This window comes from Nostoc sp. NMS4, from assembly GCF_017115095.1.
GTDB lineage: Bacteria > Cyanobacteriota > Cyanobacteriia > Cyanobacteriales > Nostocaceae > Nostoc.
In genome coordinates, this window is sequence record NZ_JABXKI010000126.1 from 1 (window position 1) to 51,819 (window position 51,819).

Below are 51,819 nucleotides of genomic sequence, written 5' to 3' on the forward strand. Positions count from 1 at the left end.
CTGCGATCGCAGCTCCTGGTTGGGCTGCCTTTATAAATCGACAACGGATAAATAAAGTTAACGATGCCGTTTTCGCCGCACTGCAACAAGCACAGCGCGAAGCTAAAATCAAAAAACTTAGCTACAGTGTCAGTTTTCAGAGAAATAGTACAACCCAAAATGTAGAGGTTGCTATTTATCGTACCGATGCTGCAATCGGCACATGGATATGGAAACCTTTAGCAGCCGATGTGGGAACCAATTCTGATAAATTTTTGCTGGGCGGAAATCTTAGTGGGGAAAACATTGCGAATACTACTACTAATTCTCCTGTATCCTATCCTTTAAGTACATCAGCAAAAATTACCTTTGACTATATGGGAGTTCTAACTCTACCAAATAACTTTGGAACAGTGGCAGCAGGTACAGAACCACCTGGGTTAAAAATAGTGGTAGCTGTACCAAGCTCTACAAATCCTGCATTGGCTAGTAGTGTAAAGCGATGTGTCATTGTGAAAACTCTCTTAGGCTCAATGGTGACAGCAAAAGATAATAATTGCAGTTAAGTAATTTAAATACCAATATTTATTTAAAAATAGGTAATATTGCTGAACATAAAACTGCACGTTGATAGCAAAATTGAAACATCATGTGCAGTTTTAATGTTTGATAGATTTATTTAACAGCCATTGATAAATTAGCCATTGGCTGAACATAATAAAAAGCATCATCATCAAAATATACTTTTCTGGAAAATGACTGAGAACCTTGACTTTACTGTAGCTATCCCAACTTATAACGGTGAAAGTCGTTTGCCTGAACTACTAGAACGACTAAAAAATCAACTTCACACCGAAAATTTATCTTGGGAAATTATAGTTGTAGACAATAACAGCACTGATAACACAGCTATAGTTGTTCAAACCTATCAAAAAGATTGGCGATGTCCTTACCCTTTAAAGTATTGCTTTGAAGCAAAACAAGGCGCAGCTTATGCTCGAAAAAAGGCAGTTTTAGAAGCTAAAGGTAGATTCATAGGTTTTCTAGATGATGACAACTACCCAGTATCAAATTGGGTAATCGCAGCTTACACTTTTGGTGAAAAATACCCCAAAGCGGGAGCTTATGGCAGCCAAATTCACCCAGACTGGGAAGTAGAACCACCGGAAAACTTTCAGCGAATTGCTCCATTCTTGGCAATTACAGAGCGGGGTAATCTACCGCTATTATATGAAGTATCTAAAAAATTACTACCCCCATCGGCTGGACTTGTTGTTCGTAAACAAGCATGGTTAGAAAGTGTACCAGATAAGTCTATTCTAACTGGTAGAGTTAAAGGCAATATGCTTACCAGCGAAGATTTAGAAATGTTGTCTTATATCCAAAAATCAGGATGGGAAATCTGGTATAACCCAGAAATGGAAATATCACACAAAATCCCAAAATTGCGTTTACAAAAAGATTATTTAATTCCATTTTTTCGAGGTATTGGACTTAGCCGATATGTAACTAGAATGGTCAATATCAAACAGATATATAGACCACTTGCTCTTTTATCTTATATGATAAATGACTTGCGTAAAATCACATTACACTTACTCAAATATCGAACTAATCTAAAAGACGATTTAGTAGCGGCTTGCGAAATGGAACTTTTTTTAAGTAGTTTCATTAGTCCTTTTTATCTTTGGAAAAATGGATACTTTAAAAAATAGATTATTAAAAAATTAGGTATTATGACAGAACTAACAGTTGAAAATTTAGATATTAGCGTCGCCATCCCTGCATATAATGGAGCAACCCGTTTACCTAAAATTTTGGATAAGCTATTAACCCAGACAGGAGTAGAACAACTAAACTGGGAAATTATTATTGTAGATAATAATAGTTCTGATAACACACTTGAAATAATCCAGAATTACCAAAAAATATATGATGGAAAGTGTCATTTAAGATATTTTTTAGAACCCGAACAGGGAGCAGCTTTCGCCAGATTGCGAGCAGTACGTGAAGCCAAAGGGCAGCTAATCGCATTTTTAGATGATGATAACTTACCTGCTGCTGATTGGTTGTCAGAAGCATATACCTTTGGATTAGAGCATCCTCAAGCAGGTGCTTGGAGTGGACAGATTCATGGTGATTTTGAAGTAAACCCACCAGAAAATTTTGAAAGAATTCAAGCTTTTTTAGCTATCAGAGAACATGGTTCAAATCCATATTTATTTGATGCAGATAATTTAAGACTTCCTCCTGGTGCGGCGCTTGTTGTTCGGAAACAGGTATGGCGTGAAAATGTACCAGATCGACCTAACTTAAGTGGTAAGCTACCTGGTATTATGGTGCAGGGTGATGACTATGAACCATTACTTTACATACATTATGCCGGCTGGCAAATTTGGTATAACCCTACCATGCATACTTATCATCAAATACCACATTGGCGACTAGAAAAAGATTACCTCCTAACTCTGGCGCGCGGCTGTGGCTTGTGTATTTTCCAGTTAAGTTTGATAAATACTAAAAATTGGCAAAAACCAATAGTGTTTATGAAAACTATTTTAGGAAATTTACGCCGAGCATTAAAGCACCAAATTCACTATAGAGGGCAATTTAAAAGTAATCTAATTGCTCTTTTTGAGATGGAGTTTTACTTGGCTAGTATGATGAGTCCTCTCTACTACTTAAAATGTCGTTTAGGTAGAGTGTTAAATAATTCGTAATTCGTAATTACATTTTGTTACGGGGATTTAGATTTAGGCTTCAATTCGTTTTACCTGCGTTAGCCAAGGGACTTAAACCTCCAAACTTAGTTAAAAATAAGTTAGCCCCATAAAATCATGAAAAGCAGTAACCCAATACCAAAAATTTCTGTAATCATCCCTGCTTATAATAGTGAAAAAACTATTAAGCATACAATTCAATCTGTTTTAAATCAAACTTTTTCTGACTTAGAATTAATTGTAATTAATGATGGCTCAAAAGACTCAACTTTAGAAGTTGTGACAAAAATCCATGACTCCCGAATAAAAGTATTTTCCTATTCTAATGCTGGCGGAAACGTCAGCCGTAACCGAGGGCTACACCATGCAGTTGGAGAATTTGTTAGTTTCTTAGATGCGGACGATCTTTGGACACCTGATAAACTGCAATCTCAGTTAAAAGCTCTGCAAGAAAATGTTGCTGCAAAAGTTGCTTATAGCTGGACTGATTATATTGACGAAAATGGTCAATTTCTACTTTCAGGTAAGCGCATAAATGTAAATGGAAATGGCTATGAAAAACTGTTATTAAATAACTTTCTAGAAAATGGTTCCAATCCCTTAATTTCTAGAAAAGCTTTAATTTCATTAGGTGGCTTTGACGAATCTCTAAGTGCGGCTCAAGATTGGGATATGTGGCTGCGATTAGCCTCTAACTTTGATTTTATATGTGTGCCATCTGTACAAATCTTATATCGCATAAGCACTAATTCAGTTTCTTGCAATCTTGTCAGACAAGAAAAAACCTGCTTGCAAGTGCTTGAGAAAGCGTATAAGCAAAAACCTTCGACACTTAAGCACAGTTGGAATATAAGTTTAGCAAATTTATATAAATATCTGACCTGCAAAGCTCTACAAAAGCCATTTAATCGGCAAAAATGTTTAGCGGCTGCTAGATTTTTGTGGAAGTATTTTATTAACGATCCTTCAAGAATTCAAAATATAAGTTTCACCTTAAAATTGTTCTTGAAAATTATCATAATTTTTACTTCGCCAACCTTTCTCTACAGTATTATTAATCGGCGCGAAGTCAAAAGCCAAGAAGCTGAAACATTGCTCAACATCTGGGTAGCTGAAAATCGACCAGAAAGCAAAAATGGATACCCAGGTGCAGTTACGATCTCTAGTTAATGCAAAAAATCTCTTGAATAATCACTCTAACAGTGGTTTCAATACGGTTCGTTAAAGGGTAAGGGGGAAAGGAAAAAGGTTTTGAATACATCCTTTCCCCTTTAACCCTTATCCTTTCCCCAGACCATAAAGAAAGTGAAAAATGCTTATCCAAACCGTATTGACAGTGGTTTTACCTTACCAGAGATGTTAGTAGTTGTTGTATTAATTGGTATATTAGCTAGCGTCGGAATATCCAGTTGGCTGGCTTTTGTGGAGACTCGTCGTCTCAACACTTCCCAAAATGAGATTTATTATGCTATGCGGCAAGCACAAAGCCAAGCCACCAAAGATAAATTGACTAAGCAAGCCAGTTTTCGCATCCAAAATGGTGTTGTGCAGTGGGCAGTTCATCAAGCAGAAGCAGGACAATTCATTCCTGATACTGTTAAAAACAATAGCAACCTATGGCACAACCTTGAGCCAAACATTCGCATTTATGAAGAGGAAAACGATAAAGGAAAAAAGGAGACAACTTTACAAAAACATACTTCACAGCAAATGTGGCGAGTTTTATTTAACTATCACGGTTGTCCGATTTCTGAAATTGGAAATCAGTGTACAGTCGGCGGATTAGGACAGATAACCTTGTACAGCTTGAATAGTGGTAAAGCTAGACGTTGTGTCTATGTTTCTACAATTTTGGGGGCTATGCGAACGGGAAAAGATCATCCTAGAGCCAACGAAAACGACAAGTATTGCTATTAAGATATTTTTAGTTGTTAAACAAGGTATTGTGTGCTGAACTTACCAGCAAACCCGAAACAGCACCTGATTATTTTCACTCGCTATCCAGAACCAGGTAAGACAAAAACCCGATTGATACCTGTTTTAGGAACTGTTGGGGCTGCCAATCTTCAACGTGAAATGACTGAACATACAATATTTCAGGTTCAAGAATTGCAAAAAGTCATTGACATATCTGTGGAAGTGCGGTTTGCAGGTGGCGATTTGCAACTTATGCAAGATTGGCTGGGGTTGGATTTGGTTTACCAGTGTCAAGGTGAAGGGGATTTAGGTTTGCGGATGGCGCGATCGCTTTTTGATGCGTTTCAATCTGGTGCAGAAAAAGTAGTTATCATTGGTACAGATTGCCCTGGAGTGAATGCCCAGATTTTAGCAACGGCTTTTGAGAAGTTACACGCCTTTGACCTCGTACTTGGCCCTGCGATCGATGGTGGATATTACTTAATTGGTTTGTGCCAACCGATCCCGGAGTTATTCGTTAACATCGAGTGGGGAACTGCTCAAGTATTCCAAAAAACCGTGGATATTGCCGAGAAACTTAGTTTATCATACGCGAACTTGTTGCCTTTAGCTGATGTTGATCGACCGGAGGATCTGCCAATTTGGGAACAAGCCCTTGGGGGGAGATAGAGCGATCGCTTTAGTGAGTAGAATCAAGAAGCGAATTGCAAAAGTTCGTAGGCAAGCCGTAGGTATGATTTTTCCATAAAAGGTAGAAGCAATAGAATCCTGTGGAATTTTAGCACTGTTGAAATAGCTGCTTAAAGCTTTTTGAGGCTGCTTCTGGTTTGGCAACAATTTCGACAATTTTATTGCGTGCATCTGCTTCAAACAGCGCCTCAACTGCAACTTGGGCAACTTTCTGCCTGGGGATGCTACCGTCAAACAGTGTATCTGCACTTTGCATCACGATCGCGTCGGAGTTATCTTCATTCTTCAACCCACCAGGCCGCACAATCGTATAAGTAAGACCACTTTTCTGGATATACTCTTCAGCTTGTTTTTTCCACAGCAAAATCAGCCAAAACAAGTTCAGTGGATGGAATAACTGCGAAGTACATAAAGAAGAAATTAAGATAAAATGCTCAATTCCCTTTGCCTTAGCAGCATCTACTAAATTTTTAGTCCCTTCAAAATCCACTTTATAGGGGCCTGTAGGGTCAAAGCTAGGTTTTGCCCCAGTCGCAACAAACAGAACTGTGCTATCTCCCAACGCAGCAGTTAAGCCTTCTGGTTGTAAGACATCGCCTACCACTAATTCGGCTTCAGGAGACAGAATACCCCTAGCTTTCTCTATATCGCGCACCAGAGCTATGACAGGAATATTCCGCGCAATCAATTCTTGCACAATCCTACGACCTGTTTCACCGGTTGCCCCTGCTACAAATGCTTTCATGATAAATGTTATCCTGGGAAACTATTGTGTGCTTGTTTAGTTCTTTATTGTAGTAATTCTATGGACTTGCTCACAGATTAATGAGGTTTCGGTCAAAATGGGATCTGAATGCGAAATGACCCAGGTGTATGGGGAATCATTAATATAGACCAACGCCAAAATATACATTAATGCATTTATGCTTTCAAGAAAAGGCGAATATAAATCCTGGGAAATAACAGAAGCAGTTTTACCTGTAGCGTCCAGCCAAGAAGCCGAGGATACATTAACAGAAACAAATGTAGCGACGCTCACAAAATTTTACGGTCGTTATCAAGATTGTATGGAAATGGCTGCCCCAGTCGAGAAGGTTGCTGAGTATCTCAATGCTCACGCCTCATGGTTTTCGCGCTGCGCTGACCCCATGAAGGTACAATCACTTGGGGAAAATGGCTATGCTTTAACAATCGGTCGTTTTGGTTCTTTCGGTTATGAAGTAGAACCGAAAATTGGTTTGGAATTATTGCCCCCAGAGGAGGGTATTTACCGCATCCGTACAATCCCCATTCCTGACTACCAGCCGCCTGGTTATGACGTAGATTATCGGGCATCTCTACAGTTAATCGGAAACGATGCTTGCAGTAGTATTGGCGAAGTTACAAGAGTTGAATGGGAATTGGATTTGATCGTTTATCTTCACTTTCCCCGATTTATTCAGCGATTACCTAAGTCTATAATTCAATCTACAGGCGATCGCTTACTTAACCAAATTGTCCGCCAAGTCTCCCGCCGCTTAACTCGCAAAGTTCAGGAAGATTTTCATAAATCTTTCGGAATTCCTTTTCCTGCGAATTCCAAACAAAAGCGCTGAGTCAACAATCCTTTGTCATTTCTCATTAGTGGATGAGAAATGACAAAGAACAAATGACAAAGGACTATGCTTTAGTGAGAATTCTTTGGACAATTTGTACCCCAGTCACAGCTTGCCAAGCAAAAAGTCCCAAAAGGGTGAAATTGATCAAAATGTGAGTTGCACGCGCCCAATTTGCCCCTTTCTGCATATAAGGGGACAAAGCCGCAGAAAATGCTATTAGACTTGTCATACCTAGTCCTGCTAATAGGTGAGGCTGCACAAATAATTTACCATTATTGATGTAAGTGACAGCCATCCCACCGATCGCACCTGCCACCATCAAAGCTAGGAGTATAGACCCGATTTGGTAGTGTCTGACGTTATATCTACCTTTAATCAGTTCTTTCTTTTCTTCTCCCTGAGCATTTCTGGTACTCTGTACTTTTAGCCCTAAATAGGCAGCATAAATTGAGAGTACTAATAGCGCCCACATAAGCACCGGATGGAAGAAGCTTAACCAATATTTTACCGACGTAGAAAGTTCTGGACTCATGGTGTTCTCGCCTAATTATTAAATCTTCATAAAAATTAGCATAACTCTGTTTTCTGTGCTTAAAGTTGCACAAATTAAAAGAGACTTCCCCATCTTCCCAGACTATTTTCCTTTGCCCTCTTGCAAAAGTGGATAAACAATCTCAGACTGAGTTTTAAGGGTAGACGAACAAAACCCCCTGTGTGGGATCTCATCCATGACTGAAAACAAAGATACTTTGCTGCTTCAAGCTGCTAAAAGTGGTGATATTAAGGGGCTGTGTGCGCTACTAGCTGCTGGTGCGAGGGTGGACGCATGCGATCGCCTTGGCACGACAGCGTTAATGTTTGCTGCTAATTTAGGCTACACCGAAATTGTGCGATCGCTGCTAGATGCTGGGGCAAATATCAACTTGCCCAGAAAACTCTATGGTTTGACGGCTTTGATGTTGGCTGTTAGTGCCAAACAGCTTGACATTGTGCAACTTTTACTATCTAAAGGTGCAGATGTCAATGCCACTAATGAAGATGGCAGTACAGCTTTAATGGCAGCAGTACTCAAAGGTCATATTGATATAGTGCGAGTTTTATTGGCTGCTGGTGCCGAAGTTAATATCGCAGATAAAGATGGTGATGCGGCGTTGAAACTCGCCCTTAAGCAGGGAAAAATAGAAGTTTTACAAGCAATTCTCCAAACTGGTATTGATGTCAATATCCACGATGAGGAGGGTGAGACACTCTTAATGCTAGCGGCAGATTTGGGACATCTGGAGATTGTGCAAGCACTGCTAGCAGCAGGGGTTGATGTGAATTTGCAAAACGCTGATGGTGGAACTGCCCTATCAGCATCTGCTGCTGCTGGACACAGTGCGATCGCAGCAGCTTTACTAGATCGAGGAGCCGAGATTAATCTTCAAGATCGAGATGGTGAAACTGCCTTACACCTTGCCGTTGTGGAAGGCTACATTGATGTCGTGCAAATATTACTTAACAGAGGTGCTGATGTCCAAATTAGGAACCACCTGGGTGATACACCACTGCTTGTAGCAGCATTGCAGGGACATAGCCAAATTGTCGAGGCACTGTTACGTTCTGGGGGAGATATTAATGGGAAAAATCTTGGTGAAGTAGCTTTGACGTTGGCTGCATCACAAGGACACACCCAAACGGTGCAAGTGTTGTTAGACTATGGTGCTGATGCCAACATTCCGGGGGATGATGGTAAAACTGCTTTGATTAAGGCAACCGAACGCAAACACAAAGAGATCGTACATTTGCTGCTGGCAAAGGGGGCAGATGCGAATTTTCAAGACTCAGCCAGGGCTACATCATTGATGTGGGCTGCTTCAGCAGGTTATGGCGAAATTGTGCAGTTATTACTCCAAGCTGGGGCAGATGTGAATTTGAAAAACCGGGGCGGTTATACTGCTTTGATGATTGCAGAATTTAATGGTTATAAGAATGTGGTGCGGAGTCTGCAAAACGCTGGGGCGCAAGAATAGCCATCTAAATTCTTCATCTAAAATATTTTCCGAAATATCTTGACAAATGATTAAATGAAGGTTATAAGCTTAAATACCAAGGAAGTTTAAAAAACTAAATCTAGACCGAAGAAACAAAGAAAGCAAAACTCCGTCGTAGCTGTTGTGAACTTGCTACGGCGGAGAAAGAAAAAATTAAAACGCCAAAAGGAAGCAGACTAAATGCTTGCGTCACAAGGATAGAAAGAAAGCAAAAATGAAGAAGTAAATTTACCTTTTACTTTTTACCTTGTACATTTTACCTTTTACCTGCTCTCCCCTTGGCGTTTCCTACTGTGCTAGATGTGCAAAATATATAGTTTTTAATTAAACAGAAAAGTATTCTAACGATCATTTTTTATGTATTTTCCTAAAGGCTAAATACAAACAAGTTACCAAAAAAGGTTAATGTGCCACCATTTGGGCGATCGCTGGGGAAATTTAAAGAAAAATAAATAAAAAATTAAATTTAGTAGAATCACTATGGTGAATACTCTGTCACCATAAATTTAAGCATTCATACCATTTCACTAAAATTCTGATACAGATCCAAGCCCAGAAACCTTTGCAAAATCTAGATTTCTTAATTTTGAATTTTGAATTGGTATCATTCATGACTCGATCGAGTATAAATGCCCAATCACTATAAGATTTGCAGAACAACTAGTGTCATATCATCAGTGTTTTGTTTATCAGCACCGATGAATTGCTGAACTTGGTCAAATAGGTAATCCACAATCTCCTCTGGGCCATTGCAGTATTTACAAGCAGTATTGAAGCCAGCAACAAAATTGTCTTCATCGAAGCGATCGCCACCAGCCGCAGCCGCATCAGTCAAGCCATCTGTATAATAAATAATTGTATCTCCAGGCTCTAGCTGTGCCTGGGCATCTTCATATTGGCTGTTAGCATCCAAACCGATTAACATTCCCAAAGTATCTAAACGGCTGACAGTTTTTGTCGCTGCGTGCCACCACAAAGGAGGATTGTGTGCCGCATTGCTATAAGAGAGAATTCGGCTGTGAGGATTATATTCTGAGTAAAATAGCGTTACAAAGCGGTGGGAATTTTCCAAATCCGCATACATAACTCTATTTAAGTTTTGGAGAATTTTGGCTGGGGAATTACCATGTAGTACTTCTCCCCGTAGCATTCCCCGCATCATGGTCATAATCAGCCCTGCGGGGACACCTTTGCCCATAACATCGCCAATAACCAAACCCCAGCGACTATTTTCGGTGTCACCTTTGATCTTGGGCTGAATCTTATTGTGATTAGTAGCAATAAAGTCGTAGTAGTCTCCGCCGACGCGATTGGCAGGTTTACAGCGTGCCGCCAGGACTGCACCAGGAACTGTAGGGCATTGACGTGGTAGAAGTCGCCGTTGAATTTCTGCGCCAATTTCTAGTTCTTGGTCTAGGCGTTCTTTTTTTCTTAGTTCTACAGCTAGTTCATCGTTTTCGATCGCTACTGCTGTTTGATCTGCCACTAACCTAACTAACTTTTGCCTGGTTTCTGTCCAACTATATTCTGGATCGCGGCTCAAGACATAGAGCCATCCCCGTTCTGTATGCTTGACTAGAATCGCCGTGCCAAAGATTTGCACATCTGGTCCTAAATAGCGATGCATCTGGTCATCTAAAATCCCCGTAGCATTGGCTAGAGGGGCAGTACTAGGCACAAGCGTGATTTGACTGCTGGCTATTTCTAGCGCTTTGCGGATATTTTTTCGCTGGCGACTATCTTGCCAATGTAACTGTTCTAATCTGACTTGACCATTAGGTTTGTAGAGAAACAGGGCGCTACCGTCTGCATCTGTCACTCTTGTTGCCATTAGGGGAATCAGTTCCAAAAACTGATTCAAATTATTGAAACTTCTCAGGGCAAATCCTAAAGAACTTAGCAAATCTTGAATTTTGTTCTGTTCCCGGTGCAACCTTGCCACGAGTTCTTTGAGTGCCACGACTGGTGTGACATCCGTCGCGGCACTACTATTATTATCGGTGGGTTGAGAGGGCAGTTGAGACACAGGCACAGGTATTATTGCACTTTATATTGGCAGATTTTAGATTATTTATAAATCTTTTGGCTTTGGCATTGCTAAACCATATTTAGGCAAGACTTGTCATTTTAGCAAGAGTATAAAGACGTAACAGGCAAATTTTATAAGTATTTTATTTGCTTATTGTATTTTTGATGGAATATTTAGTAATTTCAAATCATGTATTTTTCATCCAAACTCAACCCGTAAGAATTACTAGTTTTGCTGATAATTTCCGAAATCCTTTCATTTTTGGATAACTTAATTCCCAAAGCATATCTCTAAAGTAATAAAAATACTTTATTCAAAGAATAATTTATAACGCTTTCAGAAGGACTGTTTGGGCTGAGGAAACTAGAAGACTAGAAGTCTTTTGAGTGAAAACCTCTATAAGCGCTCAAATCGAGCTTGGTTTGGTTAAAAACAGACTTACATTCATTCTCAAACCTGAGAATATGTAAATAAGTTTTCAAATACTTAAATCGAATCTTCTTCTCTGTGAGCGGCTTACGTCAACGCACAGGGTCTCCCAGAGAAGAATCATACAGTATTGCGTAAAGTATTGCGTAAGTCCTAAGTTTATTCAGAAAAATTTTAACTCGAAATTTTTAAACTAACTACTCAAGAGAGCTTCGACAAACTCATAGCTCGAAAAGGGGCGTAGGTCTTCAATTCCTTCGCCAGCACCAATAAAGCGAATGGGTAAACCTAGCTGCTGCACAACGGCAAGGGCAACGCCGCCTTTGGCAGTACCATCCAGCTTGGTTAAGACAACACCACTGAGTTGGGCAGCTTGAGAAAAAACTTCGGCTTGCCGCAGTCCATTTTGACCTAAAGTTGCATCTAGAACCAATAGTGATTCTACTTTGGCATTTGGGGCTTTTTTGTCGATAATTCGCCGGATTTTACCGAGTTCGTCCATTAAATTTTTCTTGTTTTGCAGTCGTCCAGCTGTATCTACTAGAAGTAATTCGGTTTGACGCGCTTGGGCGGCTGCGATCGCATCAAATACAACTGCTGCTGGATCTGTATTTTTTCCCGGATTGGCAATTACATCCACACCACTTCTACTACCCCAAACCTTCACCTGTTCCACGGCGGCGGCGCGGAAGGTGTCTGCTGCCCCAATCAAGCATTTATAGCCAGATTTTTGTCCCAGATGGGCAATTTTGCCAATAGTGGTGGTTTTACCGGCACCATTCACCCCAGTGATTAACCAAATATTTAAGGTTTCTTTTTCTGGGGTAAAGGTAGTTTTGTGGGATGTTTTGCCAGGTGCATCCAGCATATCTCGGAGGATTTTTTTCAGGAAAGCGATCGCTTCTTCTGGTGCAGTAACTTCTTCTCGAAGTTTTGTCTGTAAGGCATTGATAATAAAATCTGTCGCCTCTACACCCACATCAGCTTGCAAAAGCAATGCCTCAATTTCCGTTACAGCAGCTTGGTTTAACGGACCTTGACCAACGATCGCCTTCAGTTGGTTGAGAATACTACGGCGAGTTTTGTCTAACCCTTGCCGGAGCTTTTTCAGCCAAGTAATTTCTTCAATAGAAACGTCTTCTGCACTTCTACCTTGAGCCGCTAGAACTTTTGCTGACCAGACAAACCCATCATCAAATAGCAGTCCGGGAATTTCCTCTTCTGTTTCTGAGGTTGTAACTACTGGCTGTACTACCTCCGGTTCTGGAACTTCAATGGCAGTAGCTATTAGTTGTTCTAACTTCGCTTGCCGTTCTGCCGCCGCTCGTTCTAAAAAAGATAAGTTAGCTGGTGCTGTTGGTTGTATTACCTCTGGCGTAGCTAGTGGTTCGGTGGGCGTTGGTTCAACTTCTAGGCTGGAAACATCTGGCTGTTGGGCAATTGCGGCCACTGAGGAATCTTCTGTAATTTCTGCCTCAGTAGCAGCCGGGATAACTTCTGTAAGTTCCTCAGTTGCTTCTGGTTCAGTGATTTCCGCAATTCTCGTTTCTGCGGTTTCAGGTTCTATTGATGATAAAGTATCTACTGAATCAGGTGGGGTTTCTACTACCTCAACTTGCTGTTTTTGCTGAATATTTTTATAGGCAGCTTTAGCAAATGCCAATAAGTCTGCCGTTGTGTCTGGTGCATTTTCAGCAGTTGGTGTTGGGGTTTCGGCTGGCTCTGGTTGGGGTTCTTTTGCAGGAGGAGTTTCTTCCTGTTTCTGATCGGAGGGAGTGCTAGAGGAATCGTTATGTTGACGACGGAACCAGTTAAAAACCATTGCAGCAGTATTGTTTATATGAGTTATGAATTATGAGTTTAATTTAACTTGGGGCATTGGCCATTGGGAAAGAGAAGGCAGGATAGCGCCGGCGGCAAGCGAGTCCGCGTTCGCTTTTAGCGTCTCGTAGAGAGCGTCGGCAGGAGGCAGGAGGCAGAAGTTCTAAAATGTTTGAATTTTGAATTGATTGCTCCCTCATCCCCCTCACTTTGGCAAGTAAAAAAGGCTATGCTGTCTTTTTCTGCTCAGTGACTCGGCGCAAAACACCGTTAATAAACCGATGGCCATCGTCTCCACTGTAGCGTTTGGCTAGCTCCACGGCTTCGTTGATGGCGATACTATCTGGAACTCCTAAGAACTTCATTTCTGCCACGGCGATTTGCAAGATATCGCGGTCAATTTGGGCGAGGCGACTTACTTGCCAATCTACTAAGGCCGCAGAAATGAGTTCATCTATAATATGTCGATTTTCGTTGACGGTAATCACAAGCTCTTTAGCATAATTCCGAACTCCCTTGTCCTGATTAGCTAACTGAATTAATACTGGGAAATCAACTGCTGTACCCAACTGATTAATTGCTGTCTGGGTGCAAGCGATCGCTTCTTGAAGCATTGTTCTGGCAGTATTCAGGTCGGCGGCCCGAGTTTGGCTACTTAAGAGGCGATCGTTACTGCGTTGCAGTTCACCTGCGGCATTGTCGAGGGTATCTTGTACTTCTGAGGTCAGAGTCCGTACAGCACCTAGTACCAACTTGGATACTAGTTGATCGTCTTCCAATTTATCTAATTTCTTGGGGTTGACTGGCAATTGGCTAAGGCTTAAAAGCGCCAATTCACGAGCAATTTGCTGGGGTTTACGAGGTTGCATAAAATTGAGGGGTGATTGTGCGAGAACTGATTAACTAGGCAAGACAAACTTATAAGTCTATCAATTTTGGCACAGTTAAACAACAACATTACGCATTTGCTTGTAACTATGCCAGATTGATTTTAACGGGTCGGCTTAGAGTATGAGTCCCCAGTCCCCAATTCAAGTTTCTTCAACGGGAATAACCTGCTGCTTGATTTCGTCATGTTTCACTTCCAATGTAGACTCTTTGGAAAAAACCAAAGGCGTATTGGGAGAGACAATGCCACCTGATACAACTATTTTAAAAGCGTCTTCAATCGACAGGGAGAGGTTCACCACCTCGTCTTCAGGAACGACGGCGTACCATCCGGTAGTCGGGTTTGGGGTGGTGGGGATAAAAACACTTAGCACGGGGCGAGATATCTGGGCTTGGATATCGCTGCTGATTGCACCAGTAACAAAAGCGATCGCCCAAATTCCTCGGCGGGGATACTCTACCAAAATTACCCGACGAAACTTGCCATTAGAGTCTTTTAGGATTGTTTCTAAAAGCTGTTTGAGAGTTTTATATACCTGTCCGGCTAAAGGAATTGCTTGTAATAATCGCTCACCAAAATCTAACAACCACCGCCCAGCAATATTCCGAGCCATCAAACCCATCAGTAATATACTTAGTAATGGTACGGCTAATCCTACTAACAAATTAAGTATATTTACTAAAATTGGGTTTAACCCATCAAAGGGATTCAGTTGTTTAGGAATTTGGGTGAGGAAGTTGATTACCCAAGTCGCAATGGTAATTGTCAGCCAGATAGTGGTTGCTAGGGGAATTATTACCAACAAACCAGCAATCAGGTCGTTTTTTAAGTCCTGTTTTAGGCGATCGATTACCAAGCCCCGATTCTCCTGTTTTAAGCTAGAGGAACTTTTGTTATTCGTATCCATACCAGCAGAGTTGTCAAATTGCGAAGGCTTTAACTTTGGCAGTTTCTGCCGCAAGTAACTGTCTAAAACGCTAGCAAGTCACCTGCTGCGAGAAATCAGCTATTTTCCTATAAGCATACACATAGACATTAACCAATCCGATGGCGACTGGTTATTCTTAGAGGATGTTACTTTTCTTTATAAGACTTGTAAATTATTGTTGCAAGTTCTTAGGTATTATTAATCTACCGCGCTTAATCAAAAGCTGCTCGTGATTGTGAAAGTAGCACTGGTAAACTAATAAATTATTTTATCTGGTCAGTCACTCACTTTTGAACAGGAGCGGCTTTTATGAAAATATTCTGTTAAAAATATTAACTAGTGGTCTGTCAAACCCATTTTGACGGTTGGAGAGACGCGATAAATCGCCGTCTCTACAGAAAATTTATTTGTCAATTATTTCTTGACAGACTACTAGTCTTGAATTATGAAAAACAAGATCCCCGGCAACTTTTACGAAGTCAGGGATCTGTGTAACATATTTGTGCGCCCTATGATTTTGCGATCGCTAATTTTATTGCAATACGCTTGGGTTAAGCATTTTTTCTCTTATCTCTGTTTCCTCTGCGCCACCCTGCGGGTTCGCTCTTAGCGTTCTCGTAGAGTAGCCGCAAAGCGTCTACTGTGGTTCGTTAAAAAATTTGACTTTGACAAAGAGTTTTAGCCTTAACTGAACCGGACTGAATTTTATTGGGAACCCTTCTAATCTCCAGCCCTCTTCACACCGCATCAACCTGTGTAGTTTCAGAATCCGCGCATTGTAACTGTTGTGCACTCTCTTGTACCAAAACTGCTGTTGTATCTAAATTAGGTTTTGGTAAATACTTCATTTCCCAGACTTTCAGCAAAATCAGGTATTCGTAGAATGCCTGTAATGTACACCAAGCGACTCCGGCGCGTCCATCTAAACATCCGCCTAAGATAAAATACATATATATAAACCGTAGCAACGGTCTGGCGGGCAAACGTAAAGACAAATCTTTCAAGGCACGCCGTCTTTCGACTTCCGATTTACCAAAGAATAAATCTTGCCAATTCACCTTTCCCTGTTCTAGCTGATACAAAGTTTCTTGAGCTTCATCCGTAGAATAACGGTTGTGTTTGTCAATCCAGCGACTCAAACCTTTGCTACAAGTGTAGTGTGGGTATGTTTCTTTTAAAAAGCTAGTTGCACCTTCACAAACTTCTCGCTCAGTATGACCGTAGTCTGTAAACCACACTTTCCCGTGGCGAAAGAGTCGCATTTGGTAACGGGGATACTGTGTGCTGTAACGAATCCAGCGATTCATGAACATGACACGTTCAGCCACGTAGTAACCGATGTAGTCTGGATTCTGACTTGCCTTTTCGCATTCTGCAAACAGTTCTGGTGTCATACGCTCGTCAGCTTCGAGAATGTAAACCCATTGATGCTTTGGGGGTATAGACTCTAACATCCAGGTACGTTGCCGTCCGTGGCTTTCAAAAGCGTGTTGGACAACGCGGATGGGATAGCGACTGGCGATTTCCACGGTGCGATCGCTACTGCATGAATCCACAACAATGATGTCATCTGATAACATCGCTGATTCGATACAAGCAGCAATATCTAGTTCTTCGTTATATGTCAGTATGTAAATTGAGAACATTACTCAAGTTTTATAGCGATTTTACTCAGTGATAATTGCTTTTTATTGTTATTACCTGTTAGGTGCATGGCAGTATAATCCGTAAATAATTTTTGGATACGTCCTACTGCCATACCAATATTGAATTAGCGTGCGGCAGCTCTAGGTTTACCACCTTGTACAGCACCCCTACCTCTTAAGCCTGTCCAGCCGATGATAATGTAACCAATAGACAATAGTAAACTGCTAATACCAATCCGCAGTCCAGACTTCCAAGCAGTATCTTTAGCCTGTTGCAATGCTTCGTCTCGGCGCTGGCGAAGTTGGCTCAGTTGTTGAGTTTGCAACGTCTGAATATCTGTTTGTTGTTCGATAGCTTTATCAAGTAATTGGGGATTTGCTTTAGCCTTCTTCAGTAAATCTTTTATATTTGCGGGAATTTGAGGGCTTTCAAGTGCTTGCTTATATTTTTGGTCATCTTTGAGGATTTCACTAAACTGAGCTTTGGTTTGGTTTCGCAGCTGGTCTAGTTGCGCTTTTCCTTGATCGGTATTAAGTTGTGCTTGCAATTGCGATAATCGAGTGTTTAGTTGAGTTTCTGCCTGATCTGCTTCTTGGGTGATTCGGTTGAGTGTTTGAGTCTTGGCTTGATTGACATTATTTAGGTGCAGGGGAAAAATCAGCAAGAACATCAACCCTAAAATACTTGAGATGATCGCGGCGGGAAATCTTAAATCGATACCTTGGGGGCGATCGCTTGCTGGATCGGCATTCTCAATCCAATAGGCAGCAAACAGAAGCCCCAAACCGACTAGAGGAACAATTCCGCGATCGACTAGCGCTGTTCCCAAATTGATTTGCCATACCCGATCGGTGGGTTGAAAGGGTAACAACAGAATCAAAAAGTCAACAAAAAAGGACAAAATGCAGATTATTCCAACTACCTTAAGTGTGAGAGCAGTAGTCACGGAAGTAAAACGGTTAACCATATTTTTTCAAACTGGTGGTGAATACAAGTGATTTTCATATTTCAAGCTACTTGAATATTGTCCTCGTGACTATGACTATTGTGTAAAAACACAAAGCAGATTCAATATTGGTAAAGGCTATCTGTCTCTTGGTTTTCAACTAGGCCAGAGTAACATTTGTTATCTCCAGTGTCTTCAGGAAATTCCTGGTACTTTAAGATACGAAGCTAATGCAGTGTTAGAGGAAAAGACTCATTAATTACCCGATTTACCTGATTGCAGTTCTCAATCAGTCGTAATATCTCGCTTGCTATACTTAATTTAGACTCTTTTTTGCCGATTCCGAAAAAAAATGAGCAAATCGGGAATAATCACTAACAATCAGGTGTGAACTTTACTGAAATAAGTCCGTCGATGATTTTTGTTAGCAAAAAGAGTGAATTTGAAGGAGTCAGACTCTGAAAGGCTTTGAATTCAAAGGTGTTGAAAAACTTATTGGCCCAATAGCCGCGCTTCTGGGCTTTGTGTATTTGTTGCAATGGTATATTGGAGACTTGCGATCGCCTTCCGATCCCATCTTTGAAAATAAACAGCCGCCTTTGGTGATGAAACAGGGCGACCCATATATCCGCGCTTTAATGCGAACCATCTCGGCGAGTGAAGCTAGTGGGAACCGTCCCTATTCGCTGTTATACGGTGGACAGCAAGTGAACGATATTAGCCGACATCCTGAGATATGCGTCACAATTGTTACAGGCCCCAACACAGGTAATTGTTCTACTGCTGCTGGCAGATATCAAATTATCAATATTACTTGGTATCGTTTAGCTCCTCGTTATCACCCAAAGCCGATGCAGATGATGTTTTGGACTACTTATAGTTTTGAAGCAGAATATCAAGATGTAGTAGTTTACCGTTGGTTAAATGATTCTAAAGTTTGGGGAGTTGATATTTCTCAATTGTTGCGTCAGGGAAAGTTAAATGATGTTTTGCGGCGACTTTCTCCCACCTGGACAAGTCTGGGATATGGTATAGAAAATAATTCTGTTAGTAGCTCTTTGCCTAAAGTTTATCAGAAAATGTTGCAAGAAGAATTAAGCGCAGCTAAACAACCAACAGCCCCGAATTTGACACCATCCCCAACTCCTTCTACCAAGGCAGTAAAGAAGCAGTGAGATTATCTTAATTTTTAATTTGCTGCGGACAAAAAATCTTTGATATTTTCCACAAATGCCAAGGTATTTTCAAAGTGAATATTATGCCCAGCATTGCTAATTATTTTTATCTGAGCAAATTCACATATTCTAGCCATTTCTATATTAATAGATATAAATTTTTTATCAAATTCACCCACTAGTAAAAGCATGGGAATTGTATTATATTGTAGTTTTTCCCATAAAGAAGGTTGACATCCAGTACCCATAAAGCGCAGTGATTTATCTAATTCCTGTGGATTGTTCTGCAACCGACTTTCAACCATGCGATCGTATTCTGGATGATTTTTTATATCACCAAAAATTGGTTGATTATACCAATTCGATAAAAAAGTAGCAAAATCAGTTTGAATAATACTTCTGCTTAATTTTCTAGCTATTTGAGCATCACGCCTAACTCGTTCTAATCGTTCTGCTTCTGTTGCTAAACCTGGTGAGGCTGACTCTAATACGACTTTAATAAAACGTTCTGGGAAATTTAGAGTTAGGTATAAACCTAATCTTGCACCCATCGAATAACCCATTAAGTGGCATTTATCTATTTTTAATTCATCTAATAAATTTATTATTGCTTGAGCAGTGGGTTCCATTCCATAGTATTCATCATCTCCTACAACTTTGGTTTTCCCATGTCCTGGTAAGTCAAGGATAAGATAAGAAAAATCTTCTGCTAAAAATTTTATAGCTTCATCAAATTCATTAATGTTTCCCATGAAGCCATGTAAAAAAACAATTACAAATTTATTAATATTTACATTTAAATAATAGTTAAATTTATATTTTTCTAAAGTCATTTTAGAAGATATGTGTAAATTATAAGCTGGTCTAACTTTTCATTAAAAGTGGAGCCAAGCAGAAAATTTGTTGATTTTATAAGAGAAAATAAAGTTAATTAGTTTCATGCGTTTTAGAGCTGATTCGTAAAGAAAATCTAAAGAGAACTAAATCTGCCTTGACTAAGGTTATAGGCTAAATCGAGTGTAGTTATGTTGTTGTAGATGAGCTGTCTACCTACGATTGAAAAACCGCATCGCAACCTCGAAATTTTGCGTTCGCTCGCAATTTTACACTCAATTTATACCGCGATCAGATGTTTAAAAATATGGCACAAGCCCAACGACTCTGCTCTTTTGGTTTAGATACACTCAAACAACTTTTTAGAATGAAATAGCCCTGCTATGGCAATTATTATTTTAAGGCTCTACATGGGTAAAATTTGGAATTCTTTTTGAAACTTCTTCTATTGATATATCAAAAGAATTAGCTTCAAGTACAGCAGGAATACGCACTCTTGAAAGATGTATTCCATGTAAACAAAATGGACACCATATTGCCATGTAGCCTATTGTAGTTTGCAAATCTCCTACAAATTGAAAATTTATTTCTTGTTGATGACAGTTTGGGCAGTTTAATACAGGCACATTTGGTAAAGAGTGATTAATTTCAGTAGCAATAGAAAGCCATTGAGAGAAAAATTTATTTTTTATCTTACTCATAACATTTACCTGACAGGATTTTTACTCTGATAGTAATCCCACCATAAATTCTCAGAGGATGTTTGGAAAGTCAAAAAAAGCTCAAGTAACGATATTCTTGTCAGTAGATAAAAATGCGACAGTGTTACTTGAGGCATGTCTAAATCATATCCAACAGACTTAACCGATGAACAATGGGAATTGCTATCGGTGCTGCTACCTCCAGCAAATCTAGGGTGTCGTCCCCGTTGCGTTTACCGCAGACCCATGAAACTTTTGTGCAGATCGCAATGATTCGGTTAATGCTGAGAAGACTCGCTTAATTGAGTTGTTTAATACTTTCTAAACATCCTCTGAGACATTTGTATTAATTTTGGCATGAAGAAGACTTTGCCTCGTTCAGTATACTAAATCTTGCATCTCTACAAAATGTCTTGTAATCCGAGTGAATTTTTTATTTTTAAGGTAAAAATCGATCTAAAGCGGCTTTTAACTGTTTAATTTCAACGTCAATATTACCCTCTTGTGCGGCTCGACCAATACATTCAGTTAAATGTTCATCTAAAACAATTCGCGCTACCTTGTCTAATGCGCCCCGCACTGCGGCAATTTGCAGTAGAACATCAGGACAAGGGGTACTTTGCTGCACCATTGCCTTAATACCACGAACATGTCCTTCTATACGCGATAATCGATTGACAATTCGCCGTAAAGACTCTTCGCTATGGATATGAGGATGAGTCAACTCTCCAGTTCCATGAGTACGATCTGTATGCTCGTGGTCTGTATCGTGATGGTGGGAATGTTCTGTTTGCTGCGATGTTGGCAAGGATTCTTTACCTAATCGGTTTGATCCATTCATGGGCTATCAAAAGGCTTGTATTACTAAAATCCTAGTCTAGTACTTGACCAACCCAAAATTTATGAGTGGGGAGTGGGGAATAGAGGGATGAGGGGGACAAGGGAGACAAGGGAGACAAGGGAGACAAGGAGATTAACTCCTAACTCTTAACTCCTAACTCCTAACTTTACTACTAACGATTGGCTTTTTCTTGAGGAATAATCTCCGTTACTACCCTACCGCTAGAACTGCCACCTTTGACAACAATATTTTCTGTTTGCAGATTACCAACTGCTGTTTCACCAACAAAATTTAATGGTGGGTCAACTTGTCGATAAACAACATTTCCCTGAGCTTCAACTAACTTATTGTCTAAATACCAAGTTAGTGTATTGGATCTTAGAGACTGGCGACGCTGACCGACGGCATTGACATTACCTGTTAAGTAAACAGTTTTTTGTGGTATTTTCATTTCACCTTGATTAGCTGTCACTGTGACTTTTTCGACACGCTGAAACATTCGCGTTGGTGAGTTTGTGGTGACAGTTTCTGCGTTCATGTTCCAGGTCATAGAGTTACTAGCTATTTGCAGTGGTGGGTCTAGTAATTCTAGTTGAGCATTCTTTTGGACAGTGGCAATTTTTGTTTTTAAGTTGACTTCGGCAGAATCTCCCTTGCCGCGATCGCTAATTTTATTATCTTTATAGCGGTCAATTTGGATGGGGCGATCGCCAATCAATTTTTCTTCTTTAATATTCCAGATCAAATGTTCAGTTCTCACTTGCATCTGAGGATCGGTGGAATTTGCTATTACCCCTCCAGAAAATTCCATGCGCTGTTCGCGGGTTTTAACTCGCGCTTCTTGCGCCACTGCTTGTAGTTGTTTATGACTACCATTGATCTTGTTACGAACAATCAACAAATCTTCTTTGGGTCGCCATTCTAATTCATTACCTTGCAACACAATTCCATTACTAGGGTCTGTGGCAAATATCTTACCTTTCAAAAACAACTGCTTTCCATCTTGTTCAATGTCTGCTACATCTGCCTTGATTTGATAAACAATTTTGCCATCTTGGTATAGTTCACCATAAGGACTTTCAGCCTGACCAATTTGTTTTTCTTTGGTGTATTTTGCCCGTTTAGCCCTAACTTTCCAAATTGGTCTTCCCACTTCATCTGCTTGTTCTAGGGTGACATCAAAGAAAGTCAAATTGCTATCTCGATCGGATGAAGCCGCAGTATTTTGTTGGGAAGCTGGGGGGGATTTGCCCCCACAGGCGACTAAAGCAAATATTAATAAAAAGGTCAAAGGTAAAACAAGAAAGGAGGGAGTGGAGGAGAAATTTTGAATTTTTCTCTTTCCCCATCTCCCTCTTTTATGAAATTGATACGCCATTATTCTTGGATTTCTAGGTGTCCATCACTAGTTCTTGGGTCTTCCAAAAAACCGATACCAGATAATGGCCGGTATGGATAGCTTTGGCGAGGGGTTTTTTGAATATCTTCTTTGATGGCTTCTAAATCAATGTAGCGATCGCTTACATTAATTAAGCTGTCGCTGGTCATGGAACGCAAGCTCACTACTTCTACCCGCACGCCACGATAGCTGACTGAATTTACCGCATAAGCCAAATCCCCATCACCGCTAACTAAAACTGCGGTATCATAAGAATCTACTAGTGCCATCATGTCTACTGCTATTTCTACATCCAGGTTAGCTTTTTTAGAGCCATCTGGTAGCTGCACTAAATCCTTAGCAATGACTCGATAGCCATTGCGACGCATCCACAACAGAAACCCCTGTTGCTTCTCGTTTGTCCGGTCTACACCAGTGTAGAAAAATGAACGCAGTAATCTAGAACCTCCTGTTAACCGACATAATAGCTTCGTGTAATCAATTTCAATCCCTAGTTGCAGTGCAGCATAAAATAAATTTGAGCCATCAATAAATATGGCGACCCTACCCCGATTCTCCAAAACCTGTTCTGGCGTAAAGATTGAATCATTTTCCAAATTATTCAACATCGTTGTGATACCTCAATTTTTATCCCTGTTATTTTTGATACAAATTACCAACTTTTAGATGCTAGTCACAGCGGCTTATGATAATGTTCCGAGGCTAATTTAAATTGAGCCACGATAAATTTTGTGAAAAAATAAAAAATTGAACAAAATCAGAGTTTGATAAGGACTAATCGTTTTTCGGGGGTTCTATTCGCTGAAAAACAGGTTGGGGTGTACCCAACTGTTGTTTGCTCGATAGTAGTCCCCATGTAGCATGGGTGGCAAAAGGAGCATTAACTGAACTTTGTATGCGATCGTTAAAGTTTATTCCAAAGCCCAGCTGCTGATAAATATCGCTGCTGATGTTCGGAATAATTGGGGATAGCAGATAAGCTGCTAGTCTAACTGATTCTAGAACTGCGTAGAGAACCTTTTCCACCGACTCCTGCTGTCCCTGTTTATATAATGACCAAGGAGCTTGTTCATCAATAAACTTATTACTGGCTTGTGCCAGCGAAAGTATGGCAACACAGGCTTGACTGAAGGCTAGCTCCTGGTATGCTTGTTTTACCTGTTCCCCTAGACATAAACCAATTGTTTTCAAAGGATTTTCGTCAGGAATCCCTTCATTGCCGATTGATGGGACTTTATTCTCAGCACAGTACTTCTTCACCATGCTCAAGGTGCGATTGAGCAAATTACCTAAATCATTTGCCAAATCTGCATTCAGAACATTAATGAACCTAACTTCATTAAAATCTCCATCCTTGCCAAATTCGATTTCCTTAAGGAAGTAATAACGAACGGCATCACTACCATAGCGCTGAACTAAGGCCACAGGATCGAGGGTGTTACCCAGACTTTTGCCCATCTTCTGCCCGTCTTTAGTCAAAAAGCCATGGCCAAATACTCTCTCTGGTAAGGGTAAGCCAGCCGACAACAGCATTGCTGGCCAGTAAACTGCATGGAAGCGTAGAATATCTTTACCAATTAGGTGCAGGTTTATCGGCCACCATGTTTCTAAAGCATTTGCTAAAGTCGGTTCTGCATCTGGTTCAAGTAATGCTGTCACATAGCCTAGCAGCGCATCAAACCAGACATAGAGAGTGTGCTTGGGATCAGTTGGTACGGGAAAACCCCAATCTAGATTCACTCGTGAAATGGAAAAGTCTTGTAGTCCTTGATTGACAAAGCTGAGGACTTCATTCCGCCGACTTTCTGGTTGAATAAAATCCGGTTTAGATTGATAAAATTCTGTCAGCTTAGTTTGATATTTCGATAAGCGGAAAAAATAGTTTTGTTCGTCTCGCCACTCCACTTCTTTGTTAGTATGAATTGGGCAACGGTGTCCTTCTAGCAGATCCCGTTCTTCTTTGAATTCTTCGCAGGATACGCAATACCAGCCTTTTTGTTGTCCTTGGTAGATATCACCAGATTCCCAAACTCGCTCAAAGAATTCTTTAACGATCGCTTGATGACGAGGTGCAGTAGTCCGACTAAAGCGATCGTATTGAATGTCTAATAATTGCCATAAACTGACGAAACTAGGGACAATTTCATCACAAAATTCTTGTGGTGCTTTGCCTAAACTTTCTGCCGAGCGCTGAATTTTTTGCCCATGTTCATCTGTACCTGTAATTAGTAATACCCGATGCCCTAGTAACCTCTGAAATCGCGCCACTACATCGGCGGCGATCGTCGTGTAAGCACTGCCTATATGAGGGACATCATTTACATAATAGAGAGGTGTGGTCAGTGCAAATGTCAATTCTTTTTTATTCACTAGATTCATGCAAAATAAAAATAACTTATTAAAACGTTTTACATCTTAGCTTTTGTCGGCAAAACCAGGTAATTATACAACATTATTAGCATTTTTTCCAATAACATCTTCATACTAGCAAATTTATCAGGTCAAGAATTGTTTTTTAATATGCATCAATTCAACTCATTTTTACCTATCAACTCATTTTTACCTATAAAGATGGAAATTAACTAATCATAATTTTTTTGAATAGTTTCTATTAGATATTCTTGTGATGGAGAATACATAATCGAGCATAGATAAAATTTAGTTGCTTTTGTAGCAGATCGGATATTTCTATCTTAAGACGGTCATGGCGCTAGTAAAGAAATGTAAAAATTAAATTTAAGATAAACTGCCATATTTACCGGAAACTATATTGATTAGGTATGAGTGGAAATAGCGCCCTAGAGATTTCTCGCGCTTTGGTGGCGGCATTCTCAACGCAAATGTTCCGCTATTACCAAGATCGCATTCCCCAGGATGCTAGCGTGTTGGTAGTCAGCAATCACCGCAGCTTTATGGATGCACTGATTTTAATGGCGGCGTTATCGAGTCCGATTCGTTTTGCTTGTCATCACTACATGGGACAAGTGCCAGTCATGCGGGAGATTGTCACCGGACAATTAGGGTGTTTTCCCCTGGAGGAACATCAAAACCGCCTGCAAAGCTTTTTTTCGCAATCGCAGGTGCTATTGCAGTCTAAGCAGATGGTAGGAGTCTTTCCAGAAGGGACTGAACCAATGGTGAAATTTACTCAGCCAAATCATCTGGGTGAGTTTCATCGGGGATTTGCTCATTTGGCATTGCGAGCCGATGTGCAGGATTTAGCTATTTTACCCATAGCGATCGCCTCCTTAGAAGAGGTAAACACCAATGGCTTACCCTTAAGGCTTTTGAGTCTATTTGACCCATCAGAACCTTTATTTAACCAAGGTGGTTGGCATCCTGTGGTAATTTATCGTCGGGTTGCGGTGTTAATCGGTCGCCCTTATTGGATTACGCCCCAACATCATCAAAAATATCATGGCAAACAGGCTAGAACTGTTGTGGCTGAACTGACGGAACACTGTCAGGGCGAAATTAGCAATTTACTGCGTCAAGGTTGCTATTAGAATCAAAAGCACGGAAGCTTTAGATTAGCAACAATCAGCAGTTCAAAAGTTTTATATCAATGACCAATGACTACCACAGAAGTTGAGCTAAACCCTTGTTTCCTGACTCCTAAACGAGTCCAGCCAGAGTATCCGCTATTGGTATATTTGCCAGGAATGGATGGAACTGGTCAATTATTGCGATCGCAAACCGCAGGATTAGAAACTGGCTTTGATGTCCGTTCTTTGGCGCTACCCCGGAAAGACCTTAACACTTGGGATGTCCTAACTAAGAGTGTATTGGACTTGATCGACGCTGAATTAGAAAAAAGTTCTCAGAGGCCAGTTTACTTGTGTGGCGAGTCCTTTGGTGGTTGCTTGGCCATGAAAGTGGCAATCCAAGCACCCCATTTATTTAAGCGAATTATCCTAATTAATCCAGCTTCGTCCTTTCATCTTCGCCCTTGGTTGAGTTGGGCATCCCAGTTAACTTACTTAGTGCCATCAGGATTGTATGATGTTGGCGCACTAGGCTTGTTACCATTTTTAGCATCTTTGTCACGCATTTCTCCGAGCGATCGCCACGATTTGCTAAAAACTATGCGTTCTGTCCCAGTAGAAACCGTTCTTTGGCGGTTGTCTTTACTGCGAGAGTTTCATATTGATGAGGAACAGTTAAGTCGCTTAACTCAACCAGTTTTGTTGATTGCCGGTGCTAGCGATCGGCTTTTGCCTTCTGTAACTGAAGTCAACCGGATAGCAAATATCATACCAAATAACAAGGTTGTAGTGTTGCCCCATTGCGGACACGCTTGCTTGCTAGAGCAAGATACTAATCTCTATGAAATTCTTAAGGATAACGACTTTTTAGAAAGTCAAGCTGACAAAGATAGAGTTAAAAAGTAAAAAGTGTGCTACATATAAATTCAGAGAGTTCACAACCTTGATTTTACATTCTTTGGTAAGAAAGGAAAGTAAAGTACATCTAATATCTCGTCACATTCAAATAATATTTGCATTCTTAAAAAGCTTAACCACATATTTTTGGAGACTCTCAAATGCTTGCTCTCAAAGAATTTCTCAGCTTAGAATTAGACAAATTGAATGAAGAACAACTCAAACAAGTTAGTGATTTTATTGCCTTCCTCAAATTCCGCAGCAGAAATATTAGCTGGCAAATAGATAAAAATCAAATGGCTGCTCTTTACAGTGAATTTGCCCAAGAAGATCGTCAACTAGCGGAGGCAGGATTAGATGAATATGCAGAACTACTTATACAAGAAGATTTGAAATGACGGTTCAACGAGGTGAAGTATGGCTAGCCAATTTAGACCCTACCAAGGGTTCTGAACAAGGAGGCACAAGACCAGTTATTCTTTTTCAAGATAATATTGTTGCCGAATTCTCCACCACCATCATCACCATTCCTCTAACAACAAATTTGCGTCGTGCATCTTTGCCAACCTGTTTATTAATTCAAAGTGGTGAAGGTGGATTAGAACGGGATTCAGTTGCTCTTTGCCACCAATTGCGGGTAATTGATAAAACAAGATTGCAAATAAAACTGGGCATTCTGACTCCAGAAATCCTGACTATTTTAGAAGGTAAAGTGTTGTTGACATTAGGTTATCAGTTGTAAAATTAGAACCTCTGTCATCCATCTTATGTCTATAGTTCAAGCTCAGAATAATTCCTATTTGTTCTGACGAATTGTACTTATCGAGAGATGTCAAAGCCCCTCAAAATTCGCTACAACCAAAAGAGAGAGGCTTTACAAGATGGTGTCAAGCAATGGCAGACAAACCCCAAAAAACAGAGGTGAATAAATTAGTTAATTCACCCAGAGAAACTTCAGAAGTAGGAATTCCGGGTCAATCATCAATAGAAAATGAACCGTCTATAGTAGAGTCTTTAATTAAAACTGTTGCTGAGACTGGCCAAACAATTTTAGATACAGCGATAGTGGTGGGAGAAGCGATCGCAAAACAAACACACAAGTTAATTGAGCAAACAACTCAAACTAGTGGTCAGGCTGTGAATCACCTTAGCGAAAATTGGCTAATTAGAAAACTATCTGGAGTATTAAATCTCAATTGGCTGATTAATGATACTAACCTTGTTGATTTAGAACAAGCAGAAGCGGCGGTAAACAAGCTCAAAAAACAATATCCAAATGAATCACCCAGCCAGCTTGCCCACCGAATCATGGTGGAAAAAGCAACTAAAGCAGCCACGGTTGGATTAGCTACTAGTTTTTTGCCAGGAATAGCAGTGGCATTGTTGGCAATTGATTTAACAGCCACAACAAAATTGCAGTCAGAAATGCTTTATCAAATTGCATCTGTCTACGGTCTAGATTTAAAAGATCCTGCCCGTAAAGGTGAAATTTTGGCAATTTTTGGTTTGGCTTTGGGTGGAGGACGTTTGTTGAAAGCTGCGGGGTTAGGCTTGCTGCGAAATGTGCCTTTAGCGGGTGCTGTTATTGGAGCTAGTTCAAATGCGACGATGATCTATTCATTGGGGTATGCTGCTTGTCGATTTTACGAAACCAAGCTAGATGAATCTACTTCCTTGGCATCGCCGCAGACATTGGCAACATTAAAAGCCGAAAGTGAAGAGTATCTAGAAAGTGCGATCGCTCAACAAGCTCTCATGGATCAAATTTTAGTTCATACGATCCTAGCTAGTCATCCCGAAAAGACTTGGCAAGAAATTCTACCAGAATTAAAAGCTCTAAACCTCAGTCCTACTTCGTTGGATGCCATTGCCGAAAATATCAAATCGCCTAAGCCTTTAGATGTATTGCTCAATCAATTGAATCGGGATTTTGCCATACCCTTATTGGCTCAATGTTACAAAATTGCCCAGCTTGATAATCAGATTACAGCACCTGAGCAAAAAATCATAGCAGCGATCGCCAGCAAATTTGATATTGATACAAATAGAATTGGGGCATAGGGCAGCATAGGTAAAAAAGTGGAGTTCATGCTTTATTAACGAGTCTTTGATACTCGTTAATAGAGTTCTTAAAGACTCATTAATAATGAGTGCTATTTATACTAATTAGCTAAATATCTGCTTAATTCCGCAGAACAATTTTTACATTACTCAAGTTTGTGAGATAGTGAGGCGCGGGTAATCGAGGTTTCGATTGAGGAAATGCATTCTACATGTTATGCCTTCTTACCTGCTACTGGTTCAGCTATATTTTCCATATCGACCAGATTCCACTTTAAGCCTTTGCTCCTATATATACGCTTTTGCAAATTTGGATAGTCACCGATATCATGGTCTAGCCTTTGACCAACTACTATACATTTGAATATAGAATTGCCCGTGTTTTTCAGCTGGTGCGGCTTACCACCAGCGCGATATCCAATAAAATCTCCTGCTTTAACTGGATAAACGCTTTCTCCAATTGTTGCCTCAGCTTCTCCCTCAAGAACGTATACGCACTCTTCTTCGTGATAGTGCATATGAAGCTCCGTTGATTCACGTCCAGGCTCTACTTCAATGATGTGAAAACCGATATTTTTTAAACCTGTCAAATCTCCTAAAGACTTATTCAGTCTGCGAGCATTGGAGTTGAGAAAATGTGTTTTTTCTAGTCCTTCATAAGACTCAATCTCTTCTTTGGTGACTAAATACTTTTCCATTTCTTGATACCAAGGTGCTAAGAAAATTTGATGGTGAACAAGCGAGGGGCTTAAAGATGAATTAAGGCGGCAGTTAAAACAGGTTCAAGGGTTCCATGTCAGCAGAAGCGATGCCTACGGCGGTAAACTACGCTTCTATTTGTGGATGGAATTATATCATCACCTCGTTATTAAGTGCAACTTCATAGAGAATTGGTATAACCCCTGCTCCCCCAATGCCAATGCCCCATCCCCACTCCCCTCAGCCTGAAACCAGAATTTTGAGCAATACTGGTACAGGAAGGAATATTTACACAAAATCCCAAAATGAAAATTCAACCTAGTGATAAGCCTTTGCTAGAGTGGGCAGGAGATAGTTTAGCAATTGGATTATTTGAAGATGCAGTGGAGTTAACCGGAGAACTAGCTACTTTAGATCAAAAGTTTTCTGGGGTCTTAAAAGAACTGATTGCTGAAGAAGAATTTAAAGGTAAAGCCAATAGCACTATTTTTACCCGTGTGAATGCTGGTAGCCCAGTGCGGAAATTGATTTTGGTAGGTTTAGGCAAACCAGATGCACTAAAACAAGATAATCTGCGTCGTGCGGCTGCGGCTGTAGCTAGGGTAGGAAAAAAGCAAAAAAGCAAAATTCTGGGTTTTAGTTTTCCATTATGGAACAACGATCCAGCAGCAAGCGCCCAAGCGATCGCAGAAGGTGTGGAATTAGCACTTTATCAAGATATTCGCTTTAAATCCGAACCCGAAGAGAAAGGTTCACAAATAGAAAGTGTAGATTTACTGGGTTTTGGTGGACAAGAAGCCGCCATCACCCGCGCAAATCAAATTGTTTCTGGGGTAAATTTGGCACGGCAGCTAGTAGCAGCACCAGCCAACGCAGTCACACCAATCACTTTAGCGGAAACTGCTCAAGCGATCGCTAAAGAACACGGTTTACAACTGGAAATTCTGGAACGAGAAGACTGTGAAAAATTGGGCATGGGTGCATTTTTGGGAGTAGCCCAAGCTTCCGATTTGCCACCGAAATTCATTCACCTAACTTACAAGCCAGAAGGTACACCCAAAAAGAAACTAGCAATTATTGGCAAAGGTGTAACCTTCGATTCCGGCGGACTCAACATTAAAGGTGCTGGTAGCGGCATCGAAACCATGAAGATGGATATGGGCGGTGCAGCTGCCACTTTAGGCGCAGCAAAAGCAATTGCTCAACTCAAGCCAGATGTTGAAGTTCACTTTATTTCGGCAGCGACTGAAAACATGATTAGCGGTCACGCTATGCACCCTGGAGACATTCTCACAGCATCAAACGGCAAAACAATCGAAGTAAACAACACTGACGCTGAAGGACGTTTGACCCTAGCAGATGCCTTAGTGTATGCCGACAAATTGGGATTAGATGCGATCGTTGATTTAGCTACCCTGACTGGTGCTAACGTCATTGCATTAGGCGATGATATTGCTGGTTTGTACACTCCTGATGATGCTGTAGCCTCTCAAATAGAGAAAGCTGCCCAAACTTCAGGAGAGAAGATTTGGCGGATGCCAATGGAAGAAAAATATTTTGAAGGCTTAAAATCTGGTATTGCGGACATGAAAAATACAGGGCCGCGTCCAGGTGGTGCAATTACCGCCGCTCTTTTCCTGAAGCAATTCGTTAAACAAACCCCTTGGGCGCACATAGATATTGCTGGCCCAGTCTGGACAGATAAAGAAAATGGTTACAACGGCGCAGGGGCAACTGGCTACGGCGTTCGGACGCTAGTTGATTGGGTGCTGGGTGCTGGTGAGTAAGAATTTTAGATTTTAGATTTTGGATTTTAGATTGAAATTTAATCCAAAATCTAAAATTCAAAATCCAAAATTGAATTGCCCCATGCCCAATGCCCCATGCCCAGTACCCAAATTCGTGCTATCTTGAGCTTGCCAGCAAAAATTGTTGCAATCGTAACAGAATTAATTTGGCGGTCAGAAAGTTAAGCTTTTTCGGCAAAGCCATCTGGTAAAATTTGTAAGGTTTCTAGAAGCTGTGAGCAATGGGATCGACTCGTGTACGGATCGCAATTGACGCAATGGGAGGGGATCACGCACCCGGCGAAATCGTTGCTGGCGCATTGCGGGCAAGAGAGGAATTGGGTGTAGATGTATTGTTGGTTGGTGATCCCCAACAAATAGAAGCTGCCTTGCCATCAAAAACAAGTTTAGGGCAGGTAGAGATCGTGACTGCTGAGGAAGCGATCGCTATGGATGAGGAGCCTTTAAATGCAGTTAGACGCAAACGCAAGGCTTCTGTGAATGTGGCGATGGATTTAGTCAAGCAGCAAAAAGCCGATGCCGTATTTTCTGCTGGCCACTCTGGGGCGGCTATGGCATCAGCTTTGCTCCGCTTAGGACGATTGCCAGGAATCGATCGCCCAGCGATCGGGACAGTTTTTCCGACGATTATTGCTGGTAAGCCAGTGCTAGTACTTGATGTGGGCGCAAATGTAGATTGCCGTCCCAAGTTTTTAGAGCAGTTTGGCGTTATGGGATCGGCTTACAGTCAGTATGTCTTGGGTACAACTGAACCCAAGGTGGGTTTGCTGAATATCGGCGAAGAAGACTCTAAAGGCAATGATGCAGCCGTCCGCGCTCATCAACTACTACGCGAAAATTCCCAAATTAATTTTATTGGCAATGCTGAAGGGCGTGATGTGCTTTCCGGTCGCTTTGATGTAATTGTCTGCGATGGCTTTGTGGGCAATGTATTATTAAAATTTGCCGAAGCCGTCGGAGAAGTGATTCTGCAAATCCTACGGGAAGAATTACCCCAAGGATTGCACGGTCAAATCGGTTCAGCACTCTTAAAACCCAACCTGAAGCGGGTTAAGCAGCGAATGGATCACGCCGAACACGGCGGCGCTTTGCTGTTAGGCGTGGCCGGAGTCTGTTTAATTGGTCACGGTAGTTCACAAGCACCTTCAATTTTTAATGCAATTCGCATGGCAAAAGAAGCTGTTGACAATCAGGTGATACAACGAATTCAGTCCCAATATATCTTAGAGCGCGAGAGCGGTTAGTCATTGGTCATTGGTCATTGGTCATTGGTCATTAGTCATTGGTCATTGGTCATTGGTTATTTGCAAAGGACAACTGACAAAGGACAAATGACAACTGACAAAAGACAAAAAGCTGATAGTTTGGGGGATTAGGAGTGCAAAACTTAGGCGTAGCAATTATCGGAAGCGGCTCGGCAGTACCAGCAACTTCCCTACACAACCAGACATTGAGTGAACTAGTTGAAACATCGGATGAGTGGATAACCACAAGAACGGGAATTCGTCAACGTCGATTAGCTCTGCCCTCTGAGTCCTTAAGTATACTCGCTACTGCCGCCAGCAGTCAGGCGATCGCAGCTTCAGGAATTAAACCAGAAGACCTAGACCTGATTCTACTAGCGACTTCCACCCCTGATGATTTGTTTGGTACTGCTTGTCAAGTACAGGCTCAATTGGGAGCCACCAACGCAGTCGCCTTTGACTTGACCGCAGCCTGTTCCGGCTTTGTGTTTGGTTTGGTGACAGCAGCCCAATACATTAGAACCGGTGTCTATAGAAATGTACTGTTGATCGGGGCAGATATCCTCTCTCGCTGGGTAGATTGGGAAGATCGGCGGACTTGTGTATTGTTTGGTGATGGTGCTGGGGCAGTTGTCTTACAGGCTGCCAAAAGCGATCGCTTATTAGGATTTGCACTTAAAAGCGATGGTACTCAAAACCATTACCTCAACCTTGCTTATGCAGGTGCTTCCCAAGAACTGCTGACTGATGTAAATATCACCAAAGGCACTTACCAACCGATTACGATGAACGGCAAAGAAGTCTACCGCTTTGCTATCCAAAAAGTGCCAGAAATAATTGATAAAGCCTTGTTTCAAGCTAACATCAGCGTCGATCAAATAGATTGGCTGATATTGCATCAAGCCAATCAGCGAATTATCGATGCCGTTGCCCAACGCCTGAATATCCCAGAACATAAAGTTATTAGTAATCTCGCCCAGTACGGCAATACCTCAGCTGCTTCCATCCCCTTAGCTTTAGATGAAGCAGTACGACAAGGTAAAATTAAACCCAATGACATCGTTGCTGCATCGGGCTTTGGTGCCGGTCTCACCTGGGGCGCGGCAATCTTTCAATGGGGAAGATAATCTATTGTCCTTTGTCATTAGTCCTTTGTCCTTTGTTATGCACTAATAACCAATGACAAATGACAAATGACAAATGACCAATGACCACTGACTATTGACAAATGACAAAAACTGCATGGGTGTTTCCCGGACAAGGTTCTCAAACGCTGGGAATGGGAATGGATTTACTAGATATACCAGATGCAAAAGACAAGCTTGCCAAAGCTGAGGATATTTTGGGCTGGTCTGTAACTGAAATTTGTCAAACACAAGAGGAGAAGTTATCACAGACGCTATATACTCAGCCAAGTCTTTATGTGGTTGAAAGCATTCTGGCTGACCTGCTTCGAGAACGAGGCCACCAGCCAGATTTAGTTGCTGGTCACAGTTTGGGAGAATATACTGCCCTTTATATAGCGGGTGTTTTTGAGTGGTCGGCTGGTTTGTATCTGGTGAAGCGGCGTGCAGAACTTATGGATAGTTCTGTCGGTGGGATGATGGCAGCTTTGATGAACTTTGACCGCGAAGAGTTAGAAAAAGTCATTTCCCAAACGCCTGATGTGGTGATAGCAAATGATAATAGTTCGGTTCAGGTGGTCATTTCCGGCACGACTGAGGCTGTACAAGCGGTGATGACTCAAGTTAAAGCCAAACGTGCGATTCCCCTAAAAGTTTCTGGAGCATTTCATTCACATTTAATCGCACCAGCAGCTGCGGAATTCCAAGACATTCTAGAATCTGTGGAATTTCAGCCAGCTATTGTACCAGTTTTGTCTAATGTAGAACCAATTCCGTCTATTGATGCCAAGATTTTAAAGCAACGTCTGAACAAACAAATGACCGGTTCGGTAAGATGGCGAGAAATTTGTCTACAATTAGCAGCTAACGGTATCGAGCGAGTAGTAGAAATTGGCCCTGGTAAAGTGTTAACTGGCTTGATTAAACGTAATAGCCCTGATTTAATATTAGAAAACATCCAAAGTGCTGCTGATTTACCTGTTTAATTTTTTTTCGCTTCTATCGGTAGGGTTACGACAAATTCTGCGCCCAATCCTTGCGTGGAATTACAATCAAGTTTACCTTGATGTAGTTCAGTCACAATTTGATGGCTGATAGATAAACCCAATCCAGATCCTTTACCCACATCTTTAGTTGTGAAAAAAGGGTCAAATAACCTTGTTAAAGTTGTGTCTGCAACTCCAAGACCATTATCTGCGATCGCAATCTTGATTTGCTTTTCAGATACCAAGCAAGTATGAATCCAAATTGTGTTGGGATGTGAAGCAATTTCTGTAGGCGAGCGCTGCTGATTTGCATCTTCTAGCGCATCAATGGCATTAGACAGAATATTCATAAACACCTGATTGAGTTGTCCGGGATAGCAGATCACTGGAGGCAAATTAGCATAGTTTTTGATCACTTCTATGGCTGGACGCGGCGATTGATCTTTCAGACGATGTTGCAAAATTAATAACGCACTATCAATGCCCTCATGAATATCAACCGCCTTAAATTCAGCTTCATCTAAACGGGAGAAATTGCGGAGCGATCGCACAATTTCGCTAATGCGATTAGTGCCAATTTTCATCGAAGATAACATCTTAGGTAAATCATCTTGAATAAATTCCAGATCCAATTCTTTAGCCTCAGCTTGAATTTCGGCGACTGGATTGGGATAGTGATACTGATACAGTTGAATAAATTCCAACAAATCTTGGGTGTAATTTTCTGTATGGGTGAGGTTGCCGTGAATGAAATTGACAGGATTATTGATCTCATGTGCCACACCTGCCACCAGTTGCCCCAAGGCTGACATTTTCTCACTCTGGATCATTTGGGTTTGGGTACGACGTAGTTCTTCAAGTGTCTTTTGTAAGGTTATTGTCCGCTCCTCAACCCTTAGCTCTAATGCATTATTTACTTGTTCTAGTTGGATGAAAGAAGTCTTTAACTGACTTGCCATACTGTTAAAAGAACTAGCAAGTCCTCCCAATTCATCTTGTCGCATGGTATCGAGATCGATCGCAAAGTCACCGTTAGCAAGTTGGTTACTCGCGGCGGTTAATTGCTGGAGGGGTTTAGCGATTTGTTGTTGCAACACCGACAAGAGCAACAACACTTCAAGCAGCAACGCCACTGCACCAGACATTAGGATAAATTGAGCCGTATCCCATGCTGCCCCCGATAGCAGTGATTTCGGATAGACGGTGACAAAATACCAATCTGGGCCTTGTAAGCGTGTCAATGCCAAGTATTCATGGTCTTGGCTATTTTCAAGGACGTGGGTTTTGGGTTTAGCGTTTGTTACTAGCTGAAAAATGCGGTTGAGATGGCGATCGCTGATTGTATCGATTTTGAGTTGACCTTGAGCTTGCTGAATTTCCGCAGTCCGTTGGGGGTGGACAATTAGACGACCGTCTGCGCGAAAAACTAAATTGTAAGTGCCTGGTAATTGATCCTGGATCGTATGCTCCATAAGTTGGGTTAACACCACATCATGTCCCACAATACCCAAGAAGCGATCGCCCTCATAAACAGGTACAATTGCCGAAACCATCCAGAGATTAACACTTGGATCAAGATAAACACCTGTCCACTTCGGCGATCGCGCAGGGTTATGTTGAGGATCGGCAATATAAAAATATTCTTGTTTCGAGTTGTCAATATCAGGCGGTGTTTCCAAGGCGATCGGGACTCCTTTCCAGTAGTTAACCCCTATATTTTCTGGTGTCAGGAAATAGGTATCAACAAACCGATTAGACCAAGCAGCACCGTAGGCACTAATCACTGTGTTAGCCGTTAGCACACGCTGCTTTAGTTCTTCAGTGATTTGCACATTTCGACCAATTAATGATCCAGCATATCGAGTCGAATCAAAGTCTTTGAGCGGTCGATTTTGGGGAAAATTGCGTCTGGTACCATCGTTCCAGGAAAAATACTGCTGTTCAAATTCAGCCTGGAAATCAATATTAGTGGGTTGCTTGAATTCCAGCAAAAGGCGATCGCGCAGCAAAGTGAGGTTATCTTGTGCAAGTTGAAAGATGCTGCTTTCTAGCTCTCCCCGTGCGCTGATGTACTTTTCTAGCTGCGTTTTGGTCTGGGCTTCCAAACGGGATATGACATGGATATAGCTCACCCCAGCAGACACGAGTACCACCACAGTTACTCGCAGTGCCATATTAATTAGCGTTTTGTGGGTAAGTGACGTAGGGCGATTCTTGACGACATGAACAGACTTCAAAGACCACTGTTTCTTAAGGATTTGTCTAAGTTGGGTAAGCATGGAGTAGCAGAGATAAGTATTTAGGCTGAAGATTTCCTGAAAGTTCCTATGGATGTACAGATGGATCTATATGCTACAGAGGTAGCTGGATTACAAATTCAGTACCTTCACCTAGTTTAGAATCTACCTCAATTACTCCGTCATGTTTTTCTTCAACAATTTGATGAGCGATCGCTAATCCTAATCCTGTACCTTTACCCACACCTTTTGTAGTGAATAAGTGGTCAAATATCTTTTGTTTGACTGATTCATTCATTCCCTTGCCATTATCAGCGATCGCAATTTTTACGCCTTCATTTTCTACTAAGGTTTTAATTATAATTCGGTTGGGATTTTGTTTAATTTCCTCAAAACTCCGTCCCGTATTCGATTCATCTAGCGCATCAATGGCATTAGCCAAAATATTCATAAATACCTGATTTAATTGCCCAGGAAAACATTCAACCTGGGGTAAATTACCATAATCATTTATCACTTCAATTGCTGGACGTTCTTCATTAGCTTTCAAACGATGTTTGAGAATTAAAATTGTGCTGTCGATACCTTCATGAATATTAAAAGGCACTTTGTAATCTTTATCGGCACGAGAGAAAGTGCGAAGACTAGTACTGATGTTGCGGAGGCGATCGCACGCCATCGTCATAGAATCAATTATCTTGGGTAAGTCTGATAAGCTATAATCCAAATCAATATCTTCGGCATGGTTTTTGATTTCATCACTGGGATTTGGTAGACTTTCTTGATAAAGTTTTAAATGTTCAACAATATCTATAACGGTGGGTTTAGCTTGTTTGAGGCTGGCATAAATAAAGCCCAAAGGATTATTCATTTCATGGGCTACTCCAGCAACCAAATTACCCAGTGCTGACATTTTTTCACTTTGGACAACTTGTAGTTGTGCTTGTTGTAAATCATGTAATGCTTGCCCAGCTTCTTGATAGAGTCGAGCATTCTCTAGAGATATTGCGGCTTGAGATGAAAGAAGGTGAATGACGCTGAGGCGATCGCTAGTAAAAACCCCTTGAGTCAGTTTATTTTCTAGGTAAAGAATTGCAACCATCAGCCCTTGATTGATAATCGGGACACACAACACACTCTGAGGTTGCTGTGATAACATATATTTCCCAATTACCCCAGGAATATCTGTTTTGCAATTGTCTATAACAACTGTTTGTTGAGTATTTTTGACGTAATTTATAATTTTTACGGGAATATCTTGACAATTGTCGAGTGATTGTGATTTGAGAATGGTTTGTATTTTCTCACTATCGATAAAGGTAATTGCTTGGACTTGCCAAGTATCTTCTTGAGGAAGCAGCAGTATACATTTTTCCGCGCCAGAGTTTTCGAGGATAATCTGGGTAAGGCTGGTGATGAGTGTATGTAATTCTAGAGAACTAGAAATAGCTTGAGCGGCTTTCAGGATAGAGGTAAAATCTAGGGCATTGGAAATACTGGTACTGTCGCTAATAGAAGTACGAGGGGATGAAGAAGTCCCAGTAAAGCCAATAGTTTCTAAGGGGTTGAAGTTGATTCGTTGCTGTTGCAGAATGGGTTGTAGTAGATGAGAATAGCATTTTTCTAAGTCATCAACTTTAGCTTTTGCTCCCCAACGGGCATAACAATAATAAGCTTCTTGCATATATGCTTGGGCGACTTTTTCTTTGCCCCAGTTGAGGTAGAATTTAGCTGCAAGTTCGTTAGCTAAGGCTTCTTCGTTAACATACCCGTTAGCTTTGGCTCCAAAAATGGCGCGATCGTAATATTCAATTGCGGCTAATTTACTGTCTAAAACCCGCCAACGCTCCGCCTCGACTAAATCATATTTGTGTTGAAAATTCATCGGCGCATGATATGCCCAATTCTCCATTTTTGCTTGATTTGCCTGGACTTTTTCTAAGATTTTCTGACTGCGATCGCCATCATCATAGAGAGCCAGTTGTGTCAAGGTATCATAGAAGCAAAAAACCGGTACATCGAGCATTCCCGTAACACTGTTTTCATATTTTTCTGCTTCGTTGGCATTGTCTAACGCTTCCGTATAGCTACCAAATAAGTAGCAGAGAATTAACTTGTAAATGTAGAAAAAATACGTTCCCGTTCGGTTATTTACTGCCATCTGCTCCAGTGGGGCAGTATCTTCATTGTAGGCATCTCCCACAAGACGGCAAGGATCTTTAGCCTCACCAAGTAAATTAGCAATGGCTTGTTGCAGAATTGTCAGATAGTCTAGTGCGGCGGCTTGGTTAAGTTGTGCCATGCGATCGCAGACAACGGCGATTTTTGGTAAAAGGGTAGCTAGATCGTCCCCAAGGTACAAGGGATGCTGAAATTGTTTGAAACCAGAATAACCTGCAAATTCTAAATCGCCGTTTTCTAACCCTTTTAAGTAGGCTTCTTGCAAAATTGGCAAGGTTTCTCGAACGTGTTTTTTGCCATATTTTGTACAAAAGCCAACAATATAGTAAATCTTGGATTTTTGCTCATTCCCATTCAGTTTATCTACCAACTGTAAAGCTAAATCACCAAATCGGTATCCTGACTCAATATCTTGAAAAACGCCGTTGAGAATTAATCCATAAGTTCCGTAACCAACCGCCGAGTCAGGAGAATTTCCAAACTGGAGGGAAAGGTTGACTTGAGATGCAACAATCAAAGGAAACAAAGCAGGAGCAGCTAGAAAAGCCGGAGCAGCCATACTAGACAACATCCTCATGGCGGCTAGCTTTGAGGCATCAGTCATCAGAGGCAGATGAATTAAATCTTCAATATTGATGCTGGCTAATTGAGCAGCAGTCGCTCCCATAACTTGCTGAATATCTTCACCAGTCGGAGATTTGGGAATAATGACTGCCAATTCTTTGAGAACTTGTAAGCCAATCTCTACTGCTGCCAATTGTTGATTGTTCACCATCTTGGCTTGGATTTTTATTTCATAGGCTTTCACTTTATCTAAAATCGTGGTTGCTTGTTGCAGTATGCGATCGGTCAATTCCTCTGTCTGCTCAAACTCACCGATTAAGCAAGCCGCTTCTGCTGCTAGTTCATGGAGAGATAAAATTAGTTGATATTGACTTTGCCAACTCTGCGGGGATAACAGGCTTAACCCGATCGCCCCATACCTCAAAGCCGGTTCGTAGGCGGCGGAAGCTTTGGCTTTGCATCCGGCTTTGAAATTGAGACTAGCTAATTCATCCCGATCTTGATGTTGCGTGAGTCCATCAATCGCTGCATTTAACTGGTTGACAATATCAAAAATTTTGGCATCTTGTTCTTCGACTGGTGTGTGACGCAGCAGTAGTTGCCCAATCGCCCAATGGGTTGCTTGTTTTTGCTCGTCTGGAATCAGAGAATAAGCAGCTTGCTGGACGCGATCGTGTAAAAACCGATAAGTTGGATTGGCTGCTGGATGATAAACCGATACAGTATCCGATTGCGTAAAGAATTTGTAGATTTCTGTAGTTGGAATTATCAGCCCTTCTTGCAATGCTTTCCACAATGCGATCGCTGCATCTTCTAGAGATTTTTCGGAAACGATCGCCAGCGTATTTAAATCAAACTGCGCCCCAATGCAAGCCGCCAGTTTGAGCATATTTTGAGTTTCAGTAAGCAATTTCTGCAATTGCAATGCCATAAACTCAACCACATCATCGGTAATTGCTAAAGCTCTGACTTCAGCAATATCACAGTGCCAATGGCGTGCTTCCCAGTCAAAAGTAATATACTTATCTTCATGTAATACTTTCAGAAACTGGGTGATAAAGAAAGGATTACCCTGAGTTTTTTGGTACACCAATTCGGTCAACGGTTGAGCAAGGGATAATTCGCAATTCAGCGTATCACTTACCAACTGATTCAGATCCACCACACTTAACGATTGCAAGTTAATTGTATTCACCCTCGCCCCAGTTTTGACGATTTCTTCTACAGTGAGAATGAATGGGTGAGCCGGTGACACTTCATTATCTCGATACGCACCCAAGACTAATAAATGTCTAGTCTTTTCCATCAACAATTGCAGCAATTTTGGTGAGGCTGAATCTGCCCACTGCAAGTCATCCAAAAATATCACTAAGGGATGTTCAACGCTTGTAAAAACTTGCACAAATTTCTGCATCAGCAGATTAAATCGATTTTGGGCTGCACTCCCTGATAGTTCTGTGGCTGGGGGTTGAGCGCCAACGATCCGCTCTAGCTCTGGAATGACATCGATTAAGATTTGACCACTATCACCAACAGCTTCTAGAATTTTCGTTTTCCAGACTTGGAGTTTGGCGTTAGATTCTGAGAGGAATTGCCCCATTAAGTCTCGGAAGGCTTGGACAAAGGCACTCAAAGGAATGTTGCGCCCAAATTGGTCGTATTTGCCTTTGATGAAGTAACCACGTTGACGCACAATTGGCTTGTGAACTTCATTGACAACGGCAGTTTTACCGATCCCGGAAAAACCCGCTACTAGCATCAGTTCGGTGTCACCAAGACTTACCCGCTCAAAGGCATCAAGTAGGGTTTGAACTTCAGTTTTTCGTCCGTAGAGTTTTTCGGGGATGGTAAAGCGATCGCACAAATCTCTTCGCGCAATTTCAAAGCTTTCAATCTTACCAGTTTTTTGGAGTTGAGTTAAACAATTTTCTAAATCAAACTTAATTCCTAATGCACTTTGATAGCGGTCTTCAGCATTTTTCGCTATTAATTTCATCGCAATATTACCAAGAACTTGGGGAATGTCTTTACTATTGCCTACAAGTGGTGGAAGTTTGGCAATATGACAATGTATCAACTCCATTGGATCGTGGGATTGAAACGGTAATTCTCCCGTCAGTAATTCGTAAAAAGTGACACCCAAAGAATAAAAGTCAGTGCGATAATCAATTCCTCGATTCATTCTGCCAGTTTGTTCTGGCGAAATATAAGCTAGTGTCCCTTCTAACACATTGGGACTCATCAGCGTTTGAGTTTCTCGTGGCAGTAAAGATGCAATACTAAAGTCAATTAATTTAACTTGTTTAGTTTCAGGATTAATTAAAATATTGGCAGGTTTAATATCTTTATGAATAATCCGCGAACGGTAGAGTATATCTAAGGTATTGCACAGTGCGATCGCTATTTCTAAAAACTCTTTTAAAGACGTGATATTTCGCGTTTCTGGTGAGGTGAAATAATCTTTAAGAGAAATTCCGCCAAAGTCTTCCATCACCAACGCATAGCCATTCTGGTAAGGTTCCAGGCTGTAGGTTTGAATTATCAGAGGTGAGTTAAGATTTTTAGCGATGGTGTACTGATTGCGAAACGACAAGAGTTCACTAAAACTCGGATAAGGATTTTTCAGCAATTTAATCACTACAGGTTTTCGATCGGTTTCTCGATCGCCGCGATAAACTAGGGTTCTCGAACCGTTGTAGAGTTGTTCGCTAACCTGATATCCAGGAATACTGACTGTAGTGCTAACCATACCGCTAAATCCTCAAGATTTCTAGATTTAGTGTTCCCAGATGGTTGAAGCAATTCATCTCTACAGCTTTTTTGCGTTTGATTTGGGTGTTGCGATCGCGTATGCTAAATTCAGTTTGATTTGTATTATCTTCTGTGGACAAAAACCGCGAACCGTTGATCAGTCTGGCACTTTACCACGCCTTTAAATGGTCAGTCGTCAGCCCGATGCTTCACGCCTACTTTCGGGGTCAGATTTATGGTACAGAAAATGTCCCCCAATCAGGGCCGCTACTGGTAGTGAGTAATCACGCTAGTTACTTCGATCCGCCGATTGTCTCTAATTGTGTACGTCGTCCAGTGGCGTATATGGCTAAGGAAGAGTTATTTAATATCCCCATTTTGGCGCAAGCGATTAAATTGTATGGTGCTTACCCCGTTAGTCGGGGAAATGCCGATCGCAATGCTATCCGTGCCGCTTTACAATATCTTGATAATGGTTGGGCTGTTGGTGTTTTTTTGCAAGGTACTCGCACTCCAGATGGTCGAATTACAGACCCCAAAAGAGGCGCATTGCTGCTAGCGGCGAAAGCAAAAGCCCCAATATTGCCGGTGAGTGTCTGGGGTACTGAAAAGATTTTACAAAAAGGAGCGTCCCTACCTCGCGCAGTTCCCATCACCGTGAGAATTGGTAACTTAATTGATGCTCCCAGTTCCACTAATAAAGAGGAATTGGAAGCGCTGACACAAAAATGTACCACGGTAATTAACGAGATGCATGATTTAGGACGATAAATTAAACAAGTAACAGAATTACGAATTACGTTAGCGTAGCGTTAGCGAGTCATCGAGCGTCATTACGAATTACGAATTATTATGAGCGGCTTTGAAGCCAAGAATTTTTGGGAGCGATTAAATAATCTGGCATTAGTTCGCTTTTTGCTTTTAGTTGCTTCCGGCTGGGCAATTGTACAACTTTTAGCTTATTTTGAAGCGGTCATTGTTATTTTTACATTTGCGGCAATTTTAGCTTTTTTGCTCAGTTATCCTGTACAAGGTCTGCGGCGTTTTTTGCCCCACGGCATAGCTGTTGGTGTCGTTTTTTTGCTGAGTATTGTGATTATAGGCGGTGTGATAATTACTGTCAGCTTAACGATTTTATCTCAAGGACAACAATTAATTAATAGTATCACTGCCTTTTTAAATTCTTTAGTACCTTTAATAGAGGGATTAGAAGGATTTTTACAAAACCGTAATTTACAGATAGATTTAAGTTTTATTGAAGAACAATTGCGGAATCAGGCTGTATCAACTCTTGTTACTAGCTTGGCCATTTTGCAAGGGTTTATGACAAACTTTGTCACCTTTATCTTGATTGCAGTTGTGGCGTTTTTCATGTTATTAGATGGAGACAAACTTTGGAATTTTATTTTAAAAATAGTACCAACACAGCGCCGTAATAGATTTACAAATATCATCAGAAAATCTTTTTTAGGATTTTTTAGAGGTCAGTTATTATTAAGTGCCTTTCTAACAATTTCAACGTTTCTAGTTTTTTTAATATTAAAAGTACCTTTTGCTTTGATATTATCAATAATAGTCGGGATTGTTGATATTATTCCTGGCATAGGAGCGACATTAGGAGTCAGCACAGTTACTCTATTTGTGTTATCTCAAGGTGTTTGGTTAGCATTGAAAGTATTAATAGCTTGTATTGTCCTTCAGCAGATACAAGACAACTTGATTGCACCCCGAATTATGCAAGGTGCGCTGAATCTTAATCCTGTAGTGGTGTTTTTTGCTTTACTAGTAGGGGCTAGAGTAGCAGGATTATTAGGTGTTTTTATATCTATTCCCATCGCTGGAGTAATTGTGTCTTTATTTGAAATTGATGAAATGAAATCTGAAGTTTAGTCATTGGTCATTTGTCATTTGTCATTGGTCATTGGTCATTTGTCAGGAACTCGGAACTAGTGAATAATGTAAAAATGGCCATTTACAAATGAACATTGGGAAGTAATGTCGGATTTAAGAGCGGAATTAACAGAAATTTTGGATGAGGCAGAGTGGGAATGGTTAATTCCTCATGTACAACGAGATGCAGTAATTTTGGTGGCACTTGAGTTAAACTTGGTGGATGTTGGAGTAGCGATCGCCAGCGATAACATCCCATCCGTGGAACAATGGATTGATGAGCAATTGATTACCAAACCCACGACAGTACAAGTGGGAGAATGGAATCTTGAGCGTAGTAAGCGATTTAACACTCTCATCGTTCAACCTTATGTTCTGGCGCAAGAACTAGCCGCCGCTTAACTCAATTCCGTGGATTTTAGAGACTATTGACTAAAGCAAAATTTTCTCCTTTAAGATTTATCCATCTAGGAGCTAGAATTGTTACCATAATTTCAGATTAGATGTTGAAACCTTGATCCAATCTGAAACCTTAGAATTATTAGAATGGCATCGCCTTTGCCAGCACCTTGCCACCTTTGCCGCAACTAAGCTGGGGGCGACAGCTGCGCGTCATCTGAAAATACCCGATTCTCAGACCCAAAGCGAACAGTTGTTAGAGCAAACCAAAGAAATCTACCAACTGGAAACTCGCCTGACCACGGGACTGTCATTTGAAGGAATTCAAGATATTGGCGATTCCTTAGAACGGGCAGAACGCGGCGGAATTTTGACAGGGGAAGAACTCTTAGCGATCGCCACCACCCTCGCTGGTGCGAGAAATTTACGCCGTGTGATCGACAATCAAGAAGATTTGCCGATATTGACTGATTTGGTTGCCGATTTGCGGACTTATCCCGAACTAGAACAAGAAATTCACCGATGTATTGATGAACGGTTCCAGGTAACTGACCGCGCGAGTCAAAAACTGGGAGAAATTCGCACAGATTTGCGGCGATTACGCAGCCAAATTACCCAAAAGCTGCAAAATATCTTACAGGCAAAATCTGGCGCAGTTCAAGAACAGCTGATTACGCAACGGAGCGATCGCTTTGTTATCCCCGTAAAAGCACCCCAAAAAGATGCCATCCCCGGTATAGTCCACGACACATCTACCAGTGGCGCTACGCTATACATAGAGCCGAATTCAGTAGTACCTCTCGGCAACCAACTACGGCAAATTATCAGAAGAGAGCAAGCTGAAGAAGAAGCGATTCGCCGCGTTTTGACAGAACTTGTAGCCGCAGTCAAACCAGATTTAGAGAGATTATTAGCGATCGCGACCACTTTGGATTTGGCAACCGCTAGATCCCGGTATAGTTACTGGCTAGGAGCGAACCCCCCGCGATTTATCCAGCGAGAAGACAGGGAAATCATTACCTTACGGAACTTGCGACATCCGCTCTTAGTGTGGCAGCAACAGCACGAACAAGGGCAACCAGTAGTTCCTGTAGATTTACTGATTAGTCCGCAAATTCGGGTAGTGACAATTACCGGGCCAAATACTGGCGGTAAAACTGTAACCTTAAAAACTTTGGGGTTAGCAGCATTAATGGCCAAAGTAGGTTTATTTGTCCCCGCCCGCGAACCAGTAGAAATACCTTGGTTTGATAAAGTGCTGGCAGATATTGGTGATGAACAATCCTTACAGCAAAGTTTATCCACATTTTCTGGACACATCCGCCGAATTAGTCGGATTTTGGAAGCATTGGGAAATGGGGAAGATGAGGGGGATGAGGGAGAGTCCCATGCCCCATGCCCCATGCCCAATTCCCTAGTTTTACTTGATGAAGTCGGCGCAGGAACCGATCCAGTTGAAGGAAGTGCTTTAGCGATCGCTTTGTTGCAATATCTCGCCAACCATGCCCAGCTAACGATCGCCACCACTCACTTCGGCGAACTCAAAGCCCTGAAATACGAAGACGATCGCTTTGAAAATGCCTCTGTAGAATTTGACGAAAGTACTCTGTCGCCTACTTACCGTCTGTTGTGGGGCATCCCTGGACGTTCTAACGCCCTAACTATTGCCCTGCGCTTGGGATTAAAACCAGAAGTGGTACAACAGGCAAAAACTCAAGTGGGAGAGGCCACAGATGAAGTTAACCAGGTAATTGCTGGCTTAGAAGCGCAACGCCGCCGTCAGGAAACCAAAACTGCGGAAGCCCAAGTTTTGTTACAGCAAGCGGAACGTTTGTACAAAGAAGTATCTGCAAAAGCCTTAAGTTTGGAGGAAAGGGAAAGCAGTTTGCGGGCTTCGCAGGAAGTAGCAGTGCAACAAGCGATCGCTCAAGCAAAAGGTGAAATTGCCCAAGTAATTCGCCGCTTGCAGAAAGGTACACCCACAGCCCAAGAAGCCCAGCAAGCCACCAATGCTTTGAATCAGATTGGCCAGCAATATCAGCCAGTAACGCCAGCAAAGCCAAAAGTCGGGTTTATGCCCAAAATAGGCGATCGCATCCGCGTTCCCAAACTGGGACAGATAGCAGAAGTGATCGCCGCCCCCGATCAAGATGGCGAGTTAAGCGTTCGCTTTGGGCTAATGAAAATGACTGTGAAGTTGGAAGACGTAGAATCTCTAGATGGTCAAAAAGCCGAAGCGATCGTCAAACCCAAACCAGCCCCACCAGCAGTAACCCCGCCACCACAAAATGTCCCAGAAATTCGGACTTCCCAAAATACTATTGATTTGCGTGGTAAGCGGGTGGCTGATGCCGAATACATTTTAGATAAAGCCATCTCGGAAGCTACAGGCCCAATCTGGATTATTCATGGCTATGGCACTGGTAAGCTACGGCAAGGAGTTCATGCCTTTTTGCAACACCATTCCAGAGTGAACAACTACGAACCAGCAGAACAAGCAGATGGCGGCAGTGGTGTTACCGTTGTTCATATAAAATAAAGTTCACTTGCAAATGGTAATTCTCACAATATTTAAAGAAAATACCAACCAACATTTACTATTTGCAAGTTTCTTTATTAAAAAGTTGGTACGACTGGTTACTTCTTGTTAATTTCCCATCTTTACCGAGAAATTGGGTCTAAAGCCCCGTCGTTCTACGACGGCTTTTTCTTCATCTTTAGACTTCTAATCAATTCTCTAAGAACATCGGTTTTTGTTCGCCCCACTAATTCGCAATATTCTTCAAGAATCTGAAACTCAAATTCTTCGATTCTAAAATCTAATCGCTTCTTCATTGATTCTTCCGGCTATATGCTGTACAATATTAGCATGAAAACACTGAAGTTCAAGTTATATCAACACAAGCGAAATAGATTTATAAAGCGGTCAATTAATGCTGCTGGGATAATCTACAACCATTGTATTGCTCTCCACAAACGCTACTACCGGATGTGGGGAAAACACTTGAATTGTATAAAACTTCAGTCTCATATTGCCAAGTTGAGAAAGCGTACTTCTTTTTGGCAATCAGTAGGTTCTCAAGCCGTACAAGATATCTGTCAGCGCATTGAAAAAGCCTACCAGCTATTTTTTAAACACAATAAAAAGGGGGTTCGACCACCGGGATTTAAAAAGGTCAGAAAATATAAATCATTCACCTTAAAGCAGGCTGGTTATAAGTTTCTGGGTGGCAATAAGGTAAAAATTGGTAATCGGACTTATCAATTTTGGAAGTCTAGAGAAATAGAAGGAACAGTCAAAACTTTAACTATCAAGCGCACACCATTGGGCGAGTTGTTTATGGTTGTGGTTGTTGATGAAGGCAGTAAACCAAAAATTGAAGTTAAGACGGGTAAAATCGCTGGTTTTGATTTTGGGTTAAAAACATTCCTCACCTGTTCAGATGGTACAACTATTGTTTCTCCCCAATTCCTCAAGCAATCACTGACCTTAGTAACCAAGTCTTGTTGTCATCATTCCAGAAAAATAAGGGGTTCCTCCAATCGTGAACGGGCAAGGAAGAATTTAGTACGCAAATACGAAGATATTTCTAATCGTAGACGTGATTGGTTCTGGAAGTTAGCTCACGAGTTAACAGATCGGTTCGATGTACTTTGTTTTGAAACGCTCAACCTCAAGGGGATGCAACGCCTTTGGGGACGGAAGATATCAGACTTGGCGAATGGTTACGTTTGTTCAAATCTTAGAATGGATTGCCAAAAATAAAAATAAATTGGTTGTTTTCATCAACCAATGGTATCCCAGCAGTAAGACTTGTTCTCATTGTGGACACGTTCTAGAAAAACTAGATTTGTCGGTGAGAGAGTGGCGTTGTCCTTCCTGTCAATCAATTAATGGAAGAGATGAAAACGCCGCACGTAATATTCAAACAGTCGGGGCATCGACTGTTAGCTTAGGTGATGTCAGACAGTCTCAGACTGCAATTGCTGTTTGAAGCTAGAATCCTCGCACTTATAGGGCGGGGAGTATGTCAATCCAGTGAGGATGAAAATAGACCTTTTATCCCTTACTTATAGAAATCGCCGAAAAAGATTTGGTTTGAGGTTTAATCTGATTGCTACTCTTTACAATTACGAGCTTCATCTCCCCCAATCCAAATTTGCCTGAGCGACTTTTACAAGAGGTCTATTGATTGCTCAAAACCTTGAAGCAACTGGGTTTTTACTCAACACTCAGCACTCAGCACTCAATACTCAGCTTATCTAGCATCAGCATCCTTACAATCCATCTGCACCACACAATTTCTTCCTTGTGCTTTTGCCTCATATAGTCCTTGGTCAGCAGCAGCAATTAAGGTTGCAGGAGATAATTGGCTATGAGGAGTGATGGTTGCCACACCAAGACTTAAAGTAATGAATTCACTGACCGAAGAATGGGGATGAGGCATTTGTAATGCACTAATATTGGTCTGAATATCTCTTGCAACTGCAACAGCCCTTTCAATATCACTATTCGGTAAAATGACTGCAAACTCTTCTCCACCATAACGAGCAACTAAATCAGCAGGGTGTTTAACTGTTTGAGAGATTGCCTTGGCAACCTGTCTAAGTGCATCATCTCCTGCTAAGTGTCCGTGCGTATCATTGTAAAGTTTAAAGTAATCAACATCACACAAAATCAAAGATAGCGAGCCTTGCTCTCGTGCCAACCATTGCCATTGTGTGTTTAAGGTGTCATCAAAGCAGCGTCGATTTGCCACTTGGGTTAGACCATCAGAACAGGCAAGGCGCTGTAATTCCTGGTTTGCTTGTTGTAATTGGTGGTAAAGTTCTGATTGCTGAATAGCGATCGCAGCTTGACTTGCTAACTGGTTAAATAAATTAATCTCCGATTGCTGCCATTGTCTGGGATGACGGCATTGGTGAGCAATCAATAGTCCCCACAAACGTCCTTGCTGCAAAATCGGCACGACAAGGTTTGCCCGGATTTGCAGACTTCTAAGGAGTTCAACATGACACGGCGAGAATCCCGCAGTTTCAATGTCTTCGATCGCTCTGGTGTTACCTTGTTGATAGTAAGCTGCATGGGTAGATTGAAAGCACGTATCCATAACGTGAAATCCCAGAATCGACATACACCCTTCTGCTAAGGATTCTACAGCGACTAAACCACTCCAGTCTGGCTCAAACTGGTAAATCACCACTCGGTCTACCTCAAAGAGTTGTCGCACTTCCGTTGCTGTGGTTTGCAAAATCTCGTCTAACTCCAAGGATTGACGAATGCGTTGCGTCACACCTGCGACAATTCGCTCAGATTCGCTTTGGTGTTGGACGCGCTGTTCAACCTGCTGAGAATGTGTTGATGCTACAGTCAAGGCGATCGAATCGAAGTGAGGGGTTATAGTGACAGGTACTGCACTGGGTTGACTAATCAAATAGCCTTGAGCAAGATTTGCACCTCTTTCTCGCAGCCAGTTCAGTTCCTCAATGCACTCAATTCCTTCAGCAACTGTCTGGATGTTTAACTTGTGAGTAATCTCTAGAAGCTTCTCAGTAATCGAAGCTTTGTAAAGGTCTTGATGTACATCTCGAATTAATTCCATATCCAACTTGATAAAGTCTGGACGTAACTGATGCAGCAAGTTTAGGCTGGAATAGCCAGAACCAAGGTCATCAAGAGCGATTAAAAACCCAGCATTCCGATAGTATTTAAGCACTGCCTTGAGATGGGCTAAATCTTGATGATTGTCTGACTCTACGACTTCAAAAACAACGCGATCGTGAGAAATTCCGGCAGTATCAATTGCCTCTACTGTACTACGTAGGCAAAAAGCTGGGTCATAAAGTGACGTTGGCACAAAATTAATAAAAATGTGTCCACTCACTTGATAGCGGCTGAATTGAGTGATTGTGCTGAGGCGAGCAACTTGGTCGAGTTGTGGGATAAGTCCAGTTTCGGTTGCTAACTCCAGAATTGGTGTCGGTAATACTAAATTGCCTTCTTCATCCAGCCCCCGCAAGAGCGATTCATATCCAAAAATCTCCGATGTATCGTTAATTAAGACAATTGGTTGGAAGTAACTAGTAAATCGTTCCTTTGCTAGCATTTCAACTAGCCAGTCGGATTGGTTCAACTTAATGAAGCGTTCTAATGAGGCTATGTCACTAAAATCATGGATTTGAGGTTGGGAAGTGCCTTGAATGAACAGGACTTGCGTCTCTTTTAATTCTCTTGGTGCAAGTAGTTTGGCCAGGTTATGGGCAATTTCTAGGGACTGTCCGGGTCTACACTCCAAACTCAAACCTGGTCGCTCGTGCATCAGTTCATACTTAAGGGCAAACTGGTGGAGGTAGGAGGTGACTTTTATCAGGGTATGTTGAACGGGAAACCAGAGAAAGAGCCTACCTGCCTCTTTAGTCCGGCAGCGTGCAACATTGCGACAAGCACAGGTTTTGGAGATAGGACATATTTGGCTCATAGCTAAATAATTTGCTTAATCCGATTTATTCTATTATTCCCGCTCTTTTTACTGTAAAAGATAAACTACACTTCAAATACATGAAGATTTTATGAGTTAAGTAAACTGAATAATTTAGCTGAGTAAGTAACTCAGCCGCAGACACTCAATTTTATACTAAAGTCTCAAATAATTGCCAATATATTTTCTGCAATTAAGTAAAATAATCAGGAGTTATATCAACATTTTAAGTTACAAAATAAAGTCAGAGTCAGCCAGAGTAGAAAGAACTTTTAGCTGAATTAATTCAGAGTGAATATGCTTTTTTAAAAATGAATCTAGACTCAAACAACGACAAAATATCGGAAATAATATCATGTTCGGCTGATTACTTATAAAATGTCATTGCGAGCAGAGCGAAGCAATGACAACTATTTATCGAACATGATATAGTTTATA

At 41.3% G+C, this 51,819-nt stretch carries 41 protein-coding genes and 2 pseudogenes; 25 read left to right on the forward strand and 18 right to left on the reverse strand.

The window, feature by feature from the left end; all coding sequences use genetic code 11:
* The 6 genes from HWQ37_RS09950 to HWQ37_RS09975 all read left to right on the forward strand — a co-directional run.
* Positions 1 to 545 (forward strand): pilus assembly FimT family protein (locus HWQ37_RS09950; RefSeq protein WP_292746377.1); only part of this gene is annotated, 545 nt, incomplete at its 5' end.
* Between the two features lie 189 nt (positions 546 to 734).
* Positions 735 to 1,694 (forward strand): hormogonium polysaccharide biosynthesis glycosyltransferase HpsE, encoded by a 960-nt coding sequence (gene hpsE, locus HWQ37_RS09955; RefSeq protein WP_292746380.1) that lies wholly within the window; start codon positions 735 to 737, stop codon positions 1,692 to 1,694.
* Between the two features lie 21 nt (positions 1,695 to 1,715).
* Entirely contained in the window at positions 1,716 to 2,699 is a 984-nt protein-coding gene (gene hpsE, locus HWQ37_RS09960) for a hormogonium polysaccharide biosynthesis glycosyltransferase HpsE (RefSeq protein ID WP_292746383.1), read from the forward strand.
* Between the two features lie 117 nt (positions 2,700 to 2,816).
* Positions 2,817 to 3,869, forward strand: a complete 1,053-nt coding sequence (locus HWQ37_RS09965; protein ID WP_292746386.1) for a glycosyltransferase — start codon at positions 2,817 to 2,819, stop codon at positions 3,867 to 3,869.
* A gap of 135 nt (positions 3,870 to 4,004) precedes the next feature.
* The gene (locus HWQ37_RS09970; protein ID WP_292746389.1) at positions 4,005 to 4,616 is read left to right on the forward strand and encodes a pilus assembly FimT family protein; all 612 of its coding nucleotides are present in this window, start codon (positions 4,005 to 4,007) and stop codon (positions 4,614 to 4,616) included.
* A 30-nt stretch (positions 4,617 to 4,646) separates the two neighbouring features.
* Positions 4,647 to 5,285 (forward strand): TIGR04282 family arsenosugar biosynthesis glycosyltransferase, encoded by a 639-nt coding sequence (locus HWQ37_RS09975; protein WP_292746391.1) that lies wholly within the window; start codon positions 4,647 to 4,649, stop codon positions 5,283 to 5,285.
* A 109-nt stretch (positions 5,286 to 5,394) separates the two neighbouring features.
* Here HWQ37_RS09975 and HWQ37_RS09980 read toward each other — a convergent pair whose 3' ends face one another.
* Entirely contained in the window at positions 5,395 to 6,051 is a 657-nt protein-coding gene (locus tag HWQ37_RS09980; RefSeq protein ID WP_292746394.1) for an NAD(P)H-binding protein, read from the reverse strand.
* Between the two features lie 178 nt (positions 6,052 to 6,229).
* Here HWQ37_RS09980 and HWQ37_RS09985 point away from each other — a divergent pair, with 178 nt between their 5' ends.
* Positions 6,230 to 6,901, forward strand: a complete 672-nt coding sequence (locus HWQ37_RS09985; RefSeq protein ID WP_292746396.1) for a DUF1997 domain-containing protein — start codon at positions 6,230 to 6,232, stop codon at positions 6,899 to 6,901.
* A gap of 64 nt (positions 6,902 to 6,965) precedes the next feature.
* Here HWQ37_RS09985 and HWQ37_RS09990 read toward each other — a convergent pair whose 3' ends face one another.
* Positions 6,966 to 7,436 carry a DUF4079 domain-containing protein gene (locus HWQ37_RS09990; protein WP_292746399.1) on the reverse strand — a complete coding sequence of 157 codons (471 nt, stop codon included), beginning with the start codon at positions 7,434 to 7,436 and terminating at the stop codon, positions 6,966 to 6,968.
* Positions 7,437 to 7,632: 196 nt separating this feature from the next.
* On the opposite strand from HWQ37_RS09990, the gene HWQ37_RS09995 reads away from it, so the two are divergent.
* Positions 7,633 to 8,916, forward strand: coding sequence for an ankyrin repeat domain-containing protein (locus tag HWQ37_RS09995; RefSeq protein WP_292746402.1), 1,284 nt, complete (start codon positions 7,633 to 7,635; stop codon positions 8,914 to 8,916).
* A 661-nt stretch (positions 8,917 to 9,577) separates the two neighbouring features.
* Here the strand turns inward: HWQ37_RS09995 and HWQ37_RS10000 are convergent.
* The 6 genes from HWQ37_RS10000 to hpsJ-B all read right to left on the reverse strand — a co-directional run bounded on the left by HWQ37_RS10000 (position 9,578) and on the right by hpsJ-B (position 17,647).
* Positions 9,578 to 10,969 carry a PP2C family protein-serine/threonine phosphatase gene (locus HWQ37_RS10000; RefSeq protein WP_292746405.1) on the reverse strand — a complete coding sequence of 464 codons (1,392 nt, stop codon included), beginning with the start codon at positions 10,967 to 10,969 and terminating at the stop codon, positions 9,578 to 9,580.
* A 619-nt stretch (positions 10,970 to 11,588) separates the two neighbouring features.
* Positions 11,589 to 13,217, reverse strand: a complete 1,629-nt coding sequence (gene ftsY, locus HWQ37_RS10005; protein WP_292746408.1) for a signal recognition particle-docking protein FtsY — start codon at positions 13,215 to 13,217, stop codon at positions 11,589 to 11,591.
* A gap of 226 nt (positions 13,218 to 13,443) precedes the next feature.
* The gene (gene nusB / locus HWQ37_RS10010) at positions 13,444 to 14,085 is read right to left on the reverse strand and encodes a transcription antitermination factor NusB (protein ID WP_292746411.1); all 642 of its coding nucleotides are present in this window, start codon (positions 14,083 to 14,085) and stop codon (positions 13,444 to 13,446) included.
* A 162-nt stretch (positions 14,086 to 14,247) separates the two neighbouring features.
* Positions 14,248 to 15,012, reverse strand: coding sequence for a DUF502 domain-containing protein (locus HWQ37_RS10015; protein WP_292746414.1), 765 nt, complete (start codon positions 15,010 to 15,012; stop codon positions 14,248 to 14,250).
* Between the two features lie 758 nt (positions 15,013 to 15,770).
* The gene (locus HWQ37_RS10020) at positions 15,771 to 16,679 is read right to left on the reverse strand and encodes a glycosyltransferase family 2 protein (RefSeq protein ID WP_292746417.1); all 909 of its coding nucleotides are present in this window, start codon (positions 16,677 to 16,679) and stop codon (positions 15,771 to 15,773) included.
* A gap of 125 nt (positions 16,680 to 16,804) precedes the next feature.
* Positions 16,805 to 17,647, reverse strand: a complete 843-nt coding sequence (gene hpsJ-B, locus HWQ37_RS10025) for a hormogonium polysaccharide biosynthesis protein HpsJ (RefSeq protein ID WP_292746420.1) — start codon at positions 17,645 to 17,647, stop codon at positions 16,805 to 16,807.
* Positions 17,648 to 18,150: 503 nt separating this feature from the next.
* Between hpsJ-B and HWQ37_RS10030 the strand changes: the two genes are divergently transcribed.
* Positions 18,151 to 18,801 (forward strand): glycoside hydrolase family 24 protein, encoded by a 651-nt coding sequence (locus tag HWQ37_RS10030; RefSeq protein ID WP_292746423.1) that lies wholly within the window; start codon positions 18,151 to 18,153, stop codon positions 18,799 to 18,801.
* 14 nt (positions 18,802 to 18,815) lie between these two features.
* Here HWQ37_RS10030 and menH read toward each other — a convergent pair whose 3' ends face one another.
* Positions 18,816 to 19,634: a 2-succinyl-6-hydroxy-2,4-cyclohexadiene-1-carboxylate synthase gene (menH, locus tag HWQ37_RS10035; protein WP_292746426.1), complete on the reverse strand. Its 819-nt coding sequence runs from the start codon at positions 19,632 to 19,634 to the stop codon at positions 18,816 to 18,818.
* Positions 19,635 to 20,033: 399 nt separating this feature from the next.
* Complete coding sequence (locus tag HWQ37_RS10040; protein ID WP_292746429.1) at positions 20,034 to 20,336, reverse strand: hypothetical protein; 303 nt, start codon at positions 20,334 to 20,336, stop codon at positions 20,034 to 20,036.
* A gap of 135 nt (positions 20,337 to 20,471) precedes the next feature.
* Between HWQ37_RS10040 and HWQ37_RS10045 the strand changes: the two genes are divergently transcribed.
* A complete protein-coding gene (locus tag HWQ37_RS10045; protein ID WP_465249684.1) occupies positions 20,472 to 20,609 on the forward strand; it encodes a transposase in 138 nt (45 codons plus the stop codon).
* Between the two features lie 166 nt (positions 20,610 to 20,775).
* Here the strand turns inward: HWQ37_RS10045 and HWQ37_RS10050 are convergent, their stop codons facing one another.
* The 4 genes from HWQ37_RS10050 to metG form a co-directional block, all read right to left on the reverse strand.
* Positions 20,776 to 21,177: a metal-sensing transcriptional repressor gene (locus HWQ37_RS10050; protein ID WP_292746432.1), complete on the reverse strand. Its 402-nt coding sequence runs from the start codon at positions 21,175 to 21,177 to the stop codon at positions 20,776 to 20,778.
* A 172-nt stretch (positions 21,178 to 21,349) separates the two neighbouring features.
* Complete coding sequence (gene lptC, locus HWQ37_RS10055) at positions 21,350 to 22,555, reverse strand: LPS export ABC transporter periplasmic protein LptC (RefSeq protein WP_292746435.1); 1,206 nt, start codon at positions 22,553 to 22,555, stop codon at positions 21,350 to 21,352.
* Complete coding sequence (locus tag HWQ37_RS10060) at positions 22,555 to 23,184, reverse strand: LabA-like NYN domain-containing protein (protein ID WP_094348455.1); 630 nt, start codon at positions 23,182 to 23,184, stop codon at positions 22,555 to 22,557. The genes lptC and HWQ37_RS10060 overlap by 1 nt, the downstream gene beginning before the upstream one ends.
* A gap of 166 nt (positions 23,185 to 23,350) precedes the next feature.
* On the reverse strand, positions 23,351 to 24,955 hold the full coding sequence (gene metG, locus HWQ37_RS10065) for a methionine--tRNA ligase (protein ID WP_292746438.1): 1,605 nt from the start codon (positions 24,953 to 24,955) through the stop codon (positions 23,351 to 23,353).
* A gap of 401 nt (positions 24,956 to 25,356) precedes the next feature.
* Between metG and HWQ37_RS10070 the strand changes: the two genes are divergently transcribed.
* The 5 genes from HWQ37_RS10070 (at position 25,357) to HWQ37_RS10090 (ending at position 29,019) form a co-directional block, all read left to right on the forward strand.
* Positions 25,357 to 26,082 carry a lysophospholipid acyltransferase family protein gene (locus HWQ37_RS10070; protein WP_292746441.1) on the forward strand — a complete coding sequence of 242 codons (726 nt, stop codon included), beginning with the start codon at positions 25,357 to 25,359 and terminating at the stop codon, positions 26,080 to 26,082.
* A 66-nt stretch (positions 26,083 to 26,148) separates the two neighbouring features.
* Positions 26,149 to 26,967: an alpha/beta fold hydrolase gene (locus HWQ37_RS10075; protein ID WP_292746444.1), complete on the forward strand. Its 819-nt coding sequence runs from the start codon at positions 26,149 to 26,151 to the stop codon at positions 26,965 to 26,967.
* 152 nt (positions 26,968 to 27,119) lie between these two features.
* The gene (locus tag HWQ37_RS10080) at positions 27,120 to 27,356 is read left to right on the forward strand and encodes a hypothetical protein (RefSeq protein WP_292746447.1); all 237 of its coding nucleotides are present in this window, start codon (positions 27,120 to 27,122) and stop codon (positions 27,354 to 27,356) included.
* Positions 27,353 to 27,700: a type II toxin-antitoxin system PemK/MazF family toxin gene (locus HWQ37_RS10085; protein ID WP_292746450.1), complete on the forward strand. Its 348-nt coding sequence runs from the start codon at positions 27,353 to 27,355 to the stop codon at positions 27,698 to 27,700. Before HWQ37_RS10080 ends, HWQ37_RS10085 begins: the two co-directional genes overlap by 4 nt.
* A gap of 152 nt (positions 27,701 to 27,852) precedes the next feature.
* A complete protein-coding gene (locus HWQ37_RS10090; protein ID WP_292746453.1) occupies positions 27,853 to 29,019 on the forward strand; it encodes an EcsC family protein in 1,167 nt (388 codons plus the stop codon).
* Positions 29,020 to 29,234: 215 nt separating this feature from the next.
* Here the strand turns inward: HWQ37_RS10090 and HWQ37_RS10095 are convergent, their stop codons facing one another.
* The gene (locus HWQ37_RS10095) at positions 29,235 to 29,717 is read right to left on the reverse strand and encodes a cupin domain-containing protein (RefSeq protein ID WP_292746456.1); all 483 of its coding nucleotides are present in this window, start codon (positions 29,715 to 29,717) and stop codon (positions 29,235 to 29,237) included.
* Between the two features lie 306 nt (positions 29,718 to 30,023).
* Here HWQ37_RS10095 and HWQ37_RS10100 point away from each other — a divergent pair, with 306 nt between their 5' ends.
* The 4 genes from HWQ37_RS10100 to fabD all read left to right on the forward strand — a co-directional run bounded on the left by HWQ37_RS10100 (position 30,024) and on the right by fabD (position 34,880).
* Positions 30,024 to 31,505 carry a leucyl aminopeptidase gene (locus HWQ37_RS10100; RefSeq protein ID WP_292746459.1) on the forward strand — a complete coding sequence of 494 codons (1,482 nt, stop codon included), beginning with the start codon at positions 30,024 to 30,026 and terminating at the stop codon, positions 31,503 to 31,505.
* A gap of 242 nt (positions 31,506 to 31,747) precedes the next feature.
* The gene (gene plsX, locus HWQ37_RS10105; protein ID WP_292746461.1) at positions 31,748 to 32,770 is read left to right on the forward strand and encodes a phosphate acyltransferase PlsX; all 1,023 of its coding nucleotides are present in this window, start codon (positions 31,748 to 31,750) and stop codon (positions 32,768 to 32,770) included.
* A 134-nt stretch (positions 32,771 to 32,904) separates the two neighbouring features.
* The gene (locus tag HWQ37_RS10110) at positions 32,905 to 33,897 is read left to right on the forward strand and encodes a beta-ketoacyl-ACP synthase 3 (protein ID WP_292746463.1); all 993 of its coding nucleotides are present in this window, start codon (positions 32,905 to 32,907) and stop codon (positions 33,895 to 33,897) included.
* A gap of 101 nt (positions 33,898 to 33,998) precedes the next feature.
* Positions 33,999 to 34,880, forward strand: coding sequence for an ACP S-malonyltransferase (gene fabD, locus HWQ37_RS10115; RefSeq protein ID WP_292746465.1), 882 nt, complete (start codon positions 33,999 to 34,001; stop codon positions 34,878 to 34,880).
* Here the strand turns inward: fabD and HWQ37_RS10120 are convergent.
* Together HWQ37_RS10120 and HWQ37_RS10125 are read right to left on the reverse strand one after the other, a co-directional pair.
* A complete protein-coding gene (locus HWQ37_RS10120) occupies positions 34,877 to 37,054 on the reverse strand; it encodes an ATP-binding protein (RefSeq protein ID WP_292746468.1) in 2,178 nt (725 codons plus the stop codon). The genes fabD and HWQ37_RS10120 overlap by 4 nt on opposite strands.
* A 178-nt stretch (positions 37,055 to 37,232) precedes the next feature.
* A complete protein-coding gene (locus HWQ37_RS10125; protein ID WP_292746469.1) occupies positions 37,233 to 42,611 on the reverse strand; it encodes an ATP-binding sensor histidine kinase in 5,379 nt (1,792 codons plus the stop codon).
* Between the two features lie 134 nt (positions 42,612 to 42,745).
* Between HWQ37_RS10125 and HWQ37_RS10130 the strand changes: the two genes are divergently transcribed.
* The 6 genes and pseudogenes from HWQ37_RS10130 to HWQ37_RS34840 form a co-directional block, all read left to right on the forward strand.
* Positions 42,746 to 43,384 (forward strand): lysophospholipid acyltransferase family protein, encoded by a 639-nt coding sequence (locus HWQ37_RS10130; protein ID WP_292746471.1) that lies wholly within the window; start codon positions 42,746 to 42,748, stop codon positions 43,382 to 43,384.
* Positions 43,385 to 43,465: 81 nt separating this feature from the next.
* Complete coding sequence (locus HWQ37_RS10135) at positions 43,466 to 44,503, forward strand: AI-2E family transporter (RefSeq protein WP_292746474.1); 1,038 nt, start codon at positions 43,466 to 43,468, stop codon at positions 44,501 to 44,503.
* Between the two features lie 105 nt (positions 44,504 to 44,608).
* Positions 44,609 to 44,905, forward strand: coding sequence for a DUF2288 domain-containing protein (locus HWQ37_RS10140; protein ID WP_292746476.1), 297 nt, complete (start codon positions 44,609 to 44,611; stop codon positions 44,903 to 44,905).
* A gap of 112 nt (positions 44,906 to 45,017) precedes the next feature.
* The gene (locus tag HWQ37_RS10145) at positions 45,018 to 47,441 is read left to right on the forward strand and encodes an endonuclease MutS2 (RefSeq protein ID WP_292746479.1); all 2,424 of its coding nucleotides are present in this window, start codon (positions 45,018 to 45,020) and stop codon (positions 47,439 to 47,441) included.
* Between the two features lie 330 nt (positions 47,442 to 47,771).
* A pseudogene (locus HWQ37_RS10150) lies at positions 47,772 to 48,897 on the forward strand (RNA-guided endonuclease InsQ/TnpB family protein).
* 71 nt (positions 48,898 to 48,968) lie between these two features.
* A pseudogene (locus HWQ37_RS34840) lies at positions 48,969 to 49,070 on the forward strand (IS5/IS1182 family transposase); the annotation flags it as partial.
* A gap of 91 nt (positions 49,071 to 49,161) precedes the next feature.
* Here HWQ37_RS34840 and HWQ37_RS10155 read toward each other — a convergent pair.
* The gene (locus HWQ37_RS10155; RefSeq protein ID WP_292746481.1) at positions 49,162 to 51,381 is read right to left on the reverse strand and encodes an EAL domain-containing protein; all 2,220 of its coding nucleotides are present in this window, start codon (positions 51,379 to 51,381) and stop codon (positions 49,162 to 49,164) included.
* Between the last annotated feature and the right edge of the window lie 438 nt (positions 51,382 to 51,819).

Coding starts and splice junctions, on each gene's coding strand:
- hpsE (WP_292746380.1), top strand. CDS start 735: ATGACTGAGAACCTTGACTTTACTGTAGCTATCCCAACTTATAACGGT.
- hpsE (WP_292746383.1), top strand. CDS start 1,716: ATGACAGAACTAACAGTTGAAAATTTAGATATTAGCGTCGCCATCCCT.
- HWQ37_RS09965 (WP_292746386.1), top strand. CDS start 2,817: ATGAAAAGCAGTAACCCAATACCAAAAATTTCTGTAATCATCCCTGCT.
- HWQ37_RS09980 (WP_292746394.1), bottom strand. CDS start 6,051: ATGAAAGCATTTGTAGCAGGGGCAACCGGTGAAACAGGTCGTAGGATT.
- HWQ37_RS09985 (WP_292746396.1), top strand. CDS start 6,230: ATGCTTTCAAGAAAAGGCGAATATAAATCCTGGGAAATAACAGAAGCA.
- HWQ37_RS09990 (WP_292746399.1), bottom strand. CDS start 7,436: ATGAGTCCAGAACTTTCTACGTCGGTAAAATATTGGTTAAGCTTCTTC.
- HWQ37_RS09995 (WP_292746402.1), top strand. CDS start 7,633: ATGACTGAAAACAAAGATACTTTGCTGCTTCAAGCTGCTAAAAGTGGT.
- ftsY (WP_292746408.1), bottom strand. CDS start 13,217: ATGGTTTTTAACTGGTTCCGTCGTCAACATAACGATTCCTCTAGCACT.
- nusB (WP_292746411.1), bottom strand. CDS start 14,085: ATGCAACCTCGTAAACCCCAGCAAATTGCTCGTGAATTGGCGCTTTTA.
- HWQ37_RS10015 (WP_292746414.1), bottom strand. CDS start 15,012: ATGGATACGAATAACAAAAGTTCCTCTAGCTTAAAACAGGAGAATCGG.
- HWQ37_RS10020 (WP_292746417.1), bottom strand. CDS start 16,679: ATGTTCTCAATTTACATACTGACATATAACGAAGAACTAGATATTGCT.
- hpsJ-B (WP_292746420.1), bottom strand. CDS start 17,647: ATGGTTAACCGTTTTACTTCCGTGACTACTGCTCTCACACTTAAGGTA.
- menH (WP_292746426.1), bottom strand. CDS start 19,634: ATGACTTTAGAAAAATATAAATTTAACTATTATTTAAATGTAAATATT.
- HWQ37_RS10040 (WP_292746429.1), bottom strand. CDS start 20,336: ATGAGTAAGATAAAAAATAAATTTTTCTCTCAATGGCTTTCTATTGCT.
- HWQ37_RS10045 (WP_465249684.1), top strand. CDS start 20,472: ATGTCTAAATCATATCCAACAGACTTAACCGATGAACAATGGGAATTG.
- HWQ37_RS10050 (WP_292746432.1), bottom strand. CDS start 21,177: ATGAATGGATCAAACCGATTAGGTAAAGAATCCTTGCCAACATCGCAG.
- lptC (WP_292746435.1), bottom strand. CDS start 22,555: ATGGCGTATCAATTTCATAAAAGAGGGAGATGGGGAAAGAGAAAAATT.
- HWQ37_RS10060 (WP_094348455.1), bottom strand. CDS start 23,184: ATGTTGAATAATTTGGAAAATGATTCAATCTTTACGCCAGAACAGGTT.
- metG (WP_292746438.1), bottom strand. CDS start 24,955: ATGAATCTAGTGAATAAAAAAGAATTGACATTTGCACTGACCACACCT.
- HWQ37_RS10070 (WP_292746441.1), top strand. CDS start 25,357: ATGAGTGGAAATAGCGCCCTAGAGATTTCTCGCGCTTTGGTGGCGGCA.
- HWQ37_RS10075 (WP_292746444.1), top strand. CDS start 26,149: ATGACTACCACAGAAGTTGAGCTAAACCCTTGTTTCCTGACTCCTAAA.
- HWQ37_RS10080 (WP_292746447.1), top strand. CDS start 27,120: ATGCTTGCTCTCAAAGAATTTCTCAGCTTAGAATTAGACAAATTGAAT.
- HWQ37_RS10085 (WP_292746450.1), top strand. CDS start 27,353: ATGACGGTTCAACGAGGTGAAGTATGGCTAGCCAATTTAGACCCTACC.
- HWQ37_RS10090 (WP_292746453.1), top strand. CDS start 27,853: ATGGCAGACAAACCCCAAAAAACAGAGGTGAATAAATTAGTTAATTCA.
- HWQ37_RS10095 (WP_292746456.1), bottom strand. CDS start 29,717: ATGGAAAAGTATTTAGTCACCAAAGAAGAGATTGAGTCTTATGAAGGA.
- HWQ37_RS10100 (WP_292746459.1), top strand. CDS start 30,024: ATGAAAATTCAACCTAGTGATAAGCCTTTGCTAGAGTGGGCAGGAGAT.
- plsX (WP_292746461.1), top strand. CDS start 31,748: ATGGGATCGACTCGTGTACGGATCGCAATTGACGCAATGGGAGGGGAT.
- fabD (WP_292746465.1), top strand. CDS start 33,999: ATGACAAAAACTGCATGGGTGTTTCCCGGACAAGGTTCTCAAACGCTG.
- HWQ37_RS10120 (WP_292746468.1), bottom strand. CDS start 37,054: ATGGCACTGCGAGTAACTGTGGTGGTACTCGTGTCTGCTGGGGTGAGC.
- HWQ37_RS10125 (WP_292746469.1), bottom strand. CDS start 42,611: ATGGTTAGCACTACAGTCAGTATTCCTGGATATCAGGTTAGCGAACAA.
- HWQ37_RS10135 (WP_292746474.1), top strand. CDS start 43,466: ATGAGCGGCTTTGAAGCCAAGAATTTTTGGGAGCGATTAAATAATCTG.
- HWQ37_RS10140 (WP_292746476.1), top strand. CDS start 44,609: ATGTCGGATTTAAGAGCGGAATTAACAGAAATTTTGGATGAGGCAGAG.
- HWQ37_RS10155 (WP_292746481.1), bottom strand. CDS start 51,381: ATGAGCCAAATATGTCCTATCTCCAAAACCTGTGCTTGTCGCAATGTT.